Raw genomic sequence first — 41,595 nt, forward strand, 5'->3', positions numbered from 1 at the left:
CAGTCCTGCACGCCCCCCACCCCCGGCCCCTCCCCACGAGGGGGAGGGGAGACCGTCGGCGTCCTGCATCCGCGGCGCGGCCGCGAGGAAGGCCAGAAGAATGACGCACGACACTCCGAACGCCCCGGCGACGGCCCCGCGCGTGCCGCGCGCCACCTACCGCCTGCAGCTGCGCCGCGAGTTCCCGCTCGCGGCGGCGGAGCGGGTCGTGCCCTACCTCGCGGCGCTCGGCATCAGCCACCTCTACCTCTCGCCGATCCTCGCCTCGCGGCGGGGCTCGGTGCACGGCTACGACGGCGTCGACTTCACCGATGTCGATCCCGAGATCGGCGGCGAGGACGGGCTGCGGGCGCTCGTCGCCGCCGCGCGCCGGCACTGGATGGGGCTCATCGCCGACATCGTGCCCAACCACATGGCGGTCGGCGGGGCGGACAACCGGTTCTGGCTCGACGTGCTGGAGAACGGCCAGGCGAGCCGCTACGCGCACTACTTCGACATCGACTGGAACACGCCGGACCCCGTGCTCGAGGGCAAGGTCGCCGCGCCCTTCCTCGGCGCGCCCTACGGCGAGGCGCTGGCGAACGGCGAGATCGCGATCGTCCTCGATCCGCGCATGCGCCGGCTCTGTGCGGCCTACTACCACCACCGCTTCCCGCTGAACCCCGGCGACTACGGCGAGATCCTGCGCGCCGGCGACCCTGCGCTCGCGCCGCTGGCGGAGCGCTTCGATGCGGCGCGCACGCCCGAGGCCTTCGAGGAGGCGCGCCTCGCGCTCGTCGAGGAGGCCGGCGAGACTCTGGAGGCGGCGCTCTCACGCGTGTCCGAGCCGGCGACGCTGCACCCCATCCTGGAGCGGCAGAACTGGCGCCTCTCCTGGTGGCGCACGGCGGGCGACGAGATCAACTGGCGGCGCTTCTTCGACATCACCGAGCTCGCGGGGCTCAGGGTCGAGGAGGAGGACGTGTTCGAGGGCGTGCACGCCGAGATCTTCCGGCTCTACGCCGAGGGCCTGATCGACGGCCTGCGCATCGACCACGTCGACGGCCTCGCCGACCCCGCCGGCTACGGCCGGCGCCTGCGCGAGCGGCTCGCGGAAATCGCGCCGCAGCGCCCGCCCGAGGCGCCGGAGGGGCCGGCGCTCGTGCTCGTTGAGAAGATCCTCGCCCACGACGAGACGCTCGCGACCGACTGGGCGGTGGACGGCACCACCGGCTACGAGTTCATGGACGCCGTCGGCGGGCTCCTGCACGACCCCGACGGCGAGGAGATGTTCACCGATCTCTGGGCCGAGATCTCCGGCCGCTACCCGGACTTCGCCTCCGAGGAGCTCGATGCGCGCAACGAGATGCTGGTGCGCAACTTCGCCGGCCAGGTCGACGCGGTGGCGCACGCCTTCCACGACCTCGCCCGGCGCGACCTCGAGACCCGCGACGTGACCTACCACGCGCTGCGCCGTGCGCTGGTCGCCCTCGTCGCCGCCTTTCCCGCCTACCGGACCTACGCCACCGCCGGCGCGGCGCCCGGGGCGGACGCGCCGATTCTGGCGCGCGCCGTCGCCGCCGCCAAGGACATGGCGGGGCCCGGCGAGGCGCCGATCCTGGACCTGATCGCCGGCTGGATCTCGGGCGTCGGCGTCGCCGACCAGGAGATCCGCGGCCGCGCCGTCGTCGCCTTCCAGCAGCTCTGCGCGCCGGTCGCGGCGAAGTCGGTCGAGGACACCGCCTTCTACCGCTACGGCCGGCTCGTCTCGCGCAACGAGGTCGGCTCGGACCCGGGCCGCTTCGCCGTGTCGCGCGACGCCTTTCATGCGCAATCTCTGGAGCGCGCCGAGCTGTTACCGCACGCGATGATCGCCACGGCCACGCACGACCACAAGCGCGGCGAGGACGTGCGCGCCCGGCTCGCGGCGCTCTCCGAGGTTCCCGCCGAGTGGGCCGACAGGGTCGGCTCCTGGCTCGACATCAACAAGCGCCACACGCGCGACGCCGTCGATCCCGCCGACGAGTACGTCCTCTACCAGATGCTGCTCGGCGCCTGGCCCTACGGCCTCGCGCCGGACGACGCGCAGGGCACGAAGCGGCTCGGCGCCCGGCTCGTGCGCTGGCAGGAGAAGGCGCTGCGGGAGGCCAAGCTCAACTCGTCCTGGACGGAGCCGGACTCCGACTACGAGGCCGCCTGCGCGCGCTTCGTCGAGGCGGTGACCGATCCGGCGGTGGCGCCGGCCTTCCTCGCTTCCGTCCACGCCTTCGCCGAGGCGCTGGCGCCGGCGGGCGCGGCGAACGGGCTCGTGCAGGCCTTCCTGCGCTCGACCGCGCCCGGCGTGCCGGACTGCTACCAGGGCCGCGAGTTCTGGGACTTCTCCCTCGTCGACCCCGACAACCGCGACCCCGTGGACTACGAGGCCCGCGAGGCGGCGCTCGCCGAGGGCGCGCCGCTGGCCGACCTCGCCGCGCGGTTCCGCGACGGGCGGATCAAGCAGCGGGTGATCGCGCGCTGCCTCGAGGCGCGCCGGGCGCTGCCGGATCTGTTCGCCGAGGGCGAGTACGTCCCGCTCGGCGTGCGCGGGCGGCGGGCCTCGCACGTCGTCGCCTTCGCGCGGCGGCACTCGTCCTCGCTCGCGATCGCGGTGGCGGGGCGGCTCATGGGCGGGGTGCTGATCGGCGGCGAGGCGCTCGCGCCGCCCGCGGATTGGTGGGGCGACACGCGCCTCGTCCTGCCCGACGACCTCGTCGACACGCGGCTCGAGGACGCGTTCCGCGAGGGGGCGGGGGCGCGGACCTTCGGCGTCGAGACGTCGGTGGCGGAGCTGCTCGCGCCGCTTCCCGTGAGCCTCTGGACAGCCGCCTGAGCGACGCGCCCCGGCGGTGCGGGTTGCCCCCCGGGCGCGCGCGCGCTATCGCGTGGCGCTCCGATCAAGGGCGGGACGCATGATGGCCAAGCAAGGCAAGGAACTCGGCAAGAACGACGACGCGAAGGCGAGCCGGCTGAAGGCGCGGGTGCCGCGGGGCTTCGTCGACCGCGGCCCGGGCGAGCTCGCCGCCGCCGAGCGGATGCTCGCCGAGATCCGCGCGGTCTACGAGCTCTACGGCTTCGAGGCGGTGGAGACGCCGCTCGTCGAGTACACCGACGCGCTGGGCAAGTTCCTGCCCGACCAGGACCGCCCGAACGAGGGCGTGTTCTCGTTCCAGGACGAGGACGAGCAGTGGCTGTCGCTGCGCTACGACCTCACCGCGCCGCTCGCCCGCTACGTGTCCGAGAACTTCGAGGCGCTGGCCAAGCCATACCGCTCGTATCGCGCCGGCTGGGTCTTCCGCAACGAGAAGCCCGGCCCGGGGCGCTTCAGGCAGTTCATGCAGTTCGACGCGGACACGGTCGGCGCCGCCTCCGTCGCGGCGGACGCCGAGATGTGCATGATGGCCGCCGACACGCTCGATCGGCTAGGGCTGAAGGGCCAGTACGTCGTCAAGGTGAACAACCGCAAGGTCCTCGACGGCGTGATGGAGGCGATCGGGCTCGCCGGCGAGGACCAGGCCGGGCGGCGCCTCGTGGTGCTGCGCGCGATCGACAAGCTCGACAAGGTCGGCGTCGACGGCGTGCGCGCGCTGCTCGGCGAGGGGCGCATGGACCCGAGCGGGGACTACACGAAGGGGGCGGGGCTCGACGCGGAGCAGGCCGAGCGGGTCGTGGCCTTCACCGAGGCGGCGCGCGCCACGCTGGAGGAGACCTTCGCGGCGCTCGAGGCGGTCGTCGCCGGCTCCGAGCGGGGCGGGGAGGGGGTGGCGGAACTCCGCGACATCGCGGCCCAGATCGCAGCCTCGGGCTACGCGGAGCGCGTTCGGATCGACCCCTCCGTCGTGCGCGGCCTCGAGTACTACACCGGCCCCGTCTTCGAGGCCGAGCTGACCTTCCCCGTCACCAACGAGGACGGCGTGCCCGTGCGTTTCGGCTCCATCGGCGGGGGAGGGCGCTACGACGGGCTCGTCGGGCGCTTCCGGGCCGAGCCCGTGCCGGCGACGGGGTTCTCCATCGGCGTCTCGCGGCTCCTCTCGGCGCTGCGGCTCGTGAACAGCCCCATCGTCGCCGGCGCGGAGCCGCAGGCGCCCGTCGTCGTGCTGGTGATGGACAAGGACCGCGTCGCCGACTACCAGCGCCTCGTCGCGACGCTCCGGGCCGAAGGCATCCGCGCCGAGATGTATCTCGGCTCGGCCGGCATGAAGGCGCAGATGAAATACGCCGACCGGCGCCGCAGCCCCTGCGTGATCATCCAGGGCTCCGACGAGCGCGCGCGCGGCGAGGTCCAGATCAAGGACCTGATCGAGGGCGCCAAGGCGTCCGAGACGATCGAGACCAACGAGGAATGGAAGGCCGCGCGGCCCGCGCAGGTCTCCGTCCCCGAGGCGACGATGGTCGACGCCGTGCGCGAGATCCTCGCCCGGCACCGGTGAGGCTCAGCCGCGCGCGAGGTTGAGCGCGAGGAGGCGCTCGAGGGCGTCCTCGATGCCGATGTCCTCGGGCCAGCCGTAGGCGGCGGCGACCGCGCGGTCGAGGTCGTCGTGCAGCGCCGCGAGCCAGGCGGGCCGCGCGTTGTAGAGCTTGGTGAGGGTGCGCTCCTTCAGCACCGCCGCCGCCGCGTCGTCCTTGGGCAGGATGCGGTCGGGATAGCCCGGGACCACCTCCGGCTCGATCCGCACGAGATCGGGCGGGTTCAGCCACCGCCCCCGCGCCTCGTCGAGCGCCCGCGCCGCGGCGGCGATGCGCCGCGCGCGCGGATCGTCCGCATAGGCGGCGGCAGGGAGGTTCGGTGTCAGGCCCTCCGGGAAGGGGTAGGTCTCGAAGGTGGTGGTGGGGGTGTAGCGCGGCCGATCCTCGAGGCTCGTCCCGAGCCGCAGGGACCAGGCCTCGTGGAAGCGGGAATGGAGGATGCCGAAGGTGGTGTCGTCGTCGCGGGCGATGGCGGTGAGGTTCTTGTCCGGGACGATCCGCGTGTCGAGGAAGACGAACACGCGGTGCTTCGCGACCTCGGGCGTCACGATCATCCGCTCGCGGCCGGCTATGGCGGCGAAGAGTTCCGGTCGGCTGCGCCAGAGGCGCCAATAGTCCGCGCGTGTAATCTTCCGCCCGCGCTCGGCCTCATACGTCTCGACCTCGCGACGGAGCAGTTCGAAGGGCGCCTCGAACTGGGCAGCTGCGTTCTCGCCGAGACCATTGAAGTTGATGATCCAGTAGTCGCGCGGGCGCCGGGTCACGTCGATCCCGATCCACCACGGTGACAAGACGTCCGAGTTCCGTCGGCCGTTGACGTTTGTCGGCTCCGTCAGCAGCCTGCGCGCCACTTCGCCAGGGATGTCCAGCGGCCCGGATTTCTGGATGCCGATGAACGAGACGTCCGCGTTCTCGGCCAGCTGGCGGGCCGTCGTGATCGGCAGGTCCGCGGTCAAGTCGGGATTGATCGCCGCGACGGCGAGCCCGTCGAGCATCGGCTCGTCCGGCGGCTCATCCGCGAAGCACACGAGCGAGACGCGAACAGACGCCCCGTCCACGATCCACGGCTCGTCGGACCACGCCTCGAAGATCTTCAGCCGCCGCTGAATGGCCTCCAGCGTCAGCCGATTGCGGCCCCCCCGGATCGAGTTCGTGGCGACGAGCCCGGCGCGCTTCGAGCGGCCGTCCTCGATCTGCTTGCGCGCCTTGTGGAACCACCAGCAGACGAGGTCGGAGAACGGCGAGATTCTCTCGGCGTAGACCTCGCGGATGGTCTCGGTCTCCTCCGCCCCGAGCCCTGCGATGAGCTTCTTCCCCCCCAAGAACGGCGGGTTCCCCACGATGAACTCCGCCGCCGGCCAGTCCGCCTCCACGGCCCGCCCCGCGGCGTCGCGCGTGATCAGCGCGTCGCGGCACTCGATCGTGTCGAGCTTGCGCAGGATCGGGTCGGGGCGGGTGTAGATGGCGTTGCGGATGCGCCACTGGATGTCGCCGATCCAGATCGTGGTGCGGGCGAGCTCGGCGGCGAGCGGGTTGATCTCGATGCCGCGCAGGATCTCCGGCCCGACCTCGGGGACGCGGGGGGAGAGGCCGAGCCCCTCGCCCTCCTGGATGGCCCGCCATTCGAGGTCCTTCACCGCCTGGAGCGCGAGATAGAGGAAGTTGCCCGAGCCGCAGGCGGGGTCGAGGATCACGAGCCCGCGCAGGCGCTCCAGGAAGGCGAGCTGGATCGCCTCCGCCTCCACGCGCGCCTTGGCGAGGGCGGATTCCCGGCGGCTCGGGGCGACGCTCTGCGCCTTCGCCGCGGCCTTCTCCATGATCGCCTCGATGCGCCCGCGCGCCTCCTCCCACTCCCGCCGGAGCGGGCGCAGAATCACCGGCTCGACGATCATCATGATCTTGGCCGGATCGGTGTAGTGCGCGCCGATCTGCGCGCGCTTGCCGGGGTCGAGGAAGCGCTCGAACAGCGTGCCGAAGATGGTCGGGTCGATCTCCGACCAGTCGAGCTTCGCCGCCTGCATCAGGAGGTCGGCGTCGCCCTCGTCCAGCGGCAGCGCCTCCTGCCCGTCGAACAGGCCGCCGTTGAAGTGCGCGATGTCCTGGAGGGCGAACTCGCCGCCGGTCCGCATCTCGGCGAAGAGTTCGTCGAGGTTCCCCTTGGCGCGCTTCGGGCGCTTCTGCGCCCGCGCGATCAGCGCCTGGAACATGCCCTCGGGCAGGAGCTTCACGCTCGAGGCGAAGAAGCAGAACACGAGCTGGTTGACGAAATGCGCCACCGCCTCGGCGTCGGCGCGACCCTGCAGGCGCAGCGCCAGCGCCGAGAACTTGTCCGCCGCCTCGCGGGTGACGCGCTCGCGCGTGCGCTCGGGCCGCAGCCTGTCGGGATCGTGGAAGACCGCGTGGACGAGGGCGAGCTTCGCCGGGTCTTCGAGGTCGGCGAGCGCGATCTCGATGCTCGAGGCGACGAGGTTCGTCCAGGCGGTGCGGATGCGGATGCGGTCGATGTCGCAGGCGACCTGGAGCGGCGGGTTCTCCAGCGCGGCGGCGTAGCGCACGAGCTGGTCCATCGCCGCATCGAGGTTGCGCTTCTTCTTCTTGTATTCCCAGGCGAAGTAGCCGCGCTTCCAGACGTCGGCGAAGCCCTCGCCGCCGCCTGTCTTGGTCGCGCCCTTCTCGAAGGCGTAGGCCTCGCCGGTCGAATCGCCCGCGGCCGGCGTGGGGTGGTCCACGAGCCGGCACAGGTCGATGAAATGCTCCTGTGCCGCCTGCCGCTCGGTGAGCGTGGCGGCGGACCATTTGGCGATGAACTCGCGGGGCGTCATGCGGGGGCGGCCGGAGGAATCTCGCGAACGAAAGGTGGACGCCTCCTCTTAGCACGCGCCCGCCGCCTGAACAGCCCCGCCGCGCGCCCCTAGCGCTTCGGCGGCCCCGCCGGGTCGCCGGTGCGGTCGACGGGATCGTGCGATCCCTGCTCGGCCTTGCGGGCGAGCGCGGAGCGGCTCGGGTCGCCCGAGAAGGCGTTCGAGGCCGCGCGCCGGTTCGACTTGCGCCGCAGGAAATACGCGAAAGTGCCGATCGCGAGGACGAGCACGATGGCGATCGTCATCACGTTCTGCGCTTCGAGGAAATTCGCCCAGGTCATCGGAAGCCCTCCTCCGGTCGGTTGCGGGGCCCGCGCGGGCGGGCATCGTCGGTCGACAACGACGCAACGCCCGCGGCGATCCGCACCCGCGTCCGAATGGCGCGATGCGGTCCTTCCGACGGGAGGGGCGGGCGCTCAGGCCGCGTGGTCGGCGGAGCGCCCGGCGATGGTCTCGGCGACCCATTCGGGGTCGCGGGCGACGAGCTTCAGGTAGGAGACGAGCACCGGATCGGGCGCGTGCCGCCCCTGCTCGACGTCGCGCAGCCGCCCGAGCGAGATGCCGTAGCGCGCGGCGAACGCCGCCTGGGTGAGGCCCAGACGCTCGCGGGTGCGGCGGACGGCATAGCCGATCTCGGCGCGCTCGATCATCGCATCCGTCATGGGCGGATTGTCGGGATCGGAGAGGGCGTTCGCCTCGATCTCGTCCTCCGTCATCGCGTCCAGACGCGCCTGCTGCTCGGGCGTGAAGCGCCTCGGCGGACCCTCTCCGAGCCGACGTCTCACGATCGCCATGTCACCTCCGTCACGTCACGTCCCTCCCTCGTAGAGCCGGCGTTCGCGCCGGTTGGCGCGTCGCGCCGAGATGATGCGGACGGTGCCGCCGCGCATGGTGAACACGACGGCGAGGCACGTCGTGCCGACCGCGCCCAACGTGGTGAAGCGCTCCTCGCCATAGTCGCGACGGTCATCGCTGCTCACGCGGCGACGCGGGTCGCGGAAGACATCCATGGCGACATCGAACGAAACGCCGTGCTTGGCCTCGTTCGCCGAGGCCGTCCCGTCGTCCCATTCGAAGTCGGTCGGCGCGTCCACCCCTCGACACTACGGACCGTCCGTACTCCTGTCCATACCCCGCGCCCGACCGACGCGTCCCCCGGCCCCCTTGACCTTCGCCCGCCGCTCCAGTCCAAAGGACGGGCATCCACGCCAGGAGGTCGCCCGTGCTGTCATCCGTGCTCATCGCCAATCGCGGGGAGATCGCCGTGCGGGTCATCCGGACCGCGCGGCGGCTCGGCATGCGCACCATCGCGGTGTACTCGGACGCCGATCGCGACGCGCTGTTCGTGCGCCTCGCCGACGAGGCGCACCGCATCGGCCCGGCGCCGGCGTCCGAGAGCTACCTGAGGATCGACGCCATCCTCGACGTGGCGAGGAGCGCCGGCGCGCAGTGCATCCATCCCGGCTACGGCTTCCTGTCGGAGCGCGCGGCCTTCGCCCGCGCCTGCTCGGACGCCGGGATCGTCTTCGTCGGGCCGCCGGCGGAGGCGATCGAGGCGATGGGGCTCAAGGACGCCGCGAAGTCGCTCGTGCAGAAGGCGGGCGTGCCCGTGGTGCCGGGCTATCACGGCGTGCGCCAGGAGCCGGACTTCCTGCGCCAGAAGGCCTACGAGATCGGCTATCCGGTGCTGATCAAGGCGGTCGCCGGCGGCGGCGGCAAGGGCATGCGCCGTGTCGACAAGGTGGCGGACTTCGACGCCGCGCTCGCCTCCGCCCAGCGCGAGGCGCAAGCGTCCTTCGGCGACCCGCGGGTGCTGGTCGAGAAGTACGTGCTCAGCCCCCGCCACGTCGAGATCCAGGTCTTCGCGGACGCCCACGGCAACGTCGTGCACCTGAACGAGCGCGACTGCTCGCTCCAGCGCCGCCATCAGAAGGTGATCGAGGAGGCGCCCGCGCCCGGCATGACCGCGGACGTGCGCGAGGCGATGGGTCGCGCCGCGGTGGAGGCCGCGCGGGCGGTGGGCTACGTCGGCGCCGGCACCGTCGAGTTCATCGCCGACGGGCGCGAGGGGCTGCGGGCGGACCGCTTCTATTTCATGGAGATGAACACCCGCCTCCAGGTCGAGCACCCGGTGACGGAGGCGATCACCGGCCTCGACCTCGTCGAGCTGCAATTGCGCGTCGCCGCCGGCGAGCCGCTGCCCTTCGGCCAGGAGGACGTGCCGCTGATGGGCCACGCCGTCGAGGCGCGGCTCTACGCGGAGGATCCCGAGCGCGGCTTCCTGCCCTCGACCGGCCGGCTGTTCGCGCTCTCGTTCCCCGAGGGCGAGGACCTGCGCGTCGACGCGGGCGTAGAGGCGGGGGACCTCGTGACGCCGTTCTACGATCCGATGATCGCCAAGATCATCGCCCGCGGCGAGACCCGCGACGAGGCGCTCGACGCCCTCTCGCGCGCGCTCGGCGAGACGGTCGTCGCCGGCCCGCGCACGAACGCCGCCTTCCTGCGCCGCCTCGTCGACGCGCCGGCCTTCCGGGAGGGGGCGTTCGACACGGGCTTCATCGACGCCAACCTCGGCGCGCTGGGCGCCGTGCCGCAGGAGCGCGATCCCGCGGCGGTGGCGGCTGGCGCGCTCGCCCTCGTCTCCGCGGATCTCGCCGCGGCGCGGGAGGCCGCGCGCGCGGCCCTGCGCGAGGCGGCGACGCCGTGGCTCGCCGAGGACGGCTTCCAGCTCATGGGCGAGCGGCGCACGACGCTGCCGCTCCTCGTCGACGGCGAGCGGCTCGACGCGCAGGTGAGCTTCGACGCCGACGGGCCGGCCGTCGAGATCCCCGGCGCCACGCTCGGCATGGGCGAGCCGGAGGCGACGCTCGTCGAGGCGGAGGGCGACGTCCTCGTCCTGCGCGAGGGGCGCCAGACCCGCGTCGCGCTGTTCGATCCGGCGAGCGTCGATCTCGAGCACCTCGACGCCGGCGGGCTCGTCAAGGCGCCGATGCACGGCAAGGTCGTCGCGCTCTTCGTCGCGGCCGGCGAGCGGGTCGAGAAGGGCCAGAGGCTCGCCGTCGTCGAGGCGATGAAGATGGAGCATCCGCTCACCGCCCCGATCGCCGGCACGGTGGGCGACATCGCGGCCGGCCCCGGCGACCAGGTGGCGGAGGGTGCCCGCATCCTCGTCATCGAGGCCGAGGAGGGCTGATCCCGTGCGCAAGCTCGCTATCGCCGCCGCGATCGTCCTCGGGCTCGGCGCCTTCGGGACCTACCTCGCCTTCCAGCTGCGCCAGCACGCGGACGAATGCGATTCGGCCATGCGCCACTGCCCCGTGGCGCGCGAGGAGATCGCCTTCCTGGAGGGCGAGTGGTGCCTCGCGCGCGATCCCGCCGCCTTGCGCGAGACGGTGCGCTTCGAGGACGCGCGAATCCTGATGCGCCAGAGCGGCCCGCGGGCCGGCGGCGAGCGGCCCTGGGTCGAGGCGCGGATCGTCCGCTCGATGGGCGCGCTCGTCTATGTCGAGCACGACGTCGAGACCGGCGCGCGGCTCTCCGCGGAGCTGACCATCGTGCGCACCGGCGAGCGGACGCGCGAGACGGCGCTCGGTCCGAACCGGATCGCCTGGGCGACCTGCTGACGCCGCGCGTCGCGCTTGCGGCGCGGGGGCGAACCTGCCACATGCGGGCGATGACACCGCAAGCCCGCCTCTCCGGCGCGATGGAGGTCCTCGACGACCTCCTCGCCCGCCGCCGCCCCGCCTCGGACGCCCTGAAGGACTGGGGCCTCTCCCACCGCTTCGCCGGATCGAAGGACCGCGCCGGCATCGCCACGCTCGTCTACGACGCCCTGCGCCGGCGGGCCTCCGCCACCTGGGTGATGGGCGCGCGCGAGGAGGGCGGGGAGGGCGATCAGCCGCTCCGCGGCCGCGCCCTCGTGCTCGGCATGCTCGCCCTTCAGCGCGGGATGAGCGCAGACCAGATTGCCAGCCTGTGCGACGGCTCGCGCTTCGCGCCGGCACCGCTCTCCGACGACGAGCGCGCCCGCCTGGCGCGTCCGGACCTCGCGGACGCGCCGCCCCACGTGCAGGGCGACTACCCCGCCTGGATCCACGACGAGCTCGCGGCGATCTTCGGCGAGGCGGAGGCGGTCGCCGAGGCGCGGGCGCTCGCCGAGCGCGCGCCGCTCGACATCCGCGTCAACAGGCTCCTCGTCACCCGCGAGGAGGCGCAGAACGCGCTGGCGTTCCTCGCCCCGATCGAGACGCCCCACGCCCCCGCCGGCCTGCGCATCGCGCTCGGCGAGGACGGTCGCGGACCCGCGCTCCAGAGCGAGCCCGAGTTCCTCAAGGGCTGGATCGAGATCCAGGACGAGGGCTCGCAGCTCGCCGCGCTCCTGGCTCGCCCGGCGGCCAAGGCGCAGGTGGTGGACCTGTGCGCCGGCGCCGGCGGCAAGACGCTGGCACTCGCGGCGCTGATGGAGAATTCCGGCCAGATCTACGCCACCGACGCCGACACGCGGCGCCTCGCGCCGATCCACGATCGGCTGGCGCGGGCGGGCGTGCGCAACGTCCAGATCCGCAGCCCTCGCGGCAAGGCGGACGCGGTGGAGGATCTCGACGGTCGCGCCGACCTCGTCCTCGTCGACGCGCCCTGCACCGGCACAGGCACCTGGCGCCGCAACCCGGACGCCAAGTGGCGCCTGCGGCCGGGCTCCCTCGCCCAGCGCCGCGGCGAGCAGGACGCGGTGCTCGACCGCGCCGCGCGGCTCGTCGCCCCGGGCGGGCGCATCGTCTACGTCACCTGCTCCGTCCTGCCGGCGGAGAACGACGGCGCGCTCGACGCCTTCCTCGCGCGGCATCCGGGTTTCGCGCCCGTCCCCGCCAGCGCGCTGATGGAAGCCGCCGGCCTCGCCACGCTCGCGCCGCTCGTACGCCCGACGCGGCACGGGCTGCAGATGTCGCCCCTGCGGACGGGGGTGGACGGCTTCTACGTCGCGGCGCTGGACCGTCGCGGGTAGCCCGACGATGCGGACGCTCCCCGGCGGCTCCGTCGCTTCCGCCGCCGCCCTCCGGGCCGGGCCTGCCGGGCTGGCGTCCCCGGGGTGCGGCGTGCGAAGGTGCGGACCTGAGCGCGGCGAAGGCGGGCGGCGCGAGGAGGAGCCCTTGGCGAAAGGTCGTGACGCACGGGCCGTGGGGAGGGCCGGCGCGTGACGCGCTGGCTCGCCGTCTTCCTCGCCCTCGCGGCGCTGCTGACGCTCACCCGCGAGGCGGTGCTGACGCTCGGAGAAATCCGCCGGCGCCGCCGCGCGCGGCTCTCCGACGAGCTTGACGGGGCGGCTCTCGAACACGACATCGCGCAATGGCGACGCACGACGGGGCGGCGTCTCTGGATCCAGCTGGTGGGCGTCCCCCTGCTGCTCCTCGGCATTCTCATCCTGGTCGGAGTCTTCGCATGAAGGACATGTTTCGCGGCACCCTGCTGAAGGTGCTGCTTCTCCTGATCTTGCTCCTGCCGCTGGGTGCCTTCCTGCATTACAACCTGCCCGGCTACGACGTCGTGCGCATCACCTCGACCGACATCCGGCGCGTCGACCGCGACGGCAATGCGGCCAACAACGAGGTGCCGGGGGCGACGCGGGACGTCTACGTGATCTTCGCGGAGGACCCGGAGAGCGGCGCGGCGCGCGTCTACTACAACGAAGACACAGGCTGGGGCTTTCCCTGGTACTTCAAGTTCGATTCCGCCAACGTCCACCAGCGTGCGGGCGCCATCGCCCGGGAGCCCGACAACCGCGCCCTCGTCACGCACTACGGCTGGCGCATCCCGATGCTCTCGTGGTTCCCCAACGCCGTCTCGGTGCAGCGCGTCGAGCCCGGCTACACGCCCATTCCCTGGTTCAACATCGTGTTCTTCGCGCTCCTGGCCGGCGTGATCGGCTGGATCTGGTGGTCGGTGGCGCGCTGGCGCCGCCGCCGTGCGGCCTCGCTCTGACGCCGCGATGAGCCTCGAGGCGCGGCTCGCGACGGGGACGATCGGCGTCGCCGTCGCGCGGAGCCTGCGCGCGCCGGGCGACCTGTTCGGTTTCGCCGAGCGGCGCAACCCCAAGCGCGCCTTCCTCTTCGTATCGAAGGTGCTGGGCCGTCACATCCCCGTGGCGCCCTCGGTCATGCGCGCGGCGACCCGCGATCTCGCGGCGGCGATCCCGGCGGACCTGCCGGGACCGGTGCTCGTCGTGGGCATGGCCGAGACCGCGATCGCGCTCGGCGCCGGCGTGCAGCAGGACTATGTCGCCGCGACCGGCCGCACGGACGTCGTCTACCTGCCCACCACGCGCCACCCGCTCGGCTCGCTCCTGTGGCTCACCTTCGAGGAAGAGCACAGCCACGCGACGCGCCACCTCCTCCACGCCCCCGTCGATCCCGCGCTCGCGGCGCCCGCACGCGGGGCGAGGAGCCTCGTGCTCGTCGACGACGAGGCCTCCACCGGAAAGACCTTCCTCAACCTCGCCCACGCTTTCCGCGAGGCGGGCCTCGCGCCCGAGCGGATCGTGCTCGCGACGCTCACCGACTGGTCGGGCGGGGAGGCGGCGCGCGCGCTCGGCGCGTCGAACGCGACGCTGCTCGAGGGGCGCTACGCGTGGACGCCGAACCCCGGCGCGCCGCTCCCCGAGATGCCGTCGGTGGACGTCACCGCACGGGGCGCGCATTCGCCCGATCCGGCGCGGGACTGGGGGCGGCTCGGCGTGCGCGAGCATCGCAGGCCGTCGATCGCGGCCCTCGCGCCGCGGCCGGGGGAGCGCATTCTGGTTCTGGGTACGGGCGAGTACGTCTTCCCGCCCTTCCTGCTGGCCGAGGCGCTGGAGGCGGCGGGGGCCGACGTGCGCTTCTCCGCCGTCACGCGCTCGCCGATCGCGGTGGGCCACGCCATCGAGACGGCGCTCGCCTTCGGCGACAATTACGGCCTCGGCATCCCGAACTTTCTCTACAACGTCACGCGCGAGCCCTACGATCGCATCCTGATCTGCGTCGAGACCGGGCGCGCGGCGCTCGACCCGGCGCTCGTCGCGGCGCTCGGGGCACGGGTCGTCGAGGACGGGGAGCTGTACGCATGAGCCGGCCCATGGTGTTCGTCGACCTCGACGACACGCTGTTCCAGACGCTGCGCAAATGCCCGCCGGACACGCCGCCGGAGCAGCTCACGCTCGCGGCGCGCGCGTCCAACGGCGCGCATTCCATGATGACGCAGCGGCAGGCGGCGCTGGTGGACTGGCTGCTGGCCACCGCCGAGCCCATCCCCGTCACCGCCCGCTCGACGGAGGCCTACGCACGCGTCGCGATACCCTTCGCCTCCTGGGCGATCCTCGCCAACGGCGCGGTGATCCTGACGCCCGACGGCGAGCGCGACGCGCAATGGGCGCAGGTGATGGCTTGCGACCTCGGCGGCTTCGAGGAGACGCTCGAGACACTGCTCGAGCACGGACGTGCGGCCGCGCTGGAGGCGGGCCTGGACGTGCGTGCCTGGATCGTCGCGGAGGCGGAGCTTTCCACCTACACGGTGTTCAAGCAGAACGACGGGGACGGCGAGCGGCTGGCCGAGATCGCCGACGCGCTGGTGTCCGGCTTCGATCTCGCCGGCTGGACCGTCCACCACAACGGCAACAATCTCGGCTTCCTCCCGCCGGCGCTCTCGAAGCGGCGCGCCGTCGAGCACCTGCTCGGCCGGCTGCGCGCGGACGCGCCCGACCGGCCGGCGATCGGGCTCGGCGACAGCCTGACGGACCTGCCGTTCCTGCTCGCCTGCGACGTCTGGGGCGCACCCTCGGGAAGCCAGCTCGCAGGGGCGCTGACCGGCGTCCCGATCGACGGAATGACCTGATGCTCGGCGGCTTCCCCGGTTCCTTCGAGGAGGGCGACATCGCCTTCCTGCTCACGCCGCTCGCCCTCGCCGAGACGCCCACCGAGGAGAAGGAGCGGGCGATCCAGTCCGGCGCGCGGCACTATTCGGAGATGATCGGCCGCGAGGAGCCGCCCTCGGCCGCCTATCGTGCGCTCTACGCGGACGCGCTCGCCCGCCACGCCCCGCGGGCGGGACGCGAGATCGCGGGGCTCGCCAAGGGCCTCGCGGAAGCGATCGAGGGGCCGATCACGCTGCTCAGCCTCGTGCGCGCCGGCGCGCCGCTCGGCGTGCTGCTCAGGCGTGCGCTCGCCGCGCTCGGGCGCGACGTCGCGCATGCCGGCGTCTCGATCATCCGCGACCGGGGCATCGACGATGTCGCGCTCGCCCACGTCGCCGCGCGGCGTCCGACGGCGGGTGGCGTCTTCGTCGACGGCTGGACCGGCAAGGGCGCGATCGCCGGCGAGCTCGTGCGGACGCTTTCGGGGCGCGGCGACTGGGCGCCCCGGCTCGTGACGCTCGCCGACCCGTGCGGCCGCGCCTGGCTCTCGGCTTCGGGCGAGGACTGGCTGATCCCCTCGGGCATCCTCGGCGCCACGGTCTCGGGCCTCGTCTCGCGCACGATCCTCAACGAGGCGATCGGCGCGAACGACTTCCACGGCTGCCGCGTCTGGAACCACCTCGCCGCGCACGACGTCACCCGCGATCACGTCGAGGCGCTGTGGGCACGGGTCCTGCCCGCGTTGAGCGATGCGGCCGTCCGGCCGATCAGGCCCGAGGACCCGACCCGGGAGCGGCGTCGGGAGGCCTCGCGCGCGGTGGTGTCGGGCGTCGCCGCACGATTCGACGTGGACGACCTCAACCGCATCAAGCCGGGCATCGCCGAGGCGACGCGCGCGGTCTTGCGCCGGGTCCCGGAGCGGGTTCTCGTAGCGTCGGCGGCGGACCCCGATTGCGCGGCGCTGGTTCATCTCGCGCGCGAGCGCGGCGTGCCGCTCGAGGAGGCGGGCGACGCGATCGCCCCCTACCGCGCGCTGACCCTGATCCGGAGGGTGTCGTGACGAAGACCGCGCATGACGACGTCTCCGCCGCCCGCGGCATCGACCCGCTCGCGCTCGGCGCGACGCTGTACGTCCCCGCGACGCGGCCCGACATCCGGGCGGTGGCGACGGGCGCGAAGCTGTCGGGCCTGCGCTCGATCGTGCTGTGCCTCGAGGACGCCGTCGCCGAGACGGACATCGACGACGCGCTGGCGAACCTGCGCGCGCTCCTCGCCGCGCTCGGGCGCATCGATGCGCCGACGCCCGACGCGCCGCTGCTGTTCGTGCGGCCGCGATCCCTCGCGATGGCGTGGGAGATCGCCGCGCTGCCCGGCGCCGAGCGGCTCACCGGCCTCGTCGCGCCCAAGGTGCGCCCCGGCGGCGTGGCGGCCTGGGTCGCGGCGCTCGGCGGGCGCGATCTCCTCCTGATGCCGACGCTCGAGACGCCGGAGGTGTTCGACCCGTGCGCCATGCGCGATCTGCGCGACGAACTCGTCGCGACCGCGCGGGGCCGGGTGCTGGCGCTGCGCATCGGCGGCAACGACCTCCTCGCCTGCCTGGGCCTGCGGCGCATGCCCGGCGAGACGCTCTACGAGGGGCCGCTCGGCCCGCTCGTGGCGCAACTCGTCGGGTTGATGATCCCCGCCGGGTTCGCCCTGACCGCGCCCGTCTTCGACATCGTGCGGGATCCCGTGACGCTCGCCCGCGAGGCGGCCCGCGACGTCGCCTTCGGGCTCTGCGGCAAGACGGCGATCCACCCGATGCAGGTGGCGATCATCGAGGCCGCCTACGCGGTCGGCGCGGACGATCTGGCGCGTGCGCGCGCGATCCTGGAAGAGGACGCGCGCGCCGTCTTCCAGCACGCGGGTGCCATGTGCGAGCCCACCGTCCACCGCGCCTGGGCCCGCCGCGTCGTCGCCCGCGCGGCGCTTTACGGCGTCGCGGAGGAGGCCTGGGCGGCGGACGCGACGGGGTGAGGGTCGCGCGCGCCTCGCGCCGATGGTCACCACGGGGTGCGCGGCATCCGGAACGGCAGCAGCATCTGCACCCACGGCTTCGTGAACCGCGGCATCGACAGGCTCTCGTGCATCGCCCGCACGTCCTCGCCCAGGAGCCGCGTGGCGATCTCCGAGCGGGTGTAGAAGGGCGTGTCCTCGAAGGTCTTGAGCACCCGCGGCGGGGCGGCGCCGGGCTCGGTGCGGGTCTCGCGGGGCATGCGCCAGATGGCGCCCGGGGGCAGGTGAGCGAGGGGCGGCGTCGCGAGGTCGCGCACCGTGCCGTCGCGGCCGATGTCGAGCGCGAGCACCTGGCGCGAGCCGTCGAGCCGGACGACGTCGTAGAGCACGCAGGCGCCGCGCGAGCCGGGCGCGCGCGACCAGTTCCACCAGTCGAAGTCCGCCTCGAGCGGGCGGGCGCCGAAGTTCATGTCGAAATACGCGTCGCCCGAGAAGCTTACGCCCGGATGCTCCAGCGTCACCTCCGCCCGCGAGGCCGGCGCGATCGGCCACCACATGTGCCGCGCGCCCGCGTCGAGCCCGAAGATCTGCGGGGTGAGTCCCGACGGCGAGAGCCGCACCCGGCCCTTCAGCCGCCCGGGAACGGGCATGGTGCGCTCGTCGAACGCGACCACGAGAGCACCGCCCTCCCAGCGCATCTGCGAGGGGCCGATCGAGAGTGTCGTCGTGTCCCGCGAGAGCGCGTTCCGGCGCCGCTCGGTCAGCGCCCAGCGCTTGTGGCCATGGCCGTAGAGCACGACGTTCATGGCGGGGAAGTCGTGCGGGTCCGCCGGGCGGCCGGCCTTCGCGCCCCTGCGCCGCGCGAAGGCGTAGTAGGGCGAGAACACGTTGCCGATGAAGGCGATGATGGTGAGACCTAATCTCCCGTCGTCGCTCAGGACGTCGACGTACCACCAGCAATACCCATCGTCCGCGACCGTGCGGTCGAAGCGGAATCGCGGGATATCAGATGGGCCGCCGTCCAGCCCGAGAGGGCCGCCATCGGCACGCCCGCTCCCGGATGGACGCTCCCCCCCGCCAGGTAGAGCCCCGGCAGCCTCGTGCGCACGCTCGGGCGCTCGAAGCTCGCGTTCCAGCCGTGGCTCGCCCGCCCGTAGAGCGCGCCCCCCGTCCCCGGGAACAGCCGCTCGAAGTCGCTCGGCGTCGTGAGCCGCGTCCCCTCCGGGGTGCGCTCCACCGAGAGGCCGAGGCGGTTCAGATGTCGAAAGGTCGCCGTGTCGCATGTGGCGATCTCCTCTTCGTCGAAGGGGCGGTTGTCGCCGGTGGCCGGCGCGTTGACGATCATGAACAGCCGCTCGGGTGCGTCTTCGGCGGCGCCGTCGATCCGCCCGCCCCGGTCGTCCCGATCCTGCGCGCAGACGTAGACGGTCGGCTCGTCCGGCAGCCGGCCGCGGCGGAAGATCGCCTCGAACTCGGCCGGGTAGTCGCGCGAGAAGAACACCGTGTGGCGGGTGATGGGGAAGCCCCGCGTGCGGGCCCGGAGCGAGAGGGTCAGTGCCGAGAGCGAGCGCTGCGACGGGCTCGCGGCGGGCACCGCGCGGGCGGCCTCGCGCCCGAGGATGCCGGCCGCGATCGCGCCCGAATCGGCGTTGGCGACGACCCGGGCGGCGGGGATGCGTTCGCCCTGCGCCGTCGCCACGCCGGCGATGCGACCGCCCTCGACGAGCACCTCGCGTGCCGCGCAGCCGAAGCGGAAGGTCGCGCCCTTCTCCACCGCGAGCGCGTGCAGCGCATCGGCCAGGCGCTGCATGCCGCCTTCGACGAGCCACACGCCCGCCTGCTCGACGTGGGCGATCAGCATCAGCGTCGCCGGCGCGAGATAGGGCGAAGAGCCGGTGTAGGTGGCGTAGCGGCCGAAGAGCTGGGCGAGCCGCGGGTCGCGGAAGAAGCCCTCCAGCGCCGGCATCAGGGTGCCGAAGGGACGGATCGCCAGGAGTTCGTGTGCGCCCATGAGGCCGCGGCTCGCAATGAGCCTGGGCAGCGAGGGCTCGGGCGCACGGATGAAGGGCTCGTCGAGCATGGCGAAGACCCGCGCCGATGCCGCGCAGAACTCGCGGAAGCCCTTCGCCTCCCGCGCGCCGGCGAAGGCGCCGATCGCGTCCGCCGATCGCTCGACGTCGGCGAAGAGGTCGAGCCGCGCGTCGCCCTCCCAGGCGTGGCGGGCGAGGATCTCGGCCCGCCGCAGCCGCACCCGTTCGTCGAGCCGCGCGCCGGCCGCCTCGAAGATCGCGTCGAAGACGCCGCGCAGCGTGAGCACGGTCGGCCCCGAATCGACCCGCACGCCGTCGACGGCGATCTCACGCATCTTGCCGCCGGGCGCGGCGGCGCGCTCGAGCACCGTCACCGGGCGCCCCGAGGTCGCGACGAGCACGGCGCAGACGAGGCCGGCGATGCCGGCGCCGATCACGACGGTGCCGTCCCTGGAGGAGTCCGTCGCGGGGGCGGGTCCGAAGTTCACCGAAGCATCCTGGCCGTTGACACGCCCGAAAGCTATGTCAGTCTACATTGACAGTCCATACCGACAAATCCGGTTGACAATACCGGGACGCCGAGAGACCTGGGGAGACCCCGCATGGAAGTCCGCATCGACGCCGGAACCCGGATCGAGAGAGCCCTCGAGGCGGCGCTCGCCCGCGCTGGCGGCCCGGACGCGCCACCGCTCATCGCCTCGGCGATGCGCTACGCGGTGTTTCCCGGCGGCGCGCGCATCCGCCCCAGGCTGGCGCTGGGCGTCGCGGCCGCCTGCGGGGACGGCGAGCCGCGCCTCGCGGAAGCCGCGGCGATCGCGATCGAGCTGCTGCACTGCGCCTCCCTCGTCCACGACGATCTCCCCTGCTTCGACGACGCCTCGACCCGGCGCGGCAAGATCTCCGTGCATTGCGCCTTCGGCGAGCCGCTCGCGGTGCTCGCCGGCGACGGGCTGATCGTGCTCGCCTTCGAGGCGTTGGCGCATGCCGGCGCCGCCGTGCCGCGGCGCCTCGCGCCGCTCGTCTCCACCATCGCCGCTTCGACCGGGATGCCCTACGGCATCGTCGCCGGGCAGGCCTGGGAGAGCGAGCCGACGATCGACCTCTCGCTCTACCACCGCGCCAAGACCGGCGCGCTGTTCTCCGCCGCGACCCGCGCCGGCGCGCTCGCCGCGGGCGGCGACCCGGAGGCCTGGCGACCGCTGGGCGAGCTGCTGGGTGAGGCCTACCAGGTCGCCGACGACCTGCACGACATCGCCTCCACGGCGGAAGAGATCGGCAAGCCCACGGGCCAGGACGCCGCCCACGGCCGCGCCAGCGCACCGGCGCTGCTCGGCGTCGAGGGCGCGATCGACCGGCTCGAGACCCTCGTCGCCGACGCCATCGCGTCTATCCCGCCCTGCGGGGGCGCCACCGAGCTCAAGGCCGTGATCCACCACGCCGCCAAGCGCTTCGTGCCCAAGAGCCTCGCGCGCGTGGCGGCCTGAGGGGGGCGCAGGCGCGCAGATCCGGACATCAGGGCCATGCGCCTGCCCGACATCGTGCTCTCCTGGCGCGACAGGCTCGTCTCGAGCGAGCGCTTCCAGGCCTTCGCCGAGCGCTTCCCGCTCACGCGCCCGATCGCCCGGCGCCGGGCGGCGGCGCTCTTCGACATCGTGGCGGGCTTCGTCTACACGCAGACGCTGCTCGCCTGCCTGCGCCTCGATCTCTTCGAGACGCTGCGTGCCGAGCCGCTCTCTCCCGCCGACGTCGCCGCGCGCACCGGGCTGCCGGAAGAGGGGGCCAAGCGCCTCCTCGACGCCGCCTGCGCCATCGGGCTGCTTCAGGCCCGCTCGGGCGGGCGTATCGGGCTCGGGCCGCACGGGGCGGCGGTGCTCGGCAACCCCGCCGTGGCGCCGATGGCGCTGCATCACCCGCTCCTCTACGAGGATCTCGCCGACCCCGTCGCCTGCCTCGCCCGCGGGCCCGGCGGCGGCGCGCTGGCGCGCTACTGGGCCTACGCCCGCAGCCCCGAGCCCGGCACCCTCGCCGACGAGGCGATCGCCGCCTACACCGACCTGATGGCGGCCTCCCAGCCGATGGTCTCCCGCCAGATCCTCGATGCGCACGACGTCTCCCGTCATCGCCGCCTGATGGACGTCGGCGGCGGCGCCGGCGCCTTCCTGCGCGCGGCGGCGGCGCGGGCGCCGAGGACGGAGCTCGTCCTCTTCGACCTGCCGCCGGTCGCCCGCGCGGCCGCCGCGCGTTTCGCCGCCGACGGGCTCGCCGGGCGAATCGCCACCGTCGGCGGCAGCGTCTTCGGCGATCCGCTGCCGGCGGGGGCCGACGCGATCTCCCTCGTGCGCATCCTGCACGACCACGACGACGACGCGGCCCTCGCGATCCTGAAGGCCGTGCGCGCCGCGCTGCCGGCCGGCGGCACGCTCCTCGTCGGCGAGCCGATGGCCGAGACCCCCGGCGCGCGGGCGGTCACCCAGGCCTATTTCGGCCTCTACCTCTACGCGATGGGCTCCGGACGCCCGCGCACCCCCGCCGAGAACGCCGATCTCGCCCGGCGCGCGGGCTTCGCCTCCACCCGCTTCGTGAGGACCCGCATGCCGCTCGTGGCGAGCCTGCTCGTCGCAACGGCGTGAATTGTCCCTGCGTGATCCGGAAGGGTCCGGACAAGCCGCATCGGGTGTTAGTTTAGATTGACATCAGGTCGTGTCAGTCTAGATTGACATGCACAACGAATAGGCTCGTGAACAGGGAGGGCCACGTCATGTCGAGCACGCGAGCGGTCGTCCTGCACGAGCCGGAGCGCCTGAGCCTGGAGACGATCGCCCTCGATCCCGCGGGTCCCGAGGACGCCGTCGTCGAGGTCGCCTTCTCGGGCATCTCCACCGGCACCGAGCGCCTGCTCTACACGGGCCGCATGCCCGCCTTCCCCGGCATGGGGTATCCGCTGGTGCCCGGCTACGAATCGGTCGGGCGGGTGGTCGATGCCGGTTCGCACAGCGGGCTTTCGGTCGGGCAGGGGGTCTACGTGCCCGGCGCGCGCTGCTACGGCGAGATCCGCGGTCTGTTCGGCGGCGCCGCCGCCCGGATCGTGAGCCCCGGCGCGCGCCTCGCGCCGCTGCCGGACGCGTTCCTCGATCGGCCGGACGGCCTCGCCCAGGGCACGCTGCTGGCGCTCGCCGCCACCGCCTGGCACGCCGTCGAGATCGCCGGCGAGACGCCGGACCTGATCGTCGGCCACGGCGCGCTCGGGCGGCTGATCGCCCGCATCGTCGTGGCGAAGGGCGGCGCGCCCACCGTGTGGGAGACCAACCCGGCTCGCATGGACGGCGCCCTCGGCTACCGGGTGGTCGCCTCCGCGGACGACCCGCGCCGCGACTACCGCGCCGTCGTCGACGTCTCCGGTGACGGCCGCCTGCTCGACACCCTGATCTCGCGCCTCGCCCCCCGCGGCGAGGTGGTGCTCGCGGGCTTCTACTCGGAGCCGCTGAGCTTCTCGTTTCCCCCGGCCTTCATGAGGGAGGCGCACATCCGCATCGCGGCCGAATGGCAGCGGGCGGATCTCGACGCCACGGTATCCGCCGTGGCCTCGGGAGCGCTCTCCCTCGACGGCCTGATCACCCACCGCGAGGTGGCCGAGGACGCGGCGCGGGCCTACCGCACCGCCTTCGAGGACCCCTCGTGCCTGAAGATGATCCTGGACTGGAGGCGCACCGCATGAACGCCGTGACCCCGATCGAGCAAGAGCCGCCCGCCAAGAAGGAGACGCAGATCATCGCGATCTACGGCAAGGGCGGCATCGGCAAGAGCTTCACGCTGGCGAACCTCAGCTACATGATGGCCCAGCAGGGCAAGCGCGTGCTGCTCATCGGCTGTGACCCCAAGAGCGACACGACCTCGCTGCTCTTCGGCGGCAAGGCCTGCCCGACGATCATCGAGACCTCGTCGAAGAAGAAGCTCGCCGGCGAGGACATCGCCGTCTCCGACGTCTGCTTCAAGCGCGACGGCGTCTTCGCCATGGAGCTCGGCGGCCCGGAGGTCGGGCGCGGCTGCGGTGGACGCGGCATCATCCACGGCTTCGAGCTGCTCGAGAAGCTCGGCTTCCACGACTGGGGCTTCGACTACGTGCTGCTCGACTTCCTCGGCGACGTGGTCTGCGGCGGCTTCGGTCTGCCGATCGCCCGCGACATGTGCCAGAAGGTCATCGTCGTCGGCTCTAACGACCTGCAGTCGCTCTACGTCGCCAACAACGTCTGCTCCGCGGTGGAGTATTTCCGCAAGCTCGGCGGCAACGTCGGCGTCGCGGGCCTCGTCATCAACAAGGACGACGGCACCGGCGAGGCTCAGGCCTTCGCGCAGGCGGTCGGCATCCCGGTTCTCGCCGCGATCCCCGCCCACGAGGACATCCGCCGCAAGAGCGCGAACTACGAGATCATCGGCCGCCCCGGCGGCGAGTGGGCCTCGCTGTTCGAGCAGCTCGGCATGGCGGTGGCCGAGGCGCCGCCGATGCACCCGACGCCGCTCTCCCCGGAGGGCCTGCTCGACCTGTTCTCGTCCGACACCGTCGGCCGCGACGTCGTGCTCCAGCCCGCCTCCTATGAGGACATGTGCGGGGTCGACGCGGTGACGAAGCCTTCCCTCGAAATCGTCTACGACGCCTGAGCGGGGGAGCGGCATGACGACCATCACCGACACTCCGCGCAGGACGACGACGCTGATCGCGACCGCCGACCGGCCCGCGCCGAAGCCCGAGCCGCAGGCCGCTGCCTCCGGCTGCCACGGCGGCGCCGAGACGATGCGCGCCGCCGCCCGCGCCGCCGGGCTGAACGAGACGCTCGAGCAATACGCGCAGGATTACCCCAAGGGCCCGCACGACCAGCCGCAGTCGATGTGCCCGGCCTTCGGCTCGTTGCGGGTGGGCCTGCGCATGCGCCGCACGGCAACCATCCTCTCGGGCTCGGCCTGCTGCGTCTACGGCCTGACCTTCACCTCGCACTTCTACGGCGCGAAGCGCACGGTCGGCTACGTGCCCTTCAACTCCGAGACGCTCGTCACCGGCAAGCTCTTCGAGGACATCCGCGACGCCGTGCACGACATGGCGGACCCGGCGCTCTACGACACGATCGTCGTCACCAATCTGTGCGTCCCCACCGCGTCCGGCGTGCCGCTGCGGCTCCTGCCGGACACGATCAACGGGGTGCGCATCATCGGCATCGACGTGCCGGGCTTCGGCGTGCCGACGCACGCGGAGGCCAAGGACGTGCTGGCCGGCGCGATGCTGAAGTTCGCCCGCTCCGAGGCCGAGCACGGCCCTGTCCAGGCGCCCCGCGGCGGCCGCTCCGAGCGCCCGACGGTGACGCTGCTCGGCGAGATGTTCCCGGTCGATCCCGTCACGATCGACGGGCTGCTGGCTCCGATGGGTCTCGCCGCCGGCCCGGTCGTCCCCACCCGCGAGTGGCGCGAGCTGTACGCCGCCCTCGACTGCGTGGCGGTGGCGGCGATCCACCCGTTCTACACGGCCTCGATCCGCGAGCTCGAGGCGGCGGGCCGCCCGGTCGTCGGCTCGGCGCCGGTCGGGCGCGAGGGTACCGCGGCCTGGCTCGAGGCGGTGGGCAAGGCGGCCGGCGTCGATCCCGAGCGGATCGAGGCGGCGAAGGCGGCCGCGCTGGGCGCCGTCGAGGCGGCCCTCGCGTCGAAGCCGATCGCGGGCAAGATCACGCTCTCGGGCTACGAGGGCTCGGAGCTGCTGGTGGCGCGCCTTCTCATCGAGAGCGGCGCCGAGGTCCCCTACGTCGGCACCGCCTGCCCCAGGACGAAGTGGGCGGAGGCGGACCGCGCCTGGCTCGAGGCCCGCGGCGTGACGGTACGCTTCCGCGCCTCGCTCGAGGACGATCTGGCGGCGATGCACTACCACCGCCCCGACCTCGCGGTGGGCACCACGCCGGTCGTGCAGAAGGCGAAGGCCGCGGGAATCCCGGCCCTCTACTTCACGAACCTCATCTCCGCGCGCCCGCTCATGGGCGCCGCCGGCGCGGGCTCGCTCGCCCAGGTCGTCAACGCCGCCATCGCCGGCAAGAGCCGCATGGACGGCATGAAGGCCTTCTTCGAGGGCGTGGGCGAGGGCGACACCGCGGGGATCTGGGAGGGCGAGCCGATCTCGCGGCCCGGCTACCGCGAGCGCTACGCCAAGCAGCGCGAGGCGCTCCAGCGCCAGCGCGCCAAGGCCGAAGCACCGACCGGGGAGATGATCTGATGCTCGTCCTCGATCACGACCGCGCCGGCGGCTACTGGGGCTCCGTCTACGTCTTCACGGCGATCAAGGGCCTGCAGGTCATCGTCGACGGCCCGGTGGGCTGCGAGAACCTGCCCGTCACCGCGGTGCTGCACTACACCGACGCGCTGCCCCCGCACGAGCTGCCGGTCGTCGTCACCGGGCTCGCCGAGGAGGAGCTCGGCCAGACGGGTACCGAGGGCGCCATGCGCCGCGCCCACGAGACGCTCGATCCGGACCTGCCCGCGGTCGTCGTCACGGGCTCGATCGCCGAGATGATCGGCGGCGGCGTCACGCCGGAAGGCACCAACATCAAGCGCTTCCTGCCGCGCACGATCGACGAGGACCAGTGGCAGAGCGCCAACCGCGCCATGCTCTGGCTCTGGCGCGAGTTCGGGCCGAAGAAGGTCAAGCCGGCCAAGCCGGTGGCGGAGGGCCAGAAGCCCAAGGTCAACATCGTCGGGCCGATCTACGGCACCTTCAACACCTGGTCGGACCTCGCCGAGATCCGCCGGCTGATCGAGGGCATCGGGGCGGAGGTCGCCATGACCTTCCCGCTCGGCTCCCACGTGGCCGACGTTCCCAAGCTCTCCGAGGCGCAGGTCAATGTCTGCCTGCACCGCGAGTACGGGCGGCTGCTCTGCGAGGCGCTGGAGCGGCCCTGGCTGATGGCCCCGATCGGGCTCAACGCCACGACCGCTTTCCTTCGGGCCCTGGGCGAGCAGCTCGGCCTCGACCCGGAGCCGTTCATCGCGCGCGAGAAGCACACCACGATCAAGCCGATCTGGGACCTCTGGCGCTCGGTGACGCAGGACTTCTTCGCCACCGCGTCCTTCGCGATCGTCGCCAACGAGACCTACGCGCGCGGCATCCGCCGCTTCCTCGAGGACGAGATGGGCCTGCCCTGCGCCTTCGCGGTGGAGCGCAAGCCCGGCGGAAAGACCGACAACGCCGAGGTGCGGCGCCTCTGCCACGAGAAGCCGCCGCTGGTGATGCTCGGCTCCTACAATGAGCGCATGTACCTCGCCGAGAAGGGCGGGCGCGCGGCCTTCATCCCCGCGAGCTTCCCGGGCGCCATCGTGCGCCGGCACACGGGCACGCCGTTCATGGGCTACGCGGGCGCGACCTACCTCGTGCAGGAGGTCTGCAACGCGCTCTTCGACGCGCTCTTCCACATCCTGCCGCTCGGCCAGGACCTCGACCGCGTCGAGGCCACGCCCTCGCGGCTCGAGCGCCCGCTCCCCTGGGAGCGCGAGGCCAAGCAGATGCTCGACCGGCTCGTCGAGGATCATCCCGTGCTCGTGCGCATCTCGGCGGCCAAGCGGCTGCGCGACCGTGCCGAGCGCGACGCCCGCCGCGCGGGCGAGGACACCGTCACCACCGAGAGGCTGGCCCACGCCCATGCCCGTCTCGGAGAAGGGGAGCTCGCATGACGATGACGCCCACGATCGACACCCACGCCCATCAGGCCTCCGATGCGGCGCGCCGCGAGGTCCTGGCGGCCCGCAAGGGCGACGCGCTGGAGTACCGGCTGATCCTGGCCGGGCTGCTCCCCGTCTTCCTGGTCATCGAGATCGTCTCCCGGCTCGCCCCCCGCGGGGCCGCCGCGGCCGGCGGACCCGCGCGACGCGGCTCGGTGTGGGAGGAGGCGAAGGCCGCCGCCTGCCGCGCCGTCCCGCTGGCCTTCATGGGCTGACGCGCCGCGATTCATCCAGGCCGGCGCGCCCGGCCCGACGGACGACGTCGGGCGGCCCGCGCACCGGCCGCAAGAATTCCGCCGACGTCTCGCGACGCCGACGGAGGCCTGCCGCGGGGTGCCCCGCGGCGTCCAGGGCCGCGGGGACTGATCGCGGCCGAAGCCGAAGACTCATGACCAGGAGGTAACAATGGCAGAGTCGACGACACCCGTCAGGGGCACGCTCACGGGCCTCACGGAAGGCGAAGCGAAGGAATTCCACTCGATCTTCATGTCGAGCTTCATCGCCTTCACCGTGATCGCCCTGATCGCCCACATCCTCGCGTGGATGTGGCGTCCCTGGCTCCCCGGCGCGGACGGCTATGCCGCGCTCGACGGCGCGACGCAGCTCGTCGCGTCCATCACCCCGATGATCGGGTAAGGAGGTCCATCATGTGGCGAGTTTGGCTGCTGTTCGATCCGCGTCGCACGCTGATCGCGCTGTTCACGTTCCTCTTCACCCTGGCGCTCCTGATCCACTTCATCCTGCTGTCCACCGACCGGTTCAACTGGCTCGAGGGACCGCGGGCGGCGGTGATGCTGGAGATGCCCCAGAACTCCCCGATGCCCGGCTGATGCCGGGCGAGGGAGCCGCTCCCTGAGCCGTCGCGAACGGGACGGGGTCGCCCCGCGATCCCGCCCCGTTCGCTGAACCCGCGCGCCGTCGCGCAGCGGTGCCACATGCTCGCACGCTCCCACGATGGGGGATCACCAAAATGTCCATGCTCAGCTTCGAGAAGAAGTATCGCGTCCGTGGCGGGACCCTGATCGGGGGAGATCTCTTCGATTTCTGGGTCGGTCCGTTCTACGTGGGCTTCTTCGGCGTCACGACGATATTCTTCTCCGTTCTCGGCACCGGGCTGATCGTCTACGGCGCCGCGATCGGTCCCACCTGGAACATCTGGCAGATCTCGATCGATCCGCCGGACCTCAGCTACGGCCTCGGCTTCGCTCCCTTGAAGGAGGGCGGGCTCTGGCAGCTCATCACCATCTGCGCGATCGGCGCGTTCGGGTCCTGGGTCGGCCGGCAGGCCGAGATCGCACGCAAGCTCGGCATGGGCTACCACGTGCCGGTCGCCTTCTCCGTCGCCGTCTTCGCCTACATCTCCCTCGTCGTGATCCGGCCGGTGCTGATGGGCGCCTGGGGCCATGGCTTCCCTTACGGTATTTTCAGCCATCTCGATTGGGTGTCGAACGTCGGCTACCAATACCTGCACTTCCACTACAATCCCGCGCACATGATCGCCGTGACGTTCTTCTTCACGACGACGCTCGCGCTCTCCATGCATGGCGGCCTGGTCCTCTCGGCGGCGAACCCCCCCAAGAACGACCGGGTGGTGAAGACGGCCGAGCACGAGAACACCTACTTCCGCGACATCATCGGCTGGTCGATCGGGACGCTGGGCATCCATCGCCTCGGCCTCTTCCTGGCGCTCTCCGCCGGATTCTGGAGCGCGGTGTGCATCATCATCTCCGGCCCCTTCTGGAGCCGCGGCTGGCCGGAATGGTGGGGCTGGTGGCTCAACCTTCCGATCTGGTCCTGAGCGAGGAGGTCGCGACATGGCCGACTATCAGAACATCTTCACACAGGTCCAGGTGCGCGGCCCCGCCTACGCGGGCGTGCCGATCGCGCGGGGGCCGTGGGTCCGGTCGAACAAGCCGGGCTTCGTCCACCTGCTCGGGCGCATCGGCGACGCGCAGGTGGGGCCGGTCTACCTCGGCTGGCTCGGACTCGCCTCGCTCCTGTGCGGCTTCATCGCCATCGAGATCATCGGGCTCAACATGTGGGCCTCGGTGAACTGGGATCCGATCGAGTTCGTGCGGCAACTGCCCTGGCTCGCCCTCGAGCCGCCGCCGCCTGCCTACGGCCTGTCGCTGCCGCCGCTCAACGAAGGCGGGTGGTGGCTGCTCGCGGGCTTCTTCCTCACCGCCTCGATCCTGCTCTGGTGGCTGCGCGTCTACCGGCGCGCGCGCATGCTCGGCATGGGCACGCACATCGCCTGGGCCTTCGCGGCGGCGATCTGGCTCTACCTCGTGCTCGGCTTCATCCGCCCGATCATGATGGGCTCCTGGGGCGAGGCGGTGCCCTTCGGCATCTTCCCGCACCTCGATTGGACCGCCGCCTTCTCGATCCGCTACGGGAACCTGTTCTACAACCCGTTCCACGCGCTCTCGATCGTGTTCCTCTACGGCTCGACGCTGCTCTTCGCCATGCACGGCGCCACCGTGCTCGCGACGACGCGCTACGGCGCGGAGCACGAGGTCGAGCAGATCGTCGACCGCGGCACCGCCTTCGAGCGCGGCGGCCTGTTCTGGCGCTGGACCATGGGCTTCTGCGCCACCGCCGAGTCGATCCATCGCTGGGCCTGGTGGTTCGCCGTCCTCACGCCGATCACCGGCGGCATCGGCATCCTGCTCACGGGCACGGTCGTCGACAACTGGTACCTGTGGGCCGTGAAGCACGGCGTCGCGCCGCCGACCCCGGTGGCCTATCCCGTCCTGCCCGACCCGGCGAGCCTGATCGGAGGTGCGCAATGAACGACAAGACCGCATGGAGCAACTTCTGGCTCGGCCTCGGAGGCGCTGTCGCCGCCGTGGTCGGCGTCGGGATCGTCTCCACCTTCGAATGGCCCGACACCGAGTCCGTCCAGACCGGCTATCGCGGCAACGGCATGGTGCAGGTCTACAACCAGGTGGCCCTCGCCAACCAGGTCGCGCAGACCCAGTTTCCCGAGCCCGAGCCGGTTGACGAGCCCTTCGGCATCCCCGCCTCGGAGTTCTACGAGAACGTCCAGGTCCTCGGCCATCTCGACATCGCCGACTTCAACCGGCTGATGGTCGCGATCACGAGCTGGGTCGCGCCCGAGGAGCAGGGCTGCCTGTACTGCCACGCGGAGGGTGAGGAGCTGTCGTCCGACAGCCTCTACACCAAGCGCGTGGCGCGGCGCATGATCACGATGAACATGACCGTCAACCAGGAGTGGGATGCGCACGTCGGCGACACCGGCGTGACCTGCTACACCTGCCATCGCGGCCAGCCCGTGCCGGCGGAGATCTGGTTCGCGGATCCGGGCCAGTGGCGCGGCACCGGCATCGTGGGCAACCCCGCCGGTCAGAACATCGCGGCGCCCGCGGCGGGGCTCGCGTCGCTGCCGCTCGACCCGTTCTCGCCCTACCTGGAGGCGGAGCCGGCCAACATCCGGGTGGCGGGCGACACCGCCCTGCCCACCGGCAACCGCACGTCGATCAAGCAGACCGAGTGGACCTATTCGCTCATGATGCACATGTCGACGTCGCTGGGGGTGAACTGCACCTTCTGCCACAATAGCCGATCGTTCTCGGACTGGGAGCAGAGCCCGCCGCAGCGCACCAACGCCTGGCACGGGCTGCGGATGGTCTCCTCGCTCAACGAGACCTACCTCGAGCCGCTCCAGCCGGAGTACCCGGCGATCCGGCTCGGACCGACCGGGGACGCGCCCAAGGTGAACTGCGCGACGTGCCACCAGGGTGCCTACAAGCCCCTGTACGGCTACTCGATGATCGGCGACTATCCCTCGCTCGCGGCCTACGGCCCGCCGGAGATGCAGGACCCGCCGATGGCCATGCCCGCCGCGGACGGAACCGGCGGAGAGGCGGCGCCCGCGACCAGCCAGTGAGCGACGACGCACGAGAAGGGGGACCGCGGCATGATCATGACCATCGTCGACAGCGGCGGAAAGCTGCCGAAGGGTGCCGCCGCCGCGGTCTTCGCGATGCTCGCCTACGTGGCCGCGGCGAGCATCGTCGCCGGGCTCGGCGACCTCGGGGCGGGGCTCCTCGTCCTCGTGATGGGGGCGGTCGCCGTCGGCGTCGTCGACTACGTGATGTGGCGCGATCTCTCCCTCGACGGGGAGAACCTCTCCCGGGACGGGCGGAGCGCGGGGGAGGGGGCGCGTCTCGGCTCCTACGTGCTCGCCGGTCCGGAGGGGCCGGGCTCGCCCGAGATGCCGGCCGCGATCCTGCCGTTCCACCCCGTGCGCACCGAAACGGCGCCGGCCGAGGCCGCGCCGGCGCCGGTTCCTTCGTCGCCCCCTGCCGAGCCGTCGCGGGAGGCCGCCGCGACGGAATCCGTCGACGTCGTGCCGATCGCCGCGTCGATCGCGCACGCCGCACCCGCGGCCCCGCCCGCCGAGACGCCCGCCGAGACGCCCGCCGCCGCGCCGGTGCCGGCGGCGGGGGCTGCCGAGGTGCAGGCCGACACGGTCGGCACGCGCCCGCCGACGCTCGACGCCCCCCGGGGAACGGCCGACGATCTCAAGCGGATCAACGGCATCGGCCCTGCCAACGAGAAGAAGCTCAACGCGCTCGGCATTCATCACTTCGACCAGATCGCCGCGTGGGACGAGGCGCAGGTGCGTTGGGTCGGCACCTACCTCGCGTTTCCCGGCCGGATCGAGCGCGAGCGCTGGGTCGCCCAGGCCCGCACGCTCGCCGGGATCTCGGCGGACCGGCCGGCGGAGCAGAACGCGCCCGCCTGACGGCGCCCGTCCCGCCCCATCGGGGCGGGGACGATCCGCGTCAGCGGATCAGGGGCGGGGTCCCGCGGCTCGACGTGTCGAATCACCGCTCCGCCGGACCACCTGCCGGCGCACCCCTCGGTCTCGTCGGCTGCGCCGCCGAACCACCTCCCCCGATAGAGGAGGAGCGCTCTACCGGGCGCGACGCTCCGGGCGGAAGGTCACCTTGATGCCGCCGGACTTCTCGGTGAGCGAGACCTCCTCCAGGAAGCCGATCGTGCCGTCCGGCTTGAGGCCGCGCAGCTGCGCGCGGATACGCGGCGCCTCGCTCTCCTCCTCGTCGATGTCGAACAGGTAGTAGGCGGCGCGGTGCGTGATCGTGCCGCCGCGCGAGGAGGCCGACGGCGCGCCGACCACCGGCACGGGACCGTGCGGCCCGGGTATGGTCGCGACCGAGCCGATGTGGTTGTGGCCGTGCAGCACGAGCTCGGCGCCGGTGCGGGCGATCATCGCCTCGAAGCGCTTGGCGTCGGTGAGGTTGCGGCCGGCCGAGGCGCCGGCCACGTGGGGCGGGTGGTGGATCATCACCACGCGCACGAAGCTCTCCGCGCCGAGTTGCGCGAGGATCCGCTCGGTGGCCTCCATCTGGCGCCGGCCCATGCGTCCGCTCGCGACGAAGGGGGCGGTGGGGATCGCCGAGGACAGGCCGACGAGTGCCACGTGCCCGCGCCGGCGCACGTAGGGAAACGTGCCCAGCGCCCCGTCGTCGTCCTCCGTCCACGGCCCGCAGACCGCGAGCAGACCCTCGAGCGCGCCCTCGATGTAGGCGTCGTGGTTGCCCGGCACGAAGCTCACCCGGTCCGGCGGACCGAGCCCCTCCAGGAAGACGCGCGCCGTCGACCATTCCTCGGGCAGGCCGATGTTGGCGACGTCGCCCGTGCAGGCGATGTGGTGAGGCTCCTGCTCGTGCATGTCCGACACGAGCGCGGCGAGCAGCTCCATGTCGTGTGCCTTCGTGCGCCCCGAGTGCCAGTTGAAGAAGCCGGTGAGCCGCTTGTTCAGCAGCTCCCGGAGCCGGGGGCGGGGCAGGGGACCGACATGGGGGTCCGTGAGGTGGGCGATCCGGAACATCGGGTATCGAAACGTCTCCGCGCGCGGGAGAGTTCGCCCCTCGCGGCCCGAAGGTCAACCTCGACCCTCGTCGGGAGGTGCGAACCGGCTCCCCGCGCAATCTCGTGGTGCGTCGGTCAGGCCTGGTCGGGGTCGGGCTTCTGCATCCACTTGATCAGGGGCAGGACGGGCACGACCCAGACGAGGCCGAGCACCATGTAGGCCAGCGCCTGCGCGATGCCGGGCAGTTCCGCGATGCGGCTGTCGGCGAGCGTCATGGCGATCGGACCGTAGACCATCACGAAGAGAATGATGACGATCGTGCCGACGAGCTTGCGCGTGCGCTGGGTCATGAGTGGCTTCCGAAGGGCCGGTCCCGTCGCGGGTGCGGCGATGCGGGGTCTGGCGGGGCGGCGTTCGAGCCTCTATGTCCGCCGCGAGCCGAGGGATCAAGCGCGCGGACTGACGCGGGCCGCGCGCGTTCGAACGAGCGACGGATGGCGATGAGCACGCTGGCGGTAGAGACGAGCCGATCCACCGGGGAGCCCGCCGGCGCGGCGGCGAGCCCCCGCCTCGCCGCCGCGGTGCGGACCTGGGTGTGGACGTTGGTTCTGCTCGTGATCGCCATGGTGGCGGTCGGCGGCGCGACCCGGCTGACGGGCTCGGGCCTCTCGATCACCGAGTGGAAGCCCGTGACCGGCGCGATCCCGCCGCTCTCGCAGGCCGCGTGGCTGGCCGAGTTCGAGAAGTACCGGCAGATCGACCAGTACCGCCTGCTCAACGCCGGCATGAGCCTGGCCGAGTTCCAGGTGATCTACTGGTGGGAGTGGGGCCATCGCCAGCTCGGGCGGCTGCTCGGGCTGGTGTTCTTCATTCCGCTCGTCTTCTTCTGGCTGAAGGGCGCGGTATCGACGCGCCTCGCCGCGGGGCTGCTGTTCATCGGCGCGCTCGGCGGCCTGCAGGCGACGGTGGGCTGGATCATGGTGGCGTCCGGCCTCGAACCCGGCATGACGGCGGTTGCGCCGATCAAGCTCACCACGCACCTCACCATCGCGACCCTCATCCTCGGGCTCCTGGCTTGGGTCGCAACGGGGCTCTCGGTACGCGAGCGCGCGCCGGTCGCGCCCGCGGTGGCGCGGGGCGCGCGGATCCTCGTCGCGCTGCTGGTCTTCCAGATCGCGCTCGGCGGCCTCGTCGCCGGCTCGCGGGCGGGCTTCACCTTCAACACCTGGCCGCTGATGGACGGGGGCTTCGCCCCCTCGCTCGCCACCCTGTTCGCGGTCGAACCCTTCGTCGAGAACTTCGTCGACAACGTCGCGCTGGTGCAGCTCAACCACCGCCTCGTCGCCTACGCACTTCTCGCCTTCGCGGTCTGGCACGCGCTCGCCGCCTGGCGGGCGGACCCCGGCGGGGCGGCGGCGAGGCGGGCGGTGGCGCTCGCGGGGCTGACGACCGCGCAGGCGGCGCTCGGCGTCGTGACGCTGCTCCTCGTCGTGCCGCTCTGGGCCGGCCTCGCGCACCAGGTACTGGCGATGCTCATCCTCGTCATGGCGGTCGTGCACCTGCGCGCCGCCCGCGACGCTCCGGCCGCGCGCGCCTGATCAGGCGGGCGGGCGTGAGGGCTTGCGGTCGAGGATCGTGCGCCCGAACAGGCTCGCCGCGAGCTCCGTCATCAGCCGCGCGCTCTTGCCGCGGTCGTCGAGGTAGGGGTTGAGCTCGACGAGGTCGACCGAGCGCAGGAGCCCGCTCTCGTTGATCAGCTCCATCACGAGATGCGCCTCGCGATAGGTCGCGCCCCCCGGCACGGTGGTGCCGACGCCCGGTGCCAGATCGGGGTCGAGGAAGTCGACGTCGAGCGAGACGTGCAGGTGGGTGCGCGCCGGATCGAGGCTCGCCAGGAAGTCGCGCATCAGCGCGGCCGCGCCGAACTCGTCGATGACGCGCATGTCCGAGACGGTGACGCCCTTCGCGTCGACGATCCGCCGTTCCTTGGCGTCGATCGAGCGCAGGCCGAAGATGTGGACCCGCGTCGGATCGACCGTCGTGATGTCGTCCATGAGCGGCGCGAGCGACGGCTCGCCGGTGAGGTAGGCGAGCGACATGCCGTGCATGTTGCCCGACGGCGAGGTCTCGGGCGTGTTGAAGTCCGCGTGCGCGTCGAGCCACAGCACGACGAGGTCGCGCCCCTCCTCCTGCGCGATGCGCGCCGCCGCCGCGATCGAGCCCATCGCCAGCGCGTGGTCGCCGCCGAGGAACACGGGAACGCCGCCGCGCTTCATCAGCGCGTAGCCGCGGTCGTGGATCGCGCGCGTCCAGCCGGCCACCTCGCGCGCGTTGCGGCAGGTCTCGACGAGCGGCTTGAGCGCCGTCTCCCCGCCGACCGGGCGCGGCGGGGGGATGTCGCCGTCGTCGCGCACGCCGTGGCCGAGATCGCGCAGCGCCTCGACGAGCCCCGCGGCCCGATAGGCGGCCGGCCCCATCGAGCAGCCGCGCACGCCCGCCCCCGCCTCCATCGGCACGCCGACGAGGGTGATCTCCGTGCGGGCGGCCCCGCTCGCGCCGAGCGCCTGGATCATGACCTTGCTCCGAATGGTGCTGGCGACGAGCCACGCCCGCGCCGCCGTCGGTGTGATATCCGCCTTGCGCCGCGAGCGCCACCGGCGTCGTGCTCCCTCCATCGTGGATACGAGACGAAGATCGGCATCCGTCGGAAATCTCCCTTGAGGTGAATGCCGTGCGCCGACCGTCTCTCCTCACCACGAGGGCTAGTCGATTCACACATCTGCGGCTCATCGCGCCGAAGCATGGATCCTGCGACGCGTGGTAGAAGCGTCGTCCTTCCCTGTAGGGGAAGGTGGCGCCGCGCGCAGCGCGGTGACGGATGGGGCGCGGCGCGTAGCGACGCGTTCCGCGAAGCGGAAGCCACCGTATCCGCTGCCGCCGTCGCTCTTCGGCTTCGCCGAACGCGCGTGCCGCGCGCCCCATCCGTCTCGCCGCTGCGCGGCGAGCCACCTTCCCCTACAGGGAAGGACAGGGGGTGCCGACGTCCTGCGGCAATCTCCCCGGCGCAGGTCGTCAAGGGCCGGGCCAGGCTCAGGAGATGTGTGCATCGACTAGCCACGAGGGAGAGGGGCGGGGGTGGGGGGCGTGCAGAACCCCCTCGACGCGAATGTACCGCTCCTACCTCGCCGTCGGCAGAAGGTCCTCGCCCCGTTGCGAGCTCGTGGCCGGCAGCCCCCTCGGCATCGGCGCGAGCGCATCATCCTGCACGCCCCCCACCCCGGCCCCTCCCCACGAGGGGAGGGGAGACCCTCGGCGGCTTGCATCTATGTATCGCTTCCCGTCGCCACTGTTGAATGATCCGAGCTGCGCAGGGCTGGCGCGTTGCCGCGATGTGTTTGGCGATCCTGCGCTCGTCCACCCCGTCGACAAACGCCCGGCGATGACGCACATAGCGTCCACCACCCGCCCTCCAACCGACCCGCACCGCATGAAGCCGTCCCGCACCGCCGCCCTCGCCGATCGCCTGAGCTTCGGGCGCTTCGGGCAGCGTGGGACCGCGGGCGCGGCGATCCCGGCGCAGGTGGCGTTCGAGGACGTGCACGTCGACTACGGCGTCACCCGCGCCCTCGACGGCGTGAGCCTCAGCGTCGAGCCGGGCGAGCTCGTCTGCCTGCTCGGCCATTCCGGCTGCGGCAAGACGACGCTGCTGCGGGTCGCCGCCGGCATCGAGCGGCCCACGCGAGGGCGCGTGCTGCTCGACGGGCGGGAGGTCAGCGGCGAGGCGACCTGGGTGCCGCCGGAGGCGCGGGGCGTGGGCCTGATGTTCCAGGACTACGCGCTCTTCCCGCACATGACGATCCTCGACAACGTGCTGTTCGGCCTCAAGGCCCTGCCCAGGGTCGACGCGCTGGCCGCAGCCTCGCGGGCGCTCTCGCGGGTGGGGCTCGAGCGGCTTGCGGGCGAGCACCCCCACGTGCTCTCGGGCGGCGAGCAGCAGCGCGTCGCCCTCGCCCGCGCCATCGCGCCGCGTCCGGGCGTGCTCTTGATGGACGAGCCGTTCTCCAACCTCGACCGGCGCCTGCGCGACCGCATCCGCGAGGAGACGGTGGCGATCCTGCGCGAGACCGGGGCCACCACCATCGTCGTCACCCACGACCCGGAGGAGGCGATGCGCATCGCCGATCGCATCGTGCTGATGCGCGCGGGCCGCGTGGTGCAGGAGGGACCGGCCGAGGCGATCTACCGCCGGCCGGCGGACCTGTTCGCGGCGCGCTTCTTCTGCGACTTCAACGAGGTCGAAGGCACGGTGCGGCGCGGGCGGGTCGAGACGCCGCTCGGCGCCTTCCCCGCGCCCGGCCTGACGGAGGGGGAGGGGGCCATCGTGTGCGTGCGCCCGCAGGCGATCCGGCTGCGGGCGCCCGGCTTCTGCCTTCCGGGACGGATCGTCGCGCGCCGCTTCCTCGGCGAGGTCGACCTCGTCCACGTGGCCGTCCAGGGCCTCGACGCGCCCTTGCAGGCGCGCTGCCGCGAGAGCTGGGAACCGGGGGAGGGGGAGGACGTGGGAATCGACGTCGACCCGGCCGAAGTTCTTGTTTTCGCCACGGCCCGCCACTAGGTTGGGCGCGGTTGGATTAGGTGGCGCCGCGGGCCGGCGCTGGAGGAAACGCTCATGACCCCGAGCTTGTGGCAAATCATCGTCGTCGGCCTGCTCGTCGTGCTCCTGTTCGGGCGCGGCAAGATCTCTGCGATGATGGGCGACGTCGCCCAGGGCATCAAGGCCTTCAAGAAGGGCATGTCCGAGGACGAGAGCGAGGCGGCCCGCGCGGAAGCCAAGGAGCCCGCGCGCTCCATCGAGCATCAGCCGGGCCATGCGGCGCCGAGCGCCCAGAACGCGAACGCCAACAAGGCCGGCTGAGGGCCGCGCCGGACGCTCCGCCCGCCGGGAGCGGGGCGTGCCGCATGACGCGGGCCCGTGCGTGCCGCGACTGCGAGGCTCGAGGGTGCCATGTTCGATCTGAGCTGGGGCGAGATGCTGCTGGTCGGCGCGGTGGCGCTGATCGTGATCGGCCCCAAGGACCTGCCCCGCACCCTGCGCGCCCTCGGCCAGGTGGTCGGCAAGGTGCGCCGCATGGCGTCCGAGTTCCAGGGCCAGTTCAACCAGGCGATCCGCGAGGCGGAGCTCGACCAGGTCCGCAAGGAGGTCGAGGGCATGGGACGTGCCGCGAAGGCGGGGCTCGACCCGGCCAAGGCGGCGCGCGACGAGCTCAAGCGGGCGGTGGAGGGCGGCAGCCCAGCCAAGCCGGCGGCGAGCAGGCCCGGCACGGCGGGGCCGAACCTCGCCAAGGAGCCGGGCAGGGACCCCGCTGGCGGCGCGGACGCGAAAGCCTCGGTCGTGCGGTCTCGCGAGGGCGAGGTCTCCTTCGGCGAGCCCTCCGACACCGCGGCCGCGCGCCCGGATCCGACTCCGAAATCCGCGGTGGCGACCGACGATCCCGGGGCGAAGGCGGCGCCCGCCGCGGCCCCCGCTCCCGCGCCGCAGCCGATCCCCGTCGCGGGCGTCGCGCCGGCCGAGAAGGAAGAGGTCAAGCCGTGACGATCTCGGTCGACCCCGACGACATCGAGGCGTCGCGCGCCCCCCTGATCGAGCACCTCATCGAGCTGCGCCAGCGCCTGATCCGCTCGATGATCGCCTTCGTGGTGCTGTTCGCGGCCTCGTTCGGCTTCGCGAAGTACATCTACAACATCCTCGTCCAGCCCTACGTGAACGCGGTGGGCTCGCCGGAGCTCGCGCGGCTCGTCTACACGCACGGGCTCGAGTACCTGTTCACGCAGCTGCAGGTGGCGTTCTTCGGCGCCGCCTTCCTGGCCTTCCCGATCATCGCCACGCAGATCTACAAGTTCGTCGCGCCGGGCCTCTACAAGAACGAGCGCCAGGCCTTCCTGCCCTACCTCGTGGCGACGCCGGTCCTGTTCGCGCTGGGCGCGATGGTGGTCTACTTCGTGGCGATGCCGCTGTTGATGGCCTTCTCGGTCGGCATGCAGCAGACCGCCACGGAGGGCGTGCCGACGATCGAGTTCCTGCCCAAGGTGAGCGAGTACCTCTCGCTGATCATGACGCTGATCTTCGCCTTCGGCATCTGCTTCCAGCTGCCGGTGGTGCTCACCCTGCTGGCGCGGGCCGGTATCATCGATTCGGCCTACCTCAAGGACAAGCGCAAGTACGCGATCGTGCTCGTGTTCATCGTCGCGGCGCTGTTCACGCCCCCCGACATCATCAGCCAGTTCGCCCTTGCGATCCCGACCCTGCTTCTCTACGAGCTGTCCATCTTCGCGGTGAAGATGGCCGAGAAGAAGCGTGCGGAAGCCGAGGCCGCACGCGACGCGGCGAACGAGTGAGGCGTCCTCGATCCGGCGCCGCGCACCAGACCCGGCACCGGCTCGAGAGACATGCACGACATCCGCGCCATCCGCGAGAACCCGGCCGCCTTCGACGAGGGCCTGCGCAAGCGCGGGCTCCCGCCCCAATCCGCCGCGCTGCTCGCCCTCGACGACCGCCGCAAGGGCGTCATCGCCGAGGCGCAGGCCGCGCAGGAGCGCCGCAACGGCCTCTCCAAGGAGATCGGCGGCGCCAAGAAGGCGGGCGACGAGGCGCGCGCGCAGGCGCTGATGGCCGAGGTCGCGGGGCTGAAGGAGCGCCTCGGCGACCTAGAGGCCGCCGAGAAGGAGGCCGTCGAGGAGCTGGAGACGGCGCTCGCCGGCCTCCCCAACCTCCCCGCCGCGGACGTGCCGGAGGGCCCCGACGAGAGCGCCAACGTCGAGCGGTCCACCTGGGGCACGCCCCGCCGCTCGAATTCGGCGCGCGAGCACTACGAGCTCGGCGAGGCCATGGGGCTGATGGACTTCGAGACCGCGGCGAAGCTGTCGGGCTCGCGCTTCGTGGTGCTGAAGGGCCAGCTCGCCCGGCTGGAGCGGGCGCTCGGGCAGTTCATGATCGACCTGCACACGCGCGAGCACGGCTACACGGAGGTGTCGCCGCCGCTGATGGTGCGCGACGAGGCTATGCGCGGAACCGCGCAGCTGCCGAAATTCTTCGAGGATCAGTTTCTCGCTCAACGTACGACATCGCGCTCCGACCTCTTGCACGATGCTCTGGGGTACGCATCGGGAGATGACCTGAAGGCGCTCATCGACGGGCGGCTCACTCTACGCGAGGTCGTAGATCGCGCGATCGAGCGCGCGCCGACGAAGGAGGAGTTCTGGCTCATCCCCACCGCCGAGGTCCCCCTCACCAACCTCGTGCGCGAGCAGATCCTCCCCGAGGACGGGCTGCCGCTGCGCTTCACCGCGCTCACCCCCTCCTTCCGCGCCGAGGCGGGCGCGGCGGGGCGGGACACGCGCGGCATGCTGCGCCAGCACCAGTTCTGGAAGTGCGAGCTCGTCTCGATCACGATGCCCGAGCAGTCGAGCGACGAGCACGAGCGCATGCTCGGCTGCGCCGAGGCGGTGCTGCGCGCGCTCGAACTGCCCTACCGCGTGGTGACGCTGTGCTCGGGCGACATGGGCTTCTCCGCGCGCAAGACGTACGACATCGAGGTCTGGCTGCCGGGGCAGGACACATACCGCGAGATCTCGTCCTGCTCGAATTGCGGGGACTTCCAGGCCCGGCGCATGCAGGCGCGCTTCCGGCGCGACGGCAAGCCGCACTTCGTCCACACCCTCAACGGGTCCGGCGTGGCGGTGGGCCGCGCGATGATCGCCGTGATGGAGAACTACCAGAACGAGGATGGCTCGGTCACGGTCCCGTCGGCACTCGTGCCCTACATGGGCGGCATCACCCGAATCGAGAAGGCCTGAGAGCCGGGAAGGTCCCCCATGCGCATCCTCTGCACCAACGACGACGGCATCCACGCACCCGGCTTGAAGAGCCTCGAGAAGATCGCCCGGCAGCTCTCCGACGACGTGACGGTGGTGGCGCCGGAGACCGACCAGTCCGGCGTCTCGCACTCGCTCTCGCTCAACGACCCGCTGCGCCTGCGCGAGACGGCGGAGGGCCACTTCGCGGTGAAGGGCACGCCGACGGATTGCGTGATCATGGCGCTGCGCCACATCATGGCCGACCGCAAGCCGGACCTCGTCCTGTCGGGCGTCAACCGCGGCCAGAACGTCGCGGAGGACGTCTCCTACTCGGGCACGATCGCGGCGGCGATCGAGGGGACGATGCTCGGCGTGCGCTCGATCGCCCTCTCCCAGGCCTACGGCGCCGGCGGGCGCGGGGCGATCCAGTGGGGCTGCGCGGAGGCGCACGGGGCGGAGGTGGTGCGCAAGGTGCTCGGCCTCGATCTGCCGCGCCACACGCTCGTCAACATCAACTTTCCCGATTGCGCGCCCGAGAAGGTGGAGGGCGTCGCCGTCACCCACCAGGGCCTGCGCAACCAGGAACTCTTGAGCATCGACGAGCGGCGCGATGGGCGCGGCAACCCCTATTTCTGGATCGCCTTCGCCCGCGCCCCCTTCACGCCCGGCCACGGCTCCGACCTCTGGGCCATTGCCAACCGGCGCATCTCCGTGACGCCGCTCAAGCTCGATCTCACCGACGAACCGACGATGACGGCGCTCGCGCAGTTGTTCGACTGATCGACGGCGCGCGCGGCCCCGTCACGGGGCCGCGGGAGTTCCTGCGTGGGTCAGGCGCGGGCCTGCCCCGCCTGCGCACCGCCCAGCGCCTCGAACACCTTGGCG

Annotated in this window: 40 protein-coding genes; 31 read left to right on the top strand and 9 right to left on the bottom strand. The window is 72.3% G+C overall.

Annotated elements, in window-relative coordinates; all coding sequences use genetic code 11:
* Positions 1 to 100 precede the first annotated feature (100 nt).
* On the top strand, positions 101 to 2,848 hold the full coding sequence (treY, locus tag AB9M23_RS21565) for a malto-oligosyltrehalose synthase (protein WP_372426729.1): 2,748 nt from the start codon (positions 101 to 103) through the stop codon (positions 2,846 to 2,848).
* 79 nt (positions 2,849 to 2,927) lie between these two features.
* Positions 2,928 to 4,445: a histidine--tRNA ligase gene (gene hisS / locus AB9M23_RS21570; protein WP_372426730.1), complete on the top strand. Its 1,518-nt coding sequence runs from the start codon at positions 2,928 to 2,930 to the stop codon at positions 4,443 to 4,445.
* Between the two features lie 3 nt (positions 4,446 to 4,448).
* Here the strand turns inward: hisS and AB9M23_RS21575 are convergent, their stop codons facing one another.
* The 4 genes from AB9M23_RS21575 to AB9M23_RS21590 form a co-directional block, all read right to left on the bottom strand.
* Complete coding sequence (locus AB9M23_RS21575) at positions 4,449 to 7,304, bottom strand: class I SAM-dependent DNA methyltransferase (protein ID WP_372426731.1); 2,856 nt, start codon at positions 7,302 to 7,304, stop codon at positions 4,449 to 4,451.
* 89 nt (positions 7,305 to 7,393) lie between these two features.
* A complete protein-coding gene (locus AB9M23_RS21580) occupies positions 7,394 to 7,624 on the bottom strand; it encodes a hypothetical protein (protein WP_372426732.1) in 231 nt (76 codons plus the stop codon).
* A 135-nt stretch (positions 7,625 to 7,759) separates the two neighbouring features.
* A complete protein-coding gene (locus AB9M23_RS21585; protein WP_372426733.1) occupies positions 7,760 to 8,137 on the bottom strand; it encodes a helix-turn-helix domain-containing protein in 378 nt (125 codons plus the stop codon).
* 15 nt (positions 8,138 to 8,152) lie between these two features.
* The gene (locus AB9M23_RS21590; protein WP_372426734.1) at positions 8,153 to 8,437 is read right to left on the bottom strand and encodes a BrnT family toxin; all 285 of its coding nucleotides are present in this window, start codon (positions 8,435 to 8,437) and stop codon (positions 8,153 to 8,155) included.
* 128 nt (positions 8,438 to 8,565) lie between these two features.
* Between AB9M23_RS21590 and AB9M23_RS21595 the strand changes: the two genes are divergently transcribed.
* The 9 genes from AB9M23_RS21595 to AB9M23_RS21635 all read left to right on the top strand — a co-directional run bounded on the left by AB9M23_RS21595 (position 8,566) and on the right by AB9M23_RS21635 (position 17,238).
* The gene (locus AB9M23_RS21595) at positions 8,566 to 10,536 is read left to right on the top strand and encodes an acetyl-CoA carboxylase biotin carboxylase subunit (RefSeq protein WP_372426735.1); all 1,971 of its coding nucleotides are present in this window, start codon (positions 8,566 to 8,568) and stop codon (positions 10,534 to 10,536) included.
* A gap of 4 nt (positions 10,537 to 10,540) precedes the next feature.
* Entirely contained in the window at positions 10,541 to 10,966 is a 426-nt protein-coding gene (locus tag AB9M23_RS21600; RefSeq protein ID WP_372426736.1) for a hypothetical protein, read from the top strand.
* 50 nt (positions 10,967 to 11,016) lie between these two features.
* On the top strand, positions 11,017 to 12,345 hold the full coding sequence (locus tag AB9M23_RS21605) for an RsmB/NOP family class I SAM-dependent RNA methyltransferase (protein ID WP_372426737.1): 1,329 nt from the start codon (positions 11,017 to 11,019) through the stop codon (positions 12,343 to 12,345).
* A gap of 189 nt (positions 12,346 to 12,534) precedes the next feature.
* Positions 12,535 to 12,783, top strand: coding sequence for a hypothetical protein (locus AB9M23_RS21610; protein ID WP_372426738.1), 249 nt, complete (start codon positions 12,535 to 12,537; stop codon positions 12,781 to 12,783).
* A complete protein-coding gene (locus tag AB9M23_RS21615) occupies positions 12,780 to 13,319 on the top strand; it encodes a DUF1523 family protein (protein ID WP_372426740.1) in 540 nt (179 codons plus the stop codon). The genes AB9M23_RS21610 and AB9M23_RS21615 overlap by 4 nt, the downstream gene beginning before the upstream one ends.
* A 7-nt stretch (positions 13,320 to 13,326) precedes the next feature.
* Positions 13,327 to 14,439: a phosphoribosyltransferase domain-containing protein gene (locus AB9M23_RS21620; protein ID WP_372426741.1), complete on the top strand. Its 1,113-nt coding sequence runs from the start codon at positions 13,327 to 13,329 to the stop codon at positions 14,437 to 14,439.
* The gene (locus AB9M23_RS21625; RefSeq protein ID WP_372426742.1) at positions 14,436 to 15,203 is read left to right on the top strand and encodes an HAD family hydrolase; all 768 of its coding nucleotides are present in this window, start codon (positions 14,436 to 14,438) and stop codon (positions 15,201 to 15,203) included. The genes AB9M23_RS21620 and AB9M23_RS21625 overlap by 4 nt, the downstream gene beginning before the upstream one ends.
* A complete protein-coding gene (locus AB9M23_RS21630) occupies positions 15,203 to 16,282 on the top strand; it encodes a cysteine protease StiP family protein (RefSeq protein ID WP_372426743.1) in 1,080 nt (359 codons plus the stop codon). The genes AB9M23_RS21625 and AB9M23_RS21630 overlap by 1 nt, the downstream gene beginning before the upstream one ends.
* Positions 16,279 to 17,238 carry an HpcH/HpaI aldolase/citrate lyase family protein gene (locus tag AB9M23_RS21635; protein WP_372426744.1) on the top strand — a complete coding sequence of 320 codons (960 nt, stop codon included), beginning with the start codon at positions 16,279 to 16,281 and terminating at the stop codon, positions 17,236 to 17,238. Before AB9M23_RS21630 ends, AB9M23_RS21635 begins: the two co-directional genes overlap by 4 nt.
* 26 nt (positions 17,239 to 17,264) lie before the next feature.
* On the opposite strand, the gene AB9M23_RS21640 is transcribed toward AB9M23_RS21635, so the two are convergent.
* The gene (locus tag AB9M23_RS21640) at positions 17,265 to 18,242 is read right to left on the bottom strand and encodes a carotenoid 1,2-hydratase family protein (protein WP_504985810.1); all 978 of its coding nucleotides are present in this window, start codon (positions 18,240 to 18,242) and stop codon (positions 17,265 to 17,267) included.
* Complete coding sequence (gene crtD, locus AB9M23_RS21645; RefSeq protein WP_372426746.1) at positions 18,152 to 19,735, bottom strand: 1-hydroxycarotenoid 3,4-desaturase CrtD; 1,584 nt, start codon at positions 19,733 to 19,735, stop codon at positions 18,152 to 18,154. The genes AB9M23_RS21640 and crtD overlap by 91 nt, the downstream gene beginning before the upstream one ends.
* Before the next feature lie 126 nt (positions 19,736 to 19,861).
* Between crtD and AB9M23_RS21650 the strand changes: the two genes are divergently transcribed.
* The 13 genes from AB9M23_RS21650 to AB9M23_RS21710 all read left to right on the top strand — a co-directional run bounded on the left by AB9M23_RS21650 (position 19,862) and on the right by AB9M23_RS21710 (position 31,764).
* Positions 19,862 to 20,731 carry a polyprenyl synthetase family protein gene (locus tag AB9M23_RS21650; RefSeq protein WP_372426769.1) on the top strand — a complete coding sequence of 290 codons (870 nt, stop codon included), beginning with the start codon at positions 19,862 to 19,864 and terminating at the stop codon, positions 20,729 to 20,731.
* Between the two features lie 36 nt (positions 20,732 to 20,767).
* Positions 20,768 to 21,877 (top strand): methyltransferase, encoded by a 1,110-nt coding sequence (locus AB9M23_RS21655; RefSeq protein WP_372426747.1) that lies wholly within the window; start codon positions 20,768 to 20,770, stop codon positions 21,875 to 21,877.
* Between the two features lie 128 nt (positions 21,878 to 22,005).
* Positions 22,006 to 22,962 carry a chlorophyll synthesis pathway protein BchC gene (gene bchC / locus AB9M23_RS21660; protein WP_372426748.1) on the top strand — a complete coding sequence of 319 codons (957 nt, stop codon included), beginning with the start codon at positions 22,006 to 22,008 and terminating at the stop codon, positions 22,960 to 22,962.
* Positions 22,959 to 23,903: a chlorophyllide a reductase iron protein subunit X gene (locus tag AB9M23_RS21665; protein WP_372426749.1), complete on the top strand. Its 945-nt coding sequence runs from the start codon at positions 22,959 to 22,961 to the stop codon at positions 23,901 to 23,903. Before bchC ends, AB9M23_RS21665 begins: the two co-directional genes overlap by 4 nt.
* Positions 23,904 to 23,916: 13 nt before the next feature.
* Positions 23,917 to 25,494 carry a chlorophyllide a reductase subunit Y gene (bchY, locus tag AB9M23_RS21670; protein ID WP_372426750.1) on the top strand — a complete coding sequence of 526 codons (1,578 nt, stop codon included), beginning with the start codon at positions 23,917 to 23,919 and terminating at the stop codon, positions 25,492 to 25,494.
* Complete coding sequence (gene bchZ, locus AB9M23_RS21675) at positions 25,494 to 26,945, top strand: chlorophyllide a reductase subunit Z (RefSeq protein ID WP_372426751.1); 1,452 nt, start codon at positions 25,494 to 25,496, stop codon at positions 26,943 to 26,945. Before bchY ends, bchZ begins: the two co-directional genes overlap by 1 nt.
* Complete coding sequence (locus AB9M23_RS21680; protein WP_372426753.1) at positions 26,942 to 27,208, top strand: hypothetical protein; 267 nt, start codon at positions 26,942 to 26,944, stop codon at positions 27,206 to 27,208. The genes bchZ and AB9M23_RS21680 overlap by 4 nt, the downstream gene beginning before the upstream one ends.
* 190 nt (positions 27,209 to 27,398) lie before the next feature.
* Positions 27,399 to 27,629, top strand: coding sequence for a light-harvesting antenna LH1, beta subunit (gene pufB, locus AB9M23_RS21685; RefSeq protein ID WP_029031396.1), 231 nt, complete (start codon positions 27,399 to 27,401; stop codon positions 27,627 to 27,629).
* Between the two features lie 11 nt (positions 27,630 to 27,640).
* Positions 27,641 to 27,823 carry a light-harvesting antenna LH1, alpha subunit gene (gene pufA, locus AB9M23_RS21690; RefSeq protein WP_372426755.1) on the top strand — a complete coding sequence of 61 codons (183 nt, stop codon included), beginning with the start codon at positions 27,641 to 27,643 and terminating at the stop codon, positions 27,821 to 27,823.
* 140 nt (positions 27,824 to 27,963) lie between these two features.
* Positions 27,964 to 28,791: a photosynthetic reaction center subunit L gene (pufL, locus tag AB9M23_RS21695; RefSeq protein WP_372426756.1), complete on the top strand. Its 828-nt coding sequence runs from the start codon at positions 27,964 to 27,966 to the stop codon at positions 28,789 to 28,791.
* A gap of 16 nt (positions 28,792 to 28,807) precedes the next feature.
* On the top strand, positions 28,808 to 29,785 hold the full coding sequence (gene pufM, locus AB9M23_RS21700; RefSeq protein WP_372426757.1) for a photosynthetic reaction center subunit M: 978 nt from the start codon (positions 28,808 to 28,810) through the stop codon (positions 29,783 to 29,785).
* The gene (pufC, locus tag AB9M23_RS21705; protein ID WP_372426758.1) at positions 29,782 to 30,903 is read left to right on the top strand and encodes a photosynthetic reaction center cytochrome PufC; all 1,122 of its coding nucleotides are present in this window, start codon (positions 29,782 to 29,784) and stop codon (positions 30,901 to 30,903) included. Before pufM ends, pufC begins: the two co-directional genes overlap by 4 nt.
* A 30-nt stretch (positions 30,904 to 30,933) precedes the next feature.
* Complete coding sequence (locus AB9M23_RS21710; protein ID WP_372426759.1) at positions 30,934 to 31,764, top strand: helix-hairpin-helix domain-containing protein; 831 nt, start codon at positions 30,934 to 30,936, stop codon at positions 31,762 to 31,764.
* A gap of 171 nt (positions 31,765 to 31,935) precedes the next feature.
* On the opposite strand, the gene AB9M23_RS21715 is transcribed toward AB9M23_RS21710, so the two are convergent.
* Positions 31,936 to 32,874, bottom strand: coding sequence for a metallophosphoesterase family protein (locus tag AB9M23_RS21715; RefSeq protein WP_372426760.1), 939 nt, complete (start codon positions 32,872 to 32,874; stop codon positions 31,936 to 31,938).
* 116 nt (positions 32,875 to 32,990) lie between these two features.
* Entirely contained in the window at positions 32,991 to 33,206 is a 216-nt protein-coding gene (locus AB9M23_RS21720; protein ID WP_372426761.1) for a DUF2842 domain-containing protein, read from the bottom strand.
* 150 nt (positions 33,207 to 33,356) lie between these two features.
* On the opposite strand from AB9M23_RS21720, the gene AB9M23_RS21725 reads away from it, so the two are divergent.
* A complete protein-coding gene (locus AB9M23_RS21725; protein ID WP_372426770.1) occupies positions 33,357 to 34,454 on the top strand; it encodes a COX15/CtaA family protein in 1,098 nt (365 codons plus the stop codon).
* Here AB9M23_RS21725 and rocF read toward each other — a convergent pair whose 3' ends face one another.
* A complete protein-coding gene (gene rocF / locus AB9M23_RS21730; RefSeq protein ID WP_372426762.1) occupies positions 34,455 to 35,429 on the bottom strand; it encodes an arginase in 975 nt (324 codons plus the stop codon).
* A gap of 914 nt (positions 35,430 to 36,343) precedes the next feature.
* Here rocF and AB9M23_RS21735 point away from each other — a divergent pair.
* The 6 genes from AB9M23_RS21735 (at position 36,344) to surE (ending at position 41,490) form a co-directional block, all read left to right on the top strand.
* Entirely contained in the window at positions 36,344 to 37,471 is a 1,128-nt protein-coding gene (locus AB9M23_RS21735; protein WP_372426763.1) for an ABC transporter ATP-binding protein, read from the top strand.
* Positions 37,472 to 37,525: 54 nt separating this feature from the next.
* Positions 37,526 to 37,771 carry a twin-arginine translocase TatA/TatE family subunit gene (locus AB9M23_RS21740; protein WP_372426764.1) on the top strand — a complete coding sequence of 82 codons (246 nt, stop codon included), beginning with the start codon at positions 37,526 to 37,528 and terminating at the stop codon, positions 37,769 to 37,771.
* Positions 37,772 to 37,861: 90 nt separating this feature from the next.
* A complete protein-coding gene (tatB, locus tag AB9M23_RS21745) occupies positions 37,862 to 38,449 on the top strand; it encodes a Sec-independent protein translocase protein TatB (protein WP_372426765.1) in 588 nt (195 codons plus the stop codon).
* Positions 38,446 to 39,252 carry a twin-arginine translocase subunit TatC gene (gene tatC, locus AB9M23_RS21750; RefSeq protein ID WP_372426766.1) on the top strand — a complete coding sequence of 269 codons (807 nt, stop codon included), beginning with the start codon at positions 38,446 to 38,448 and terminating at the stop codon, positions 39,250 to 39,252. The genes tatB and tatC overlap by 4 nt, the downstream gene beginning before the upstream one ends.
* Positions 39,253 to 39,303: 51 nt before the next feature.
* Positions 39,304 to 40,710, top strand: a complete 1,407-nt coding sequence (gene serS, locus AB9M23_RS21755; RefSeq protein ID WP_372426767.1) for a serine--tRNA ligase — start codon at positions 39,304 to 39,306, stop codon at positions 40,708 to 40,710.
* 18 nt (positions 40,711 to 40,728) lie between these two features.
* Positions 40,729 to 41,490 carry a 5'/3'-nucleotidase SurE gene (gene surE, locus AB9M23_RS21760; protein WP_372426768.1) on the top strand — a complete coding sequence of 254 codons (762 nt, stop codon included), beginning with the start codon at positions 40,729 to 40,731 and terminating at the stop codon, positions 41,488 to 41,490.
* The last annotated feature ends 105 nt before the right edge of the window (positions 41,491 to 41,595 follow it).

The organism is Salinarimonas chemoclinalis, from assembly GCF_041514305.1.
In the GTDB taxonomy this organism is placed as follows: domain Bacteria; phylum Pseudomonadota; class Alphaproteobacteria; order Rhizobiales; family Beijerinckiaceae; genus Salinarimonas; species Salinarimonas chemoclinalis.

What these genes read in the sequence shown, in the direction of transcription:
- AB9M23_RS21580 (WP_372426732.1), bottom strand. Translation starts at nt 7,624, where the DNA reads ATGACCTGGGCGAATTTCCTCGAAGCGCAGAACGTGATGACGATCGCC.
- AB9M23_RS21575 (WP_372426731.1), bottom strand. Translation starts at nt 7,304, where the DNA reads ATGACGCCCCGCGAGTTCATCGCCAAATGGTCCGCCGCCACGCTCACC.
- AB9M23_RS21630 (WP_372426743.1), top strand. Translation starts at nt 15,203, where the DNA reads ATGCTCGGCGGCTTCCCCGGTTCCTTCGAGGAGGGCGACATCGCCTTC.
- pufM (WP_372426757.1), top strand. Translation starts at nt 28,808, where the DNA reads ATGGCCGACTATCAGAACATCTTCACACAGGTCCAGGTGCGCGGCCCC.
- AB9M23_RS21620 (WP_372426741.1), top strand. Translation starts at nt 13,327, where the DNA reads ATGAGCCTCGAGGCGCGGCTCGCGACGGGGACGATCGGCGTCGCCGTC.
- AB9M23_RS21585 (WP_372426733.1), bottom strand. Translation starts at nt 8,137, where the DNA reads ATGGCGATCGTGAGACGTCGGCTCGGAGAGGGTCCGCCGAGGCGCTTC.
- AB9M23_RS21740 (WP_372426764.1), top strand. Translation starts at nt 37,526, where the DNA reads ATGACCCCGAGCTTGTGGCAAATCATCGTCGTCGGCCTGCTCGTCGTG.
- AB9M23_RS21710 (WP_372426759.1), top strand. Translation starts at nt 30,934, where the DNA reads ATGATCATGACCATCGTCGACAGCGGCGGAAAGCTGCCGAAGGGTGCC.
- AB9M23_RS21615 (WP_372426740.1), top strand. Translation starts at nt 12,780, where the DNA reads ATGAAGGACATGTTTCGCGGCACCCTGCTGAAGGTGCTGCTTCTCCTG.
- AB9M23_RS21715 (WP_372426760.1), bottom strand. Translation starts at nt 32,874, where the DNA reads ATGTTCCGGATCGCCCACCTCACGGACCCCCATGTCGGTCCCCTGCCC.
- AB9M23_RS21665 (WP_372426749.1), top strand. Translation starts at nt 22,959, where the DNA reads ATGAACGCCGTGACCCCGATCGAGCAAGAGCCGCCCGCCAAGAAGGAG.
- pufA (WP_372426755.1), top strand. Translation starts at nt 27,641, where the DNA reads ATGTGGCGAGTTTGGCTGCTGTTCGATCCGCGTCGCACGCTGATCGCG.
- AB9M23_RS21625 (WP_372426742.1), top strand. Translation starts at nt 14,436, where the DNA reads ATGAGCCGGCCCATGGTGTTCGTCGACCTCGACGACACGCTGTTCCAG.
- treY (WP_372426729.1), top strand. Translation starts at nt 101, where the DNA reads ATGACGCACGACACTCCGAACGCCCCGGCGACGGCCCCGCGCGTGCCG.
- AB9M23_RS21655 (WP_372426747.1), top strand. Translation starts at nt 20,768, where the DNA reads ATGCGCCTGCCCGACATCGTGCTCTCCTGGCGCGACAGGCTCGTCTCG.
- AB9M23_RS21735 (WP_372426763.1), top strand. Translation starts at nt 36,344, where the DNA reads ATGAAGCCGTCCCGCACCGCCGCCCTCGCCGATCGCCTGAGCTTCGGG.
- AB9M23_RS21605 (WP_372426737.1), top strand. Translation starts at nt 11,017, where the DNA reads ATGACACCGCAAGCCCGCCTCTCCGGCGCGATGGAGGTCCTCGACGAC.
- pufB (WP_029031396.1), top strand. Translation starts at nt 27,399, where the DNA reads ATGGCAGAGTCGACGACACCCGTCAGGGGCACGCTCACGGGCCTCACG.
- AB9M23_RS21680 (WP_372426753.1), top strand. Translation starts at nt 26,942, where the DNA reads ATGACGATGACGCCCACGATCGACACCCACGCCCATCAGGCCTCCGAT.
- tatB (WP_372426765.1), top strand. Translation starts at nt 37,862, where the DNA reads ATGTTCGATCTGAGCTGGGGCGAGATGCTGCTGGTCGGCGCGGTGGCG.
- rocF (WP_372426762.1), bottom strand. Translation starts at nt 35,429, where the DNA reads ATGATCCAGGCGCTCGGCGCGAGCGGGGCCGCCCGCACGGAGATCACC.
- AB9M23_RS21720 (WP_372426761.1), bottom strand. Translation starts at nt 33,206, where the DNA reads ATGACCCAGCGCACGCGCAAGCTCGTCGGCACGATCGTCATCATTCTC.
- pufC (WP_372426758.1), top strand. Translation starts at nt 29,782, where the DNA reads ATGAACGACAAGACCGCATGGAGCAACTTCTGGCTCGGCCTCGGAGGC.
- pufL (WP_372426756.1), top strand. Translation starts at nt 27,964, where the DNA reads ATGTCCATGCTCAGCTTCGAGAAGAAGTATCGCGTCCGTGGCGGGACC.
- serS (WP_372426767.1), top strand. Translation starts at nt 39,304, where the DNA reads ATGCACGACATCCGCGCCATCCGCGAGAACCCGGCCGCCTTCGACGAG.
- surE (WP_372426768.1), top strand. Translation starts at nt 40,729, where the DNA reads ATGCGCATCCTCTGCACCAACGACGACGGCATCCACGCACCCGGCTTG.
- AB9M23_RS21725 (WP_372426770.1), top strand. Translation starts at nt 33,357, where the DNA reads ATGAGCACGCTGGCGGTAGAGACGAGCCGATCCACCGGGGAGCCCGCC.
- bchC (WP_372426748.1), top strand. Translation starts at nt 22,006, where the DNA reads ATGTCGAGCACGCGAGCGGTCGTCCTGCACGAGCCGGAGCGCCTGAGC.
- bchY (WP_372426750.1), top strand. Translation starts at nt 23,917, where the DNA reads ATGACGACCATCACCGACACTCCGCGCAGGACGACGACGCTGATCGCG.
- hisS (WP_372426730.1), top strand. Translation starts at nt 2,928, where the DNA reads ATGATGGCCAAGCAAGGCAAGGAACTCGGCAAGAACGACGACGCGAAG.
- bchZ (WP_372426751.1), top strand. Translation starts at nt 25,494, where the DNA reads ATGCTCGTCCTCGATCACGACCGCGCCGGCGGCTACTGGGGCTCCGTC.